This window comes from Caballeronia sp. RCC_10 (assembly GCF_041360715.1).
Lineage (GTDB): Bacteria > Pseudomonadota > Gammaproteobacteria > Burkholderiales > Burkholderiaceae > Caballeronia > Caballeronia grimmiae.
On sequence record NZ_JBFUPT010000004.1, the window covers coordinates 340,414 to 383,314 of the forward strand.

At 60.3% G+C, this 42,901-nt stretch carries 38 protein-coding genes (1 of these 38 cut by a window edge); 26 read left to right on the plus strand and 12 right to left on the minus strand.

The window, feature by feature from the left end:
- A protein-coding gene (locus tag AB6804_RS11345) for an HPP family protein (protein WP_370886538.1) crosses the window boundary here: on the minus strand, positions 1 to 774 show its 5' portion. 372 nt of this gene lie to the left of the window's left edge; 774 of the gene's 1,146 nt are visible here — the first part of the coding sequence; its start codon is at positions 772 to 774; its stop codon lies off the left edge, out of view.
- 158 nt (positions 775 to 932) lie between these two features.
- Here AB6804_RS11345 and AB6804_RS11350 point away from each other — a divergent pair, with 158 nt between their 5' ends.
- The gene (locus tag AB6804_RS11350; protein ID WP_370886539.1) at positions 933 to 2,804 is read left to right on the plus strand and encodes a DUF3857 domain-containing transglutaminase family protein; all 1,872 of its coding nucleotides are present in this window, start codon (positions 933 to 935) and stop codon (positions 2,802 to 2,804) included.
- A gap of 6 nt (positions 2,805 to 2,810) precedes the next feature.
- Here AB6804_RS11350 and AB6804_RS11355 read toward each other — a convergent pair whose 3' ends face one another.
- Positions 2,811 to 4,625, minus strand: a complete 1,815-nt coding sequence (locus tag AB6804_RS11355; protein ID WP_370886540.1) for an SUMF1/EgtB/PvdO family nonheme iron enzyme — start codon at positions 4,623 to 4,625, stop codon at positions 2,811 to 2,813.
- A gap of 295 nt (positions 4,626 to 4,920) precedes the next feature.
- Between AB6804_RS11355 and AB6804_RS11360 the strand changes: the two genes are divergently transcribed.
- The 10 genes from AB6804_RS11360 to AB6804_RS11405 all read left to right on the plus strand — a co-directional run bounded on the left by AB6804_RS11360 (position 4,921) and on the right by AB6804_RS11405 (position 17,393).
- Positions 4,921 to 5,358, plus strand: coding sequence for a DUF4399 domain-containing protein (locus AB6804_RS11360; RefSeq protein WP_370886541.1), 438 nt, complete (start codon positions 4,921 to 4,923; stop codon positions 5,356 to 5,358).
- Between the two features lie 35 nt (positions 5,359 to 5,393).
- Positions 5,394 to 5,852 carry a DUF4399 domain-containing protein gene (locus AB6804_RS11365; protein ID WP_370886542.1) on the plus strand — a complete coding sequence of 153 codons (459 nt, stop codon included), beginning with the start codon at positions 5,394 to 5,396 and terminating at the stop codon, positions 5,850 to 5,852.
- Positions 5,853 to 6,071: 219 nt separating this feature from the next.
- Entirely contained in the window at positions 6,072 to 6,353 is a 282-nt protein-coding gene (locus tag AB6804_RS11370) for a hypothetical protein (protein ID WP_035963663.1), read from the plus strand.
- Between the two features lie 52 nt (positions 6,354 to 6,405).
- The gene (locus AB6804_RS11375; protein WP_370886543.1) at positions 6,406 to 6,684 is read left to right on the plus strand and encodes a hypothetical protein; all 279 of its coding nucleotides are present in this window, start codon (positions 6,406 to 6,408) and stop codon (positions 6,682 to 6,684) included.
- Between the two features lie 206 nt (positions 6,685 to 6,890).
- Positions 6,891 to 8,300 carry an efflux transporter outer membrane subunit gene (locus AB6804_RS11380; protein ID WP_370886580.1) on the plus strand — a complete coding sequence of 470 codons (1,410 nt, stop codon included), beginning with the start codon at positions 6,891 to 6,893 and terminating at the stop codon, positions 8,298 to 8,300.
- A gap of 85 nt (positions 8,301 to 8,385) precedes the next feature.
- Positions 8,386 to 10,887 carry an FHA domain-containing protein gene (locus AB6804_RS11385; RefSeq protein WP_370886581.1) on the plus strand — a complete coding sequence of 834 codons (2,502 nt, stop codon included), beginning with the start codon at positions 8,386 to 8,388 and terminating at the stop codon, positions 10,885 to 10,887.
- Positions 10,865 to 12,238: an HlyD family efflux transporter periplasmic adaptor subunit gene (locus AB6804_RS11390; RefSeq protein WP_370886544.1), complete on the plus strand. Its 1,374-nt coding sequence runs from the start codon at positions 10,865 to 10,867 to the stop codon at positions 12,236 to 12,238. Before AB6804_RS11385 ends, AB6804_RS11390 begins: the two co-directional genes overlap by 23 nt.
- A gap of 17 nt (positions 12,239 to 12,255) precedes the next feature.
- The gene (locus AB6804_RS11395) at positions 12,256 to 13,008 is read left to right on the plus strand and encodes a peptidylprolyl isomerase (protein ID WP_370886545.1); all 753 of its coding nucleotides are present in this window, start codon (positions 12,256 to 12,258) and stop codon (positions 13,006 to 13,008) included.
- 15 nt (positions 13,009 to 13,023) lie between these two features.
- Positions 13,024 to 16,083, plus strand: coding sequence for a peptidase domain-containing ABC transporter (locus AB6804_RS11400; RefSeq protein ID WP_370886546.1), 3,060 nt, complete (start codon positions 13,024 to 13,026; stop codon positions 16,081 to 16,083).
- The gene (locus AB6804_RS11405) at positions 16,080 to 17,393 is read left to right on the plus strand and encodes a sigma-54 interaction domain-containing protein (protein WP_370886547.1); all 1,314 of its coding nucleotides are present in this window, start codon (positions 16,080 to 16,082) and stop codon (positions 17,391 to 17,393) included. The genes AB6804_RS11400 and AB6804_RS11405 overlap by 4 nt, the downstream gene beginning before the upstream one ends.
- On the opposite strand, the gene AB6804_RS11410 is transcribed toward AB6804_RS11405, so the two are convergent.
- Positions 17,377 to 18,147, minus strand: coding sequence for a PP2C family serine/threonine-protein phosphatase (locus AB6804_RS11410; protein ID WP_370886548.1), 771 nt, complete (start codon positions 18,145 to 18,147; stop codon positions 17,377 to 17,379). The genes AB6804_RS11405 and AB6804_RS11410 overlap by 17 nt on opposite strands.
- Positions 18,148 to 18,226: 79 nt before the next feature.
- A complete protein-coding gene (locus tag AB6804_RS11415) occupies positions 18,227 to 18,517 on the minus strand; it encodes a hypothetical protein (protein ID WP_370886549.1) in 291 nt (96 codons plus the stop codon).
- A gap of 376 nt (positions 18,518 to 18,893) precedes the next feature.
- Between AB6804_RS11415 and AB6804_RS11420 the strand changes: the two genes are divergently transcribed.
- From AB6804_RS11420 to AB6804_RS11430, 3 genes are all read left to right on the plus strand, one after another.
- Positions 18,894 to 19,403, plus strand: a complete 510-nt coding sequence (locus AB6804_RS11420) for a lecithin retinol acyltransferase family protein (RefSeq protein WP_370886550.1) — start codon at positions 18,894 to 18,896, stop codon at positions 19,401 to 19,403.
- Positions 19,404 to 19,413: 10 nt separating this feature from the next.
- Positions 19,414 to 19,662, plus strand: coding sequence for a hypothetical protein (locus tag AB6804_RS11425; protein WP_370886551.1), 249 nt, complete (start codon positions 19,414 to 19,416; stop codon positions 19,660 to 19,662).
- Positions 19,663 to 19,814: 152 nt separating this feature from the next.
- Positions 19,815 to 20,918: a 4-hydroxyphenylpyruvate dioxygenase family protein gene (locus AB6804_RS11430; RefSeq protein ID WP_370886552.1), complete on the plus strand. Its 1,104-nt coding sequence runs from the start codon at positions 19,815 to 19,817 to the stop codon at positions 20,916 to 20,918.
- A 25-nt stretch (positions 20,919 to 20,943) separates the two neighbouring features.
- Here the strand turns inward: AB6804_RS11430 and AB6804_RS11435 are convergent, their stop codons facing one another.
- Both AB6804_RS11435 and AB6804_RS11440 read right to left on the minus strand, forming a co-directional pair.
- Entirely contained in the window at positions 20,944 to 21,315 is a 372-nt protein-coding gene (locus tag AB6804_RS11435; RefSeq protein ID WP_370886553.1) for a cupredoxin family copper-binding protein, read from the minus strand.
- Positions 21,312 to 22,292 carry a metallophosphoesterase gene (locus AB6804_RS11440; RefSeq protein ID WP_370886554.1) on the minus strand — a complete coding sequence of 327 codons (981 nt, stop codon included), beginning with the start codon at positions 22,290 to 22,292 and terminating at the stop codon, positions 21,312 to 21,314. Before AB6804_RS11440 ends, AB6804_RS11435 begins: the two co-directional genes overlap by 4 nt.
- Before the next feature lie 196 nt (positions 22,293 to 22,488).
- Here AB6804_RS11440 and AB6804_RS11445 point away from each other — a divergent pair, with 196 nt between their 5' ends.
- The 7 genes from AB6804_RS11445 to AB6804_RS11475 all read left to right on the plus strand — a co-directional run bounded on the left by AB6804_RS11445 (position 22,489) and on the right by AB6804_RS11475 (position 31,057).
- Entirely contained in the window at positions 22,489 to 23,124 is a 636-nt protein-coding gene (locus tag AB6804_RS11445) for an RNA polymerase sigma factor (RefSeq protein ID WP_370886555.1), read from the plus strand.
- Positions 23,114 to 23,812 carry an anti-sigma factor gene (locus AB6804_RS11450; protein WP_370886556.1) on the plus strand — a complete coding sequence of 233 codons (699 nt, stop codon included), beginning with the start codon at positions 23,114 to 23,116 and terminating at the stop codon, positions 23,810 to 23,812. The genes AB6804_RS11445 and AB6804_RS11450 overlap by 11 nt, the downstream gene beginning before the upstream one ends.
- A 236-nt stretch (positions 23,813 to 24,048) precedes the next feature.
- Positions 24,049 to 25,260, plus strand: coding sequence for an ABC transporter substrate-binding protein (locus AB6804_RS11455; RefSeq protein ID WP_370886582.1), 1,212 nt, complete (start codon positions 24,049 to 24,051; stop codon positions 25,258 to 25,260).
- A 101-nt stretch (positions 25,261 to 25,361) separates the two neighbouring features.
- A complete protein-coding gene (locus AB6804_RS11460; protein ID WP_370886557.1) occupies positions 25,362 to 26,234 on the plus strand; it encodes a branched-chain amino acid ABC transporter permease in 873 nt (290 codons plus the stop codon).
- A gap of 7 nt (positions 26,235 to 26,241) precedes the next feature.
- Positions 26,242 to 28,188, plus strand: coding sequence for an ATP-binding cassette domain-containing protein (locus AB6804_RS11465; RefSeq protein WP_370886558.1), 1,947 nt, complete (start codon positions 26,242 to 26,244; stop codon positions 28,186 to 28,188).
- Positions 28,189 to 28,236: 48 nt separating this feature from the next.
- Complete coding sequence (locus AB6804_RS11470; protein ID WP_035963692.1) at positions 28,237 to 28,971, plus strand: ABC transporter ATP-binding protein; 735 nt, start codon at positions 28,237 to 28,239, stop codon at positions 28,969 to 28,971.
- Between the two features lie 73 nt (positions 28,972 to 29,044).
- Complete coding sequence (locus AB6804_RS11475) at positions 29,045 to 31,057, plus strand: acyl CoA:acetate/3-ketoacid CoA transferase (RefSeq protein WP_370886559.1); 2,013 nt, start codon at positions 29,045 to 29,047, stop codon at positions 31,055 to 31,057.
- 8 nt (positions 31,058 to 31,065) lie between these two features.
- Here the strand turns inward: AB6804_RS11475 and AB6804_RS11480 are convergent, their stop codons facing one another.
- Complete coding sequence (locus AB6804_RS11480) at positions 31,066 to 32,577, minus strand: amino acid permease (protein WP_370886583.1); 1,512 nt, start codon at positions 32,575 to 32,577, stop codon at positions 31,066 to 31,068.
- A 295-nt stretch (positions 32,578 to 32,872) separates the two neighbouring features.
- On the opposite strand from AB6804_RS11480, the gene AB6804_RS11485 reads away from it, so the two are divergent.
- Positions 32,873 to 33,529 (plus strand): peroxiredoxin, encoded by a 657-nt coding sequence (locus AB6804_RS11485; RefSeq protein WP_370886560.1) that lies wholly within the window; start codon positions 32,873 to 32,875, stop codon positions 33,527 to 33,529.
- A gap of 53 nt (positions 33,530 to 33,582) precedes the next feature.
- Here the strand turns inward: AB6804_RS11485 and AB6804_RS11490 are convergent, their stop codons facing one another.
- Together AB6804_RS11490 and AB6804_RS11495 are read right to left on the minus strand one after the other, a co-directional pair.
- Positions 33,583 to 34,056 (minus strand): bacterioferritin, encoded by a 474-nt coding sequence (locus AB6804_RS11490; protein ID WP_244794874.1) that lies wholly within the window; start codon positions 34,054 to 34,056, stop codon positions 33,583 to 33,585.
- Positions 34,057 to 34,150: 94 nt separating this feature from the next.
- Positions 34,151 to 34,858 (minus strand): FadR/GntR family transcriptional regulator, encoded by a 708-nt coding sequence (locus AB6804_RS11495; protein ID WP_370886561.1) that lies wholly within the window; start codon positions 34,856 to 34,858, stop codon positions 34,151 to 34,153.
- A 448-nt stretch (positions 34,859 to 35,306) separates the two neighbouring features.
- On the opposite strand from AB6804_RS11495, the gene AB6804_RS11500 reads away from it, so the two are divergent.
- The 4 genes from AB6804_RS11500 (at position 35,307) to AB6804_RS11515 (ending at position 39,940) form a co-directional block, all read left to right on the plus strand.
- Positions 35,307 to 36,206, plus strand: a complete 900-nt coding sequence (locus AB6804_RS11500) for a ketopantoate reductase family protein (protein ID WP_370886562.1) — start codon at positions 35,307 to 35,309, stop codon at positions 36,204 to 36,206.
- Positions 36,207 to 36,284: 78 nt separating this feature from the next.
- Positions 36,285 to 36,614: a DUF4148 domain-containing protein gene (locus tag AB6804_RS11505; protein WP_370886563.1), complete on the plus strand. Its 330-nt coding sequence runs from the start codon at positions 36,285 to 36,287 to the stop codon at positions 36,612 to 36,614.
- A 702-nt stretch (positions 36,615 to 37,316) separates the two neighbouring features.
- Entirely contained in the window at positions 37,317 to 37,718 is a 402-nt protein-coding gene (locus AB6804_RS11510; protein ID WP_370886564.1) for a hypothetical protein, read from the plus strand.
- 410 nt (positions 37,719 to 38,128) lie between these two features.
- A complete protein-coding gene (locus tag AB6804_RS11515) occupies positions 38,129 to 39,940 on the plus strand; it encodes an alpha/beta fold hydrolase (protein ID WP_370886565.1) in 1,812 nt (603 codons plus the stop codon).
- Positions 39,941 to 40,115: 175 nt separating this feature from the next.
- Here AB6804_RS11515 and AB6804_RS11520 read toward each other — a convergent pair whose 3' ends face one another.
- The 3 genes from AB6804_RS11520 to AB6804_RS11530 all read right to left on the minus strand — a co-directional run.
- A complete protein-coding gene (locus AB6804_RS11520; RefSeq protein WP_370886584.1) occupies positions 40,116 to 41,432 on the minus strand; it encodes an ISNCY family transposase in 1,317 nt (438 codons plus the stop codon).
- Between the two features lie 29 nt (positions 41,433 to 41,461).
- Positions 41,462 to 41,767 (minus strand): helix-turn-helix domain-containing protein, encoded by a 306-nt coding sequence (locus AB6804_RS11525; protein WP_370886566.1) that lies wholly within the window; start codon positions 41,765 to 41,767, stop codon positions 41,462 to 41,464.
- 589 nt (positions 41,768 to 42,356) lie between these two features.
- Positions 42,357 to 42,901 (minus strand): amidase family protein (locus AB6804_RS11530; protein ID WP_370886567.1); only part of this gene is annotated, 545 nt, incomplete at its 5' end.

The window sequence follows — 42,901 nt, forward strand, 5'->3', positions numbered from 1 at the left end:
CAGTGCAAGCGCGTCCTGCGCACTCGTTTCCGGCGATACGGCGACGACCGCGCGGGACATAATGTCCGCGCATGAAAACTCGGTGAAGCGGCGCGCGTAGGCCTGCAACTGCGTTTCGCGCAGCAACGCTTCGAGATCGTCAGGATCGATGTCGAGCATTTCGCTGCGGCGCGCGAGCACGGCTTCGAGATCGGTGCGCAGGAACGACGCCGCATCGGGCGATTTCGGCGCGGCCTGCGCGACGTGCGGATAGCGGTGGCCCGTCAGCGCATGGAACACGATCGCCGAGCACAGCAGCGCGAACGACTGGATCGCGACCGGCGCCAGCACGAAGCCGTAGCCGAGCGCGTGGATCGACGGCCCGCCCAGCACCGCCGTCAGCGCGACCGCGCCCGAGGGCGGATGCACGCAGCGCAGCGCGAACATCGCGCAGATCGCGAGGGCGATGGCGAGGGCGGCGGCATCGACGGGATCGTGGATCAATGCGGCGCACGTCACGCCGACGATCGCCGAGACGAGGTTGCCGCCGATGATCGACCACGGCTGCGCGAGCGGGCTCGCCGGCACCGCGAACAGCAGCACGGCGGAAGCGCCCATCGGCGCGATGAGAAACGGAATCGCCAATGCATCGCCGACCAGCAGATGCGCGATGCCGCCCGTCAGCGCAATGCCGATGAGCGCGCCGACGCCGGCGCGCAGGCGCTCGGTCCATCGGAGCGTGACCGGAGCGGGAAGAAAGCCGTGTAACCAGCGGAGCAGAACGGGGCGCGTCACGTTACTCGATCGTGAGATTGAAGGTGTCGAATGGGGACGGCGAGCCCGGACGGTGCGCGCCAAAGCGTGAAATTATATCGCAACGTGATACAAATTGTCGCGGCCGGTTCCGCTCCTGTACGATGGACGCTCGCACCGTTTCCTTTCGTCGATCCGCCATGAAGCGCTTCCCGCATGCACTGGCGTTGCTGATGGCCGCACTGCCCGCGTTCGCCGCGCCGCCCGTCGCGCAAGGCGGCGACGATCCTTCGACCATCGTGAGCGACGTTCACGAGTTCATCGTCGCGGACGACGGCTCCGTCACCGAGGACGACGAAACCGTGCTGCGCGCGAACACGCCGGCGGGCATCGACGAAATCGCCCAGCGATATGTCTGGTATGACCGCAGCGTGTCGAAGGTGGAGATCGTCGAGGCGTATTCCGTCGATGCAAACGGCGCGCGCCACGATGTATCGCCCGACCAGATCCGCGACATTCAGGAGCCACGTTCGGCGGGCGCGCCGACGTTTCAGGACGCGAAACTGCGCGCGGTGATTTTTCCGGCGGTTGGCGTCGGCTCGACGGTGCACCTGCATTTCAGAAAGAGTCAGGCCAGCCCGGTCATCCCCGGACAGTTCAACTATTTCGTCGAGCCGGGGCAGCGGCCCGTGCTGGACCAGCGCCTCGTGTTCGATCTTCCCGCGGCCAAACCGCTTTACGCCGATGCTCGCGGCTTTACCGCCGATCCGCCCGTGACCGCGAACGGCCGCACGCGCTATGCGTTTGGTTATCGCCGCGAGCGCGTGGCGCGCATCGAGAGCGGCTCGGTCGGCTATGCGCAGTACGGCGACCGGCTGATGGTCTCCACGTTCCCGGACTACGCGGCGTTTGCGGCGAGTTATCGCGGGCCGGCCGTCGACGCCACCGCCGGCGACCCGGCGATACGCGCGCTCGCCCAATCGCTGACCGCCAGCGACGCCGATGCCCGCGCGAAGGCCAAAACGCTGTACGACTGGGTGCGCCGCAATATCCGCTACGTGGCGATGTTCATCGGCCAGAGCCCGGCGGCGCCGCATCGCGTGACGGAAGTGCTCGCGAACCGCTATGGCGATTGCAAGGACCACGTGGCCCTGTACGGTGCGTTGCTCGATGCCGTCGGCGTGCGCAACGAAGCCGCGCTGATCGGGCTCGGTTCGGTGTATGCGCTGCCATCGGTGCCGGGTTACGGAGCGGGCGCGATCAACCACGTCATCACGTATCTGCCGGAACTCGGCATGTATGCGGACAGCACGGCGTCGAGCGTCGAGTTCGGTTTCCTGCCGCTCGCCAATATGGACAGGCCGACGGTGCTCGTCGCATCGGGCGTGCTGTCGCGCACGCCACCGACGCAGCCGCTTGCTCGCACGGCGCGGCTGCAGATAGATGTCGCGCCGGAGGGCGTGGCGAACTTCGCATACTGGGTCGAGGATGCGGGATGGAGCGCAGAAATCGAACGCATGAATCTTCGGCTCGCGAGCAGCCAGCGGCGCGATCAGATCGCGGCAGACCGCTTGCGATACACGAATTTGCGCGGCGCTGGCGCGCTCACCACGAGCGATGTCGACGCCACGAGCGGCCCGTTCGCGACGACGCTGCGCGGCACGCTCGACGAAATCGTATGGCCGACGGGCACGACCGCGCTGCCCGCGCTGACGAGCCTGTCAGGCGGCATCGCGACGCAAACGCGCAACTGGCTTGCCGAACGCACGCGCACGCAGCCGTACTTGTGCGTCGGCGGCGCTTACGACGAAGTCGCGCAAATCGCGCTTCCCAGGGCGATGCAAGTTGTGGAAGTCCCCGACGATGTCGACGTGACGAGTGAATTCTTTGAGTATCGTTCGCGCTATGTGTTCGATCCGTCGACGAACGTGATTCAGGTGTCGCGCACGCTCGATGCGCGCTTTGGCAAGCAGGTCTGCTCGCCCGATGATTTTCAGGCGGCCTTGCCCGCTTTCAAGAAAATAGAGCGCGATACGCAAGCGCAGATCATTGTTAAGTCATCCGTACGATGAGTGATTTCATTGCGCATCGCGTGCAACACGGAAGCCGTTCTGCGACTGGCGCACGCTTGCGCTGTATTTGAAGCGCGTCGCCGACTGCATATAGGCCGCTCCTTCGCGCCACGATCCGCCGCGAATTACGCGCACCGAGCAGGAGGGATCGTCCCATGCACGGCCGTCGGCGGGGGCGTTCTTGTACGAGCTATGCCAGCAATCGGCGACCCATTCCCATACGCTGCCGTTCGTGTCGTATAGGCCGAATGGATTGGCGGCGAACGAGCCGGCGGGCGTCGGCGCGTCGGCGCGATACGGCTCGCCGCAGTCCTTGCAATCGGCGGTGCCTTTTTTCATCTGCTCGCCCCACCAGTAAGTGCTCTGCGTCCCGCCGCGCGTGGCGTATTCCCATTCGGCTTCCGTTGGCAGGCGATACGGCTTGCCGCCCACCTTGCTCAGCCATTTCACATAGACCTGGGCGTCGTCCCAACTGACATTGCGCATCGGCGAATTGGCGACCGGCGCGGCGGCGCTGCTGTCCGGAGCGATGCGCGTGCATGCGCCCGCATCCGCACAGGCGTTCCATTGCTCGACGGTCACTTCGTATTTGCCGATAGCAAAGGGCCGCGCAATCGTCACGTGATGCGGCGGCTTCTCGGCGGGATCGTCGTTGTTGCTGCCCATCGTGAAGCTGCCGGGCGTAATCGCGATCAGCAATGGACACGCAGCGCAGTCCTTGATTTCGCTGGCGGCGGCCTTGACGGTCGTGTTGGCGTTGGTAGCGGGCTTTGTCGCGACCGCTGCAGAGGCGGCGGCATCCTGACGTGGCTTGTCTGCCGTCACTGCGGGAGAGGCAGGCTTGCCGGGCGGAGGCGCAGCGGGCTTCGCCGTTGCGCTTGCACGCAACCGGTCGATGCGCGCCTTGGCAAGCGCCGCAAAGCGCCCGTTCGGATACGCCTTGAGATACGCCTCGTAATCGCTGGGATACATGCTGTCCTTGATCGAATCCCAGAAGGTCAACTCATATTGCTCGTTGCTGTCCTTCGGAAGAATGCCGCGCGTGCGCACCGGTGTTTCGTCGGCGGCCGTCATTTGCATGATGGATACTTGCCGCCCGACCTCGTTGCGTAAAGTCGATGCGATCCACGGTTGCTGAGCACCTTGCGATTGGCGAGCGACGTCGAGAGCGGCGGCATCGAACAATGCGGGCGATACACGCCGTTGTCCGCGCAGTTGCCGCAGAATCGCTGCGGTGAACACGCCGTTGTGTTCGCTTTCGGATGCCAATGTATCCGGCGATGCTGCAAACGCAACGAGCGTGCGCGGCGGCAAATCTAGCGTGCGGGCGGGCGTTTTTCCGAAGGGATGGCTGAGGCACGTATCCAGCACGACGATGTTATTCGCAAGCGGCCTTCGATGCGCCAGTCTCGCGATTAGATCTCGCACTGCAACGCCTTTTGTCATCAGTTGAAGCGGCGCATTCTCGTGAACGTCGATCGGCAGCAGCATTGCGTCGCCGGCAGCCTGAATGCCGTGGCCGGCGAAATAGAAAAGCGCGTTATCACGGGGACCGAGACGATCGACGAAGGCATCGATCGCATGCTGCATTGCGTCTGCGTCGACGTTCGTCAGTTGCGTCACGTCAAAGCCCAGCGACGAGAGTGCGGCGCTCACATCCCCGGCATCATGTTGCGCACCCGGCAACGCACGTTCCGCATAATCAGCATTACCGACGACAATCGCGACGTTATGCACGGCAGGCGGAAAGGGCGGCGACGGAGACGGGGCGAACGCCACGCCGATCATGAACATGCCTGCGATGAATAGAATTCGCCACATCTTCATATTCTTTACGTCCGGCTGGAGTGAGCGGCAAGCGCAGCGAACACCTTGCAACGTAGTGCGCTGACCTACCCAGCAACGATATCACGCTGTCTTTCGGCGTTTAATCCCCTAAAAGAAGGGATGCGAATGCGGTATACGCATCCCTTCCGACGCACGTATCTTTTTAAAACGTTACGTCCTAATCTGGAAGCGAACTCCACGCGGCATGTCGAGCACGGACGTGCGTCTCATCGCGAAAACGCGGGCGACTGCCGGATCTCCTGTTGCTTTCTGAAGAGGCATCCACGACATGCTGAGAAGAACCGTGCTGGGCGCACTGGCTTCGCTTGCCGCCCTGGCCGCCGATAGATCTTTCTCGGCGGGGCGTGGCCGCACGCCTGCGCCGGCGAATGCGGAGGCCTCCATCATCTGGCCGTCCGACGGCGCTGTGATCAGCGGCGGCAAGCTATGGGTGCGTATGGGCTTGCGCAACATGGGCGTCTGTCCGAAGGGCATCGACATGCCGAACGTCGGCCATCATCATCTGCTGATCGATACGGACTTGCCGCCGCTCGATCAGGAGATTCCGTCCGACAGAAATCATCTGCACTACGGCGCAGGCGAAACCGATGCGCGCGTCGAATTGCCGCCCGGAAAACATACGCTGCAATTGCTGATGGGCGATTACAACCACGTACCGCACGACCCGCCTGTTTATTCGAAGAAGATTACGATCACGGTGACGTGAGGCGGGCGTAACGCGTAACGCCGAGGGCTTACGACATGAAACTGCATAAGGCTGGCGCGCTTGCGCGCTCCCGTTCGCTTCTGCTCGTCGCGCTGCTCGCGGCGCCGTTCGATCTGAGCTTCGCGCAAGGCGGACCGACGCCCGCGGCCGCAAACGCTTATGCGTATATCGGCTATCCGAACAACGGAGAGACGATGCCTGCGGGAAAGCCTTTCCGCGTGTGGTTCGGCTTGCGCTTCATGGGCGTCGCGCCGCGCGGCGTCAAGTTTCCAAACACGGGCCATCACCATCTTCTGGTCGATACGGACTTGCCGCCACTCGATCAGGAGATTCCGTCGGACCGCAATCATCTGCATTACGGAGCGGGAGAAACCGAAGCGATGATCGAGCTTGCTCCGGGCAAGCACACGCTTCAGCTTCTCATGGGCGATGACCGCCATATTCCGCACAACCCGCCGATCTACTCGAAGAAGATCACCATCTACGTGAAGTGAACGCTGTCTGTGAGACAGAAACAGCTGGACTGCGAAGTGTTGGAGGCGAGACGTCAGTGCGATATCGAGCGAACCGCCCGTCGAATCGCTCTGATGCTTGTGCAGCAAGGAAGACGGCCAAAAGCGCGAAACATGGCACACCTCATGCGTTTAAGTGGCCCGAGCAGACAGATGCTCGAACCCACCCAAACGCGCGATGCGCACCCAAGGAGAACCACCATGACGACGCTGACCATCCTGGACCTTCCCGTCACCGAACAACTCGATCGCCGTGCGATGTCGGCCGTACGCGGCGGCAGTTCGTTTTACTTTCCCGGCTATGTGTCGAAGTACGACCTGACCTTCAACACGCAACAACTCATCGACCAGAAGCAGAGCACTGAAAACCATAACGGCGTGAACGTCGCGTTCGGCGAGGACATCACGTCGAATGTTAAGCCGAAGCAGGAAGCGCATAACACCAGCAACATCAACATCGGTTCGGGCTTCATGGTCCGCTGATCGACGCGCGTGCTTTCCATACCCGCCTACGCCTGGCCAGGAGCCTGAAATCATGTCCACATTGAGCATCCACGATCTCGTCCATCACGCCGAAATGAACGGCGCCGAAATGTCCGCCGTGCGTGGCGGCATGGGCCTGTACTTCCCGAGCTACAGCTCGAGCTATAGCCTCAGCGCGAACACGCAACAGCTTGCCGATCAGGCGCAGCAGACGTTCAACGTCAACGGCGTGAACGACGCTTTCGCGCATGACATCAAGTCGAAAGTCGAGCCGCAGCAAAAGGCGCACAACGACAGCAGCATCAACGTCTACGGGCCGTACGTGCTGTGATCGTGCCGGAAGAGGAAGGCCGCGCAGCGACGCGGCCTCGGTAAGCGGAGTACGGGGAACTCCGTCGCATGAACCGCCTTGAACGGCGGCGTGGATTGCCCGTCGTTCCCGAGACGGCGAGCAATCCGCATCGTGACCGCGCTGCGTCACTGGCGCGCGAATTCCCATCATCAACGTGAGCGCCGGAGTCGATCGTGCCAGCTCTGTTGTCATCGTTGTGCCGGACCATCGGATGTGCGAGTGTATGCGTGTCCGTGCTTCTGGCGGGGTGTATTGACGTGAAAGTGCCGGTTTACAAGCGTCCCGATACGCCTGAGAAAACCGCCTTTACGACGTTCGATGCCCCGAAGGTCGCCGCCGCCGACACTATCCAGCCCGACTGGTGGAAGCAGTTTCGCGATCCCTATCTCGATGCGCTCGTCGACAAGGCGATCCAAGGCAACTTCGATATCAAGGTGCTGGCCGCGCGCATACAAGTTGCAGGCGCGCAAATCGGCGAGGCGAGAGCGGGTGCACTGCCGACGATGGATGTCGGCGCGGGCGCGAGCTTCGAGAAGACCACGGGTCAGCCGTTCTCGAAGCAATACAACCTCGGCACGCAGGTCAACTGGGACATCGACATCTGGGGCGCGGTGGAAAAAGGCGTACAGGCGCAGAAGGCCGAGTTCCACGCGACCGAGGCCGACTGGCGCGCGGGCTATCTGCAACTCGTGGCAAGCGTATCCACGACCTATTTCCAGATTCTTCAGTTCGATGATCAGATCGAGCAGCAGAAACAGACCATCGCGACGAATCAGCAGATCCTGACGATCTTCGAAGGGATGGAGAAGAATGGCCTCGTGCCTCATACGCAGGTGCTGACACAGCGCGCGGAGCTCAACCGCCTGACGCGGGAGTTGCTCGATTTGCGCCGCTCGCGCGATCTTGCGAACAACGCGCTGGCAACGCTAACCGGCGTTCCGGCGGGCGAGTTCAAGGTGCCCGATGGTCAACTGCAAAAGCGCGTGCAGATTCCGCCTGTGCCGTCTGGCTTGCCGTCGCAATTGTTATCGCGCCGGCCTGACTTGATCGCCGCCGAATACCGCGTGCTTGAATCGTACGATCTCGTCGGCCAGGCGAAGCTCGCGCAACTGCCGACCATCAGTCTCACCGGGCGCGGCGGAACGGCGAGCTTCGCACTAACGGACTTATTGAAGTCCTTCACGTTCAGCTTTCTACCCAGCATCAACATTCCGATACTCGACCCGAGCGTGCGTGCTCACGTCAAGACAACGCAGGCACAAACGACCGTCGTCGAACAGCAGTATCGAAGCACGGTGATGGGCGCTTTTGAAGAAGTCGAGAATGCGCTCGTCAATCTCGATGCTCACACGAAGCAGCGCGACGAGTTGCAGCAGGAAGTCGCGCATCTGACCATCGTGGCGGCGCAAATCGATGCGCAACTCAAGGAAGGCGTGATTTCGCAACTCCAGGTATTCGAGACCGAGCGTACGCTTTTGGCCGCGCAGCTTGCGTTGCTCGCGAATCATCAACAGATGCTCTCGGACACGGTGACGTTATACAAGGCGCTCGGCGGCGGATGGCCCGCAGTCGATGTGCAAAGCGCTGCTAATTGACTACGACGATGCGTGACTTAAACTCAAGACTGCCGCCGCATGCGCTTTGCACCGAGGGCGGCTGGACGAACCTTGCGACGTGAACATGGCCCCAGGCGATCCGATAGCGGAACAGCAGCCAAGCGTGGGCGAGGCGTTCGACGTCCTTCTCAAGCCCGTGTCGCGCGACGATCCGGGCAATTCGCTGAGCGAAATACGCATCGATGAAAATCTCTTCGCGATTGGCCGCGCGGAGCCGCCTTTTGATGAAAGCCCGCCCGACGCTGTGGCGCAACTATCACGCCGGCATGCGCGTATTTTCATTGAACACGGCGACGCCTATATTGCGGACCTCGCGAGCAAAAATGGCACGTCGGTAAATGGCACGCCCGTGCGCGACGTCCCCGTGCGACTGCGAGATGGCGACGAAATCGCCTTTGGCAACCGGCTCACGTATCGCGTACAGTTCGTGCCGCGCAAACGCCGCACGCGCGTTCCCAGGCCGCTCGGCATCACGCTCGTGCCGCAACACGACGATCGCGGACTGCTGCCCATCGAAGTCGTGCGGTTTCCGTTTCTGTTCAGCAAGAGCGATGAAACATTCGCGCGGTATCGCGACGCATATCCGCATCAGGTGAACTACGTATCGCGGCGCCACGCGCATTTGTTCGTCAAAGGCGGTGCGCCTTTCGTCGAAGACCTCGGCAGCACGAATGGCACGTTCGTCAATGGACAGCGAATCGCCGATCACGCGGTCGAGCTGAAGAACGGCGACACGGTCGCATTCGGCGGCACGCACTTCGCCTACCGCGTTCATCTCCATGGCGACGAGAGCGAATCGACGCTCACCGAATTGGTCCAGCCATCCGCGGCCGCAAAAGCCGAGGCCGAGCAGGACAACGACAAGACGACGTTCGTCGGCTCGGCGCACTCGTTCCTCGATATCTTCTGCATCGACCAAGCCGCTCCCGCCGACGACGAAGTCAACGAGGACGCACACGCCGCCACGAAAGACGTGCATTCTGTCAAACATTCGGGCAAGCGGACGAAAGTCGCGCTGTTCATGGCGGAATTGCGCAAGGCGTTCGCTCCCGACGACCCGCGCGCCGCCAGACGCACACGCATCGTCGTTGCGTGCATCGTCGTCGCATTGATCGCGGCCGGAATTGCGCTCTTTTATGGAGGGTCGTCGGAACGTCGCGCGAAGTCGCTGATGGCAAGTGGCGACTATACGCAAGCCGCCGCCTTCAGCGACGGATATCTGAAAGGGCATGCCGATGACGCACGCTTCACGGCGATGAACACGGAGGCCGTGCTGAAATCTGGCGTGCCGCGCTGGCTCGACGCCTTGCGTGCAGGCAAATACGCCGATGCGGATGTCATCCTCGCGCAGATGCAAACGCTGGGCGCGCACAATCCGGACGTGCGTTCGATGCTCGACGAACTCGGCTGGATAGGCAAGCTCGAACGCTTCGTGATTGGGCGCGGCGGACCCGATGCGCCCATTCGCATGTACGTGGATGAAGCAAGCATCGCAGGCATTCTCAAGCATTGGGAAGCGGACGCGACGGGTCATCAACGCGATCTCGATCGCATCGCGGGATACGTGCCCGAGTTTCGCGAACCCTATGCGCTCGCATTGAGTCACTTGCGCAAGCTGCAAAGCGACGATTCAGCTTATCTGACGGCTATCGACCGGCTGAATGCGAGCATCGTCAAGAGTCTCGCTGATGACGATCCCGATGCCATCGACGCGACTCTCAAGGAATACGCTGAAAAGTATCCACGCCTCAGCGGCCTCGATCGCGTTCGCGCCGATGCGAACGCCTACGCGAACCTCAAGCGCGCAATGAGCGAGCCGAGCCTCGCGCCAGTGGTTGCGGCCTTGAGCAAAGCGAATTTCTCGACGCCGCCGTTCAAGACGCGCTTTGCTCAAATGAGCGCAAGTCAGTTGCCACCGGCGGATGTGCTTGCGCAATACGCGGCGGTGTTGGCCGCATGGACGAATGGAAATAGCGCACGCGCCATCGATGCTTTGCAAAAGCTTCGGCAAGGAACGTGGACGCCAATCGTTCAAAAGGAAATCGCGCATAAGCAATCGGTCGCCGCGCAGTTCGCGGACTTGCAAAAGGCGCGCGGCTCCAAACAGTATGAAGATTCGGTGCTTTCCTTCAACGAAACTCTGGATGCACAGAGTGATGCATATTTCGCGAAAGCAGTCGCACCTGACATTGCTGCGCTGAAAAGCAAGGCAGCGTCCCGCGCGCAATCGTTGATGAATCAGGCGCAAACACTATGGACACGCTATCGGACCAACGGCGGCATTGGCGGATCGCAGCGCCTTGAATCGGGCGTATCCGAGACGTTCCGCACACAGGCGCGCCTCTTGTTGGATGCGCAAGACACAGCCGCGCGTGGCATGCGAATCCTGAAACAGGTCAACGGCGATCCTGAGAAATGGGCAGCCCTCAAAGGCGATATCGACAACGAAGTGGATCTGCAACGGCGTTCGCTGCAGGACCTCCGTATGGTGCTCGAGCCGGCTTTGCTGCAAAGCAAGCTCGCGTTGCTCAAAGGAGAAGGCGATGAAGCGCGACGCGCCCCTTAAGCCGTTCTCCGAGGCGCTGGAGGTTCACGGTGCGGAGGGCGTCGCCATTCTCACGGCCGAACCGCTCAAGCTGACGCGAGCGCTCATCTATGCGATGGTATCGCTCGTGGCTGCCGCGCTCGTGTGGTCCTTCGTCGGTCATGCCGATGTGATGGTGACGGCGCAAGGCACGCTCGCGCCGGAGTCGGAAGTGCGCCGCTTTTATGCGCCGATCGATGGCGAACTGGCCGACTTGTACATTGCCGAAGGGCAACCCGTTCGCAAGGACGATGTCGTCGCTCGTCTCAACGCGCGCGGCGCGATCGAGGCGGCCACGAATGCGCTGGAAGCGCAACTCAAGCTCGACGATGCCGAGCGTGAGTGGAAGCAGTTTCCGGAAAAGAAGCTGCTCATGGAACGCAGGATCGTGGCGCTCAGGAATCAGATGGAAGTGGAAGAGCATCAGCATCAACAGCGCGTGACCGAGGGCACCAGCAAGCTCGCTGAAGGGCAGAAGGCGCAACTGCAGGAACAGCGCAGCACGCTCGAAAATGCTCGGCGCGCACGCGATGCCGCGAAGAACGAACTCGATCGTTTCACCCGCCTGTTCGCGTTGCCGGGCGGCGGCGGCGTGTCCGAATCGCAGGTCGATGCCAAGCGCAATATCTACCTCGAAGCGGACGGGGCCTATCGCGTCGAGCAGGCGAAGCTCGCGGAACTGGACTTCCGTTTGAGTCATGAATTCACTCAGGCCAAAGCGCAACTCGAAACGAGCGGTCAGGAATCGACGAATCTCAGGCTGCAATACGAGGCGGCCATGCGGGAAGTCGCAAGCACGGAAGACAAGTTGCGTCTTCAATTGCAGACGGCGCGGCTCGTCGCGGACGCCGCGGCGCGCATTCGCTTCGAGAACATCGACAAGGATAATTTCTTGTTGATACTGGCCCCGGTGTCGGGCGTCGTCACGGATGTGACTTCCACGCAGCCCGGCGACAAGATTCAGGCGAATACGCCGCTTGGCGGCATAGCGCCCGCCAATGCCCGTCCTGTTTTGAAGATCGAAATTGCAGAGCATGATCGCGCGTTCCTGAGAGAAGGGCAGCGCGTCAAGATCAAGTTCAATGCATTCCCCTATCAGCGCTATGGCGTGATCGACGGCACGCTCGCGTTCATCTCGCCCGCTGCCAAACCAAGCCCGGCGACGAAACAGCCCGTGTATGAAGGTCGCGTCACGCTGGATCGCGACTACTACCAGATTGGCGGCACGCGATATCCGCTGCGCTACGGCATGACCGCGGCGGCGGAAGTCGTCGTGCGTGAACGGCGGCTCATTGACATGGGCCTCGATCCATTCCGCAACGTGGCTGGCTAAACCAAACGGAGAACGATATGACAGCAATCGTGCGTATCGATGATGAAGTGGTCGATGTGGGCGAATTCATTCGGCATCTCAAACTCAACGGTCAGTTCGACGGACTCATCGAACAACTGGTACGCGACAAGCTCACTGTACGTGCGGCCAAGAAAGCACGGATCGAACTGACGGCCGATGAGATTCAGACGCGCGCCGATCAGTTCCGGCGCATACGCGGGCTGCATCGCGCGGCGGATATGAATCACTATCTCGATGCGCTGAATGTAAGTCTCGACGAATTCGAAGTCTTCATCACAGACACGCTCTATCAGGAAAAGATGCTGGAGAACGTCGGCACGCAGCCGGCCATCGAAGAATACTTTCAACTAAATTCGCCGAAGTTCGACAGCATCGAAGTGAGTCATATCGTGCTCGACACAGAGGGCAGCGCCAAAGAAATGATCTCGTATCTCAGCGACGACCCGGATAGCTTCGCGGACATGGCGCGCGAGCATTCGTTGGCCGATACGCGCGAGAGCGGCGGTGTCATTGGACGTGTCATGCGTGGGCAGCTCAAGCCGGATATCGAGGCGAAAGTCTTCAACGCTGCGCCCGGCGATCTTCTTGGCCCGTTCGTATCCGCCGATGGCTCCGCCTATGAAATCTTCGCGGTGACGGCCACGTACCCCGCGACGCTCGACGAAGACGTGACGGCCGAAATACGCCGGCTGTTGCGCGAAGAATGGCTGCTTGCGCGTGCGCAAGAGCACGTCATCGAAGCGCGTTAAAGCGCCGCCACGCCAATGGACGCCCCTTCCACCTTCGATTCGACGGCCGAGTTTCTTGCGGCAGTCGAGATACTCTCTCCGTTCTCGCGCGAGGAAACGGAGCAACTCGCCGCGCACGCCGAGTCGCGCCGCTATGCCTTCGGCGAGACCGTATGCAATGCGGGCGATCCGGCCGATGGCCTGTTCATCGTCAGGGCCGGCTCCGTGCGCATCTTCACGGAAGAGCACGGCAAGGAAATCAGCATGGGGGTCAAGAAGGAGCGCGAGACGTTCGCGGATATCGCCATGTTGCGCGAGTATCGGCATGAGTCGTCGGTGCGTTCCTCGGGCAAGACAGAACTGCTGTTCATTCCGCGCAAGGTCATCGAGCCGGTCATCGCGAGGAACCCCGCCGCGCTTGCGTTTGTCACGAGCTACGTCGCCATTGCTTCCGCCGGAGGTTTCGTCGCGAAGCTATTCGATTTGCGCGGCAAGCTGAACAAGGCGGAACTCGAAGAGTGCGTGCGCAGCGTCGGCGTCAAGCGCATCGGCGAAGGCAAAGAGATCTTCAAGCAGGACACGCGCGACGACAGACGCCTTTACGTCGTGCGGCAGGGAGAAGTGCGCCTCGTGCGCGATGAAGGCGGCCAGCAACATGTGATCGCGACGCTCGGCCCCGGCGAGATTTTTGGCGAAAAGGCTTGCGTGATGCGTCAGGAGCAGATGGCGTCGGCCATTGCGAGCGTCGATACACGGCTGCTCGTCATACCTGAAAAGACCGTGCATTTCATCATCGAGCGCAATGTCAAACTGCGCGAGGTGCTCGAAGAGCGCATCCGATACATCGAGCGTGAATTGCAGCGGCAAAGAAAGCTGGCGGAACGGCGCAAGCTGCCGGCGATGCTCGATCTTCAGTCAAAGCCGGAATTCGGCGAGCGCGTCATCAAGCGCTTCGCATGGGTCGAACAGGCCGAAGAAATGGACTGCGGCGCTGCGTGCCTCGCCATGATATGCCGGCATTACGGCATCGGCATGACGCTCGGCAAACTGCGTGAACTCGCTAACGTGACGACGCAAGGCGCGACGCTCGACAGCCTTGCGCGCGCCGGCGAAGCACTCGGATTCACCACGCGCGGCATGCAGTGCACCTATGAATCGCTGCGTGGTTTCGAGCTGCCGTTCATCGCGCATTGGGAGGGCTATCACTACATCGTCGTCTATGGGATATCGAGCGAGAACGTCTGGGTCGCGGACCCGGCTATCGGCTTCAGAAAGATGACAGCAGGCGAGTTCGAACGTGGCTGGAGCGGCACGTGCCTGCTCTTCACGCCTGCGCAGGACCTCGTGCAACAGGCGGTATCGAATTCGCCGTGGATACGCTTCGTCGGTTATCTCAAGCCCTATCGCAAGATACTGCTGCACCTTTTTCTTGCGACGTTCGTCATTCAGATGCTGGGCGTCGTTCCGCCGCTCATCATCCAGAACATTCTCGACGGCGTGATCGTGCATCAGAACGTCGGGCTGCTGCATGTGCTGATTGCGGGACTCATCGTATCCAACGTTTTCTCTCAACTCATGTCCACCATACGCGCCTATCTCGCGAACTTCATGGTGCGAAACATGGACTTCTCGATGATGTCGCAGTTCTTCAAGCATACGTTCTCGCTTCCGTTCAGCTTTTTTGCGAAGCGCAAGACGGGGGACGTATTCGCGCGCTTCCAGGAAAACCATACGATCCGCGCGTTTCTCACCGAGTCCACGGTCACGACAGTGCTGAATCTGCTGATGGTGTTCATCTACTTCACGATCATGTTTCTCTACAACGTGAAGCTCACGCTCTTGCTCATCGCATTCGTGATTCCGCTGATGGCGCTGACGGTGCTGGCAACGCCGCGCATCAAGCACAATGCGCGCGAGATGTTCTCTTCCAGCACGGACGCGCGTTCTTATCTGATGGAGGCATTGGGCGGCGTCGAAACGGTGAAGGGGATGGGCATCGAACGGGCGGTGCGCCTGAAATGGGAGAAGAAGTACGCGAAGTCCCTGGAAGTGCAGTACAAGTCGCAGCGGTTCAATATCGTCGTGGGGCTGTGCAGTCAGCTATTGAATGCTGCGACGACCATCGCGGTGTTATGGGTCGGCGCGAATCTCGTGCTCTCACGCGAACTGACCATTGGACAACTCATCGCATTCAACGCTTTCATGGGAAGCGTGCTGTCGCCGCTCATGGGACTCATCGGCTTATGGAGCCTGCTCAACGATGCGGGCGTCGCAATGGAGCGGCTTGGCGATGTACTCGACATCGAGCCGGAGCAGAAACCTTCTGACATGCAGCAGCGCGTGATGTTGCCGGACCTTCAGGGCAATATCAGCTTCAACGGCGTGTACTTCCGTTATGGCGATGGCGACACGCCTTATGTGCTGGAAAACATCAGCTTCGATATCAAGCCGGGTGAATTGATTGCAGTGGTTGGCCGCAGCGGATCAGGCAAGACGACGCTTGCAAAATTGCTGGTCGGATTCTATGCGCCGGGTGAGGGAAAGATGACGGTGGATGGCTACGACATCAACGTGATCGACAAAGGCTTCTATCGTGCGCAGATCGGTTATGTAATGCAAAGCAATCTGCTGTTCTCGGGAACCATCGCAGACAACATCGCGAGCGGCGACGAAGCGCCGGACCGCAGGCGCATCGAGGAAGTCGCCAAGATGGCCGATGCCCACGCGTTCATCACGCGCATGCCACTCGGCTATGAGCAAGTGGTCGGCGAGCGGGGTGTCGGGCTGTCGGGCGGACAGATACAGCGGCTATGCATCGCACGCGCGCTTTATCACGATCCGCGACTGCTCGTGTTCGACGAAGCCACGTCCGCACTCGACACGCAATCGGAAAGCAATATCCTCGGCAACATGCAGGAGATATTAAAGGGACGCACGGCGGTCATCATCGCGCACCGACTCTCCACGATCATGCGCGCCGACAAGATTCTCGTGCTCTATGAAGGCGGCATCGTCGAACAAGGCAAGCACGACGAACTCGTCGCAAGAAAGGGCATGTATTACCAACTCGTGCAGAAGCAACTGAGCGCAGCATGAAAATACTCGACCAGCCTGAAAGCGACAGCGTGCCCGCATCGGCGATTTCGTATGCGGGAATCATCGAGAAGATCGAGATATTGCGCTCGACGCTGCGATGGACTTCCCGCCTCGAGCGCCCGGAAATCGAGAAGCTGTTGCGTCAGGCTAGCGCATTGCGCGATGAAGTCATGCAGCTTTCGCACAAGGAGCGCTTCGTGCAGGCCGCAGCCTCGGAGCCGAAGCGGGAGCTGTCGGCTGCGGCCCGGCGGCAGGCGCTGATCGAACGCAGCTTCGTTTTCGAAGGCACGTTCGGCGACAACCCGAAACTGCTGGAAGCACTGGAAATTGCGGAGAAAGCTGCGCCGACCGACCTTCCCGTTTTGATCGATGGCGAAAGCGGCACCGGCAAGGAACTGATGGCCAAGGTCATTCACGCCAACGGCTCGCGTGCGGACAAACCCTATATCTCCGTCAACTGCGGCGCGATTCCGGACAATCTTCTCGAATCGGAGTTATTCGGGCATCGCAGAGGCGCTTTCACCGGCGCAACGAACGACCGCAAAGGCAAATTCGAAAGCGCACACACGGGGACTATCTTTCTCGACGAAATCGGGGAGCTTCCGCTTTCAGGCCAGGTGAAGTTACTGCGTGTGCTTGAAGCGCATGAGATTCAGCGAGTAGGTTCCGACGAGCCTATCGCGGTCGACACGCGCATCGTCGCCGCGACCAACCGCAACTTGCGGCGCTTCTGCGATGAAGGGCGCTTTCGCGAGGACTTGTACTATCGCCTGAGTGTGATACACGTGACCTTGCCGGCACTGCGCGAGCGTCGCGACGAGATACCGCTTCTGCTCGCTTATTTCGGCGACGAAGCTGCGGCCACGCTCAAACGCCGGCCCGTGAAAATGTCGCCCAGGCTGCGCGATTTTCTGCGCCACTACGATTATCCCGGCAACATCCGCGAGCTGCGCAACGTAGTGTACCGGCTCGCTTGTCTGGCCGGGGATATGGCGGATATCGAGCATCTTCCGCTGGATATCAGGCCGAAGTCGTCGCTGTCACTTGCCATTGGCGGAGCATCGGCAAGCGGCGACGGAATTGCCACGGCCAGTTCTCTGAGCGAAGCCAAGCGCGTCGCAAGCGACGAAGCCGAGCGAGCCTTTCTCGAACGCGGCTTGCAGGAAGTGGGCGGCACCGTAGCGGAACTGGCGCGGCGCTATGAGATGAACCGTTCGCACCTGCAAATGCTATTGAAGAAACATGGGCTGCACTCAAAGGATTTCCGGCTTGCAGCGCAAAAGGCGAGAGACGCTAGATCGACGGATTGACTTGAGTCCTGTCCATCGCCATCACGTCTTCCGCATGCGCGACGACCAGTGAGATATTGTCGCGCCCGCCGCGTTCGAGCGCTTTTTCAAGCAGTCTTTGCGCGGCAAGCTCGCAGTTGCCCGCTGTGAGTTCGCTTGCCATTTCCGCTTCGCTGATCTCGTTCGACAAGCCATCGCTGCACAAGAGAAAGGTATCGCCGTCGTTCAGCGCGACGGTGCTTTCATCCAGATCGAGAACGTCGAGCGCGCCCACTGCGCGTGTGATCAAATGCTGCGCGGGATGATGCAGCGCTTCTTCCGCGGTCAACTGCCCGCGTGCTTTGAGTTCTTCGACGTGGCTATGATCGCGCGTCAATTGCACGAGCCTTCCGTTCCTGAACAGATAGATTCGACTGTCGCCGGCCCAGAGATAAGCGCATGCGCCGTTCCGGGCGGCAAGCACGACCACTGTGCTGCCGATGCGCGATACCAGCCGTCTGGCGGCCTCCACGCGCAGCCTGCCGTTGACGTCGATGAGACGTTCGCGCGCATCCGCGATGACACTGGCAAGCCCGCCATTGGACGAGATAGCTGACAGGCTCTCGATGACCATACGGCTCGCCAGATCGCCGACAGCGTGTCCGCCCATGCCATCGGCGACGGCCCATAGACCGCGCTCGGGTGAATCGAGCAGGGCGTCTTCGTTGATTTGCCGAATGCATCCGACATCGGAGCGGGCAGCCGATGTCCATCTAAATTCAGCCGTGAAGGTCACGACAACCTCCCTTGGTCCTGAAGCGCGCACGCAATCCGCCGATTGTGCGCCAGAAAGCGCGCGCTAAACGCGCTGGGCGCTACCCCACGCTATTCGCCGACGCTGCGTTCGGACTGACTGTGAGATTCGCGCCGTTGCCGGAATTATGGACATCGACCGACTGGAACTGATTGATCATCTGGTCCGCAGTGAAGTTGTTCGTGATGTCGTAGATATTCACGACGCCGCCAAAGCCTTCCTGACGCCCCGAGATGTACGGCGTGATCCAGCCAAAGACCCACGGCGCGCCGCCGCCGCCACTGATGGCCGACATCGCCGCGTCGTCGAGTTCGCGACTGCATTCGAGATCGGTGACGGATAGGACGCTCATATTGGTTCTCCGCAAAGCGCTTCGAGGGACGAGTGAGCCAATGCAAGTCGTATGCCGACGTCGTGGCGGGCGCTCGGAGCCCACTCGACGCGGGTCTGCGTCGTCTGGCGTTGGGCGCGCACCGACATTCGCGATCGCCCGTCAGTTTTCCACCGACACCCCGGGCGCATACCGACAGATGGCCAAGCCCCAACAGAAACGGGCCAGCGCCGTTTGTTTGACCCAAACACCATGCCGTCACTCCGGCTCGACGATAATCAATAAATTCAATTAAATCAAGGCACTAAAAAACTGGCAAGAAAGCTGCAAATGACATCGCAACCAGGCGTCGCACAAACACCTGGCGCCAGCCGAAGAACTCATAACGGAGCGAGTCATGTCAAGCAGCGAAACGTCCGGATCGTTCGATGAAACAGCCGCAGAGCACGGCTTTTCCCTCGGCGCCGAAGTCGTCACGCGCCGCTCCGGGTACGAGCATCACGGAATTTATGCGGGTAACGGCATGGTTATCCACTATGCCGGCTTCGCCAAGTCACTGCATCGCGGTCCCATCGAGGAAGTGACGCTCGCGCAGTTTGCGGGCGGCTATGGCGTGACAATGCGCCAGCATGCGGCTGCACGTTTTATCGGCATGGAAGCGGTGCGCCGCGCACGCAGCAGGCTCGGCGAGGATCGTTACCGCCTGTTGACCAACAACTGCGAGCACTTCGTTTCATGGTGCCTGTTCGGTGAAGCCCGCAGCAGTCAAGTGCGCGCGTGCCTCGTTCATCCAGGCGTCGCGCTCGATGCGCTCAAGGGACTGCTCAAGGCCTATGTTTCGGCTGAACGGCGCCGCCGTGGAAGCGCGTTTGCAAATAGCGGACTGAATACGTCTTTAGCCATGTGAGGAGACCATCATGGACACCCCCGAAAACTCGCTTCACTGGGCCGTCGATAAATGGCTCGCACCTTCGCCGGCGCATCCGGCACGCGTCGTGCAACTGTGCCGTTCGCATCTCACGGGCATGCGCTTCGTTCGCATCGAGGCGTGGCATGCAGGCGGCTCCATTGCGATAATCTTTTTCCGCCACGAAGATGGCACCTGGAATGTATTTCCGCCGCAGGTCAGGCGTCTCTCGATGAGCCCCGCGCGGCTGGCCGGCTGAGGCGCGGGCGGGCCCCGCTTTGACACGAACGACACGCTGCCGCTACTCTAGCTGCAAAGATGTGCCACGCAAACGCGATGGTGGCACGCGATGCGGCAGTCATGGTAGTTTTCGCATCCGTGAACCAGTTCGTACAATTCGAGGTATTGCCGATGACCCAGCCTGACTCCGCTGACTTTTCTCCGTCCGCCAGCACGGCCGCCGAATCTCAGATCGGCGAGAATCCGCTCGGCATTGCGGGGCTGGAGTTCGTAGAGTTTTCGAGCCCCGATCCACAAGGGCTCGCCGCATTATTCGAGCGCCTTGGCTTCACGCCGGTTGCGCAGCACGTCAGCAAGGCGGTCACGCTGTATCGGCAGGGCAGCATGAATTTTTTGCTGAATGCCGAGCCGGATTCATTCGCGACGCGGTTCGCCGAAACGCATGGCGTCGGCATCGCGGCCATCGGCATTCGCGTGCTGGATGCGCAAACGGCGCATGAGCGCGCCGTCGATTACGGCGCATGGGATTTCGAAGGCGAGAAGATCGGCCCCAACGAACTGGCAATACCGGCCATTCAAGGCATTGGCGATTCGCATATCTATTTCGTCGATCACTGGCCGGGCAAGAATAGCGGCGAAACATCGATATACGACATCGATTTCCGGGCGATTCCCGATGCGAATGCGGATCTCAAAGGCGCGGGCCTGCTCGAAGTCGATCACTTCACGCAGACGGTCGGCGCTGGCCGCATCCGCGAATGGCTCGATTTCTACGACGACGTGCTGCATTTCCGCGAGATTCATCAAGTGCATCCGGACTGGCACGTGTCGCAGGATTCCGCTGTCACGGTCTCGCCATGCGGCTCCATTCGCATTACGGTCTACGAGAAGGGCACGTATCGCACGGACTTGATGCAGCAATACCTGCCCGATCATGAAGGCGAGGGCGTGCAGCACATCGCACTGGCATCCGCCGATATCTTCGCCTCCGTCGACGCCCTCAGCGCGCGGGGCGTGCGCTTTCTCATGCCGCCGCAACGCTATTACGACGAGATCGATGCCCGCCTGCCCGGTCATGGCCTCGCTATCGACAAGCTGCGCACGCGCGGAATTCTCGTCGATGGCGAGATTCTTCCCGACGGCACGCCGCAACTCTTCTTGCAGACCTTCATCGAACGCGAGCCGGGCGACATGTTCTTCGAAATCGTCGAGCGGCGCGGACATCACGGCTTTGGCGAAGGCAATCTCGATGCGATCGCCAAAGCGCGAAGCTGACAGACCGCGCCGTGGCGTCGCGCATTCATTGCACGATGATGGTTCCTGTCATGTGCGGATGCAGCGAACAGAAATACTTATACGTTCCCGGCTTGTCGAATACATGCGAGAAGCTGTCGCCGCTGTCGAGCGGATCGGACTTGAACGATTTTGCTTCGTCGACGATGGTATGCAGCATGTCATCGTGATTGGTCCATGTCACCTTCGTGCCGGCAGGGACGGTCAGCGTGTCCTTGTTGAACGCGAAGTTGTCGATGGACACGACAGGCGCGCTCACAGCGGCCACTTGCTGTGCAGGTTCTTCGGCGCAAGCGGATGGCATCGCGCCAACGAGGCCCTTGATCGCGAGCGCGATTGCAAGCTGCCGGGCGCATTGTCGAATGAGCGTGATGTTCATGCTCCTGCCTCCGCCAGCGAGGTATCGACGATAGCCAACTGCTCGCGTCCCGCAACGTGCGTCACGGCGCGCAAGCCGAGCATCGATCGCAAGCGGTCTGCGCCGACTTTCATCGGTCCAGGGCCGGTTGCCGCGCCCGGCGCGGGCTGCGGAAACGCGGTCGACATAGCCGAATAAAAACGCATGTCGCCTTCTACTTTCTGCGCGACCTGATGCACATGTCCATTCAAGACCGTCACCGAACCGAAGCGCTTCAGCAAGGTGAGTGCTTGCGCGCTGTCGTCGGTGCCCCAGCCCCATGCGGGATACAGCGCCCATAACGGTATATGCGCGAATACGACGATAGGCGTACTGCTCGTCCTTCCCTGCAAGTCTTGCTTGAGCCATGCGAGTTGCTCATCGCCTAAGAAGCCGAGGCCGCCGCCCTTCAGGTCGATTACATTGGTCAAGCCGATGAAATGCACGCCGCCTTCGTCGAAGCTATACCAGTGACGCGTGCTGCCGCGTCCATACTGCACGGAAAAGCGCGCAAAGAACGGGTCGCCGTTATCGACGAGCACGTCATGTTCGCCGGGGACGTAATGCACCGGCATGCCTGCATTGCCGACGATCTGCGTCGCCGTATCGAACTGGGCCGGCGTCGAGAGATGTGTAATGTCGCCGGTATGAATCATGAAAGCGGGGCGCTGAGGCATCTTTCGCACCTGGCCGATGGCTGCTTCGAGCGTGCTCGCCGGTTCCGTGTTCGGATCCTTGTTGAATCCGATATGGCTATCGCTGATCTGCACGAAGCTGAAGGACTGCGCGTTTTCCTCGGCATGAGCCGAGGAAACCAGGCTCGAGCGCGGCACGCCGCCGCTGATCGTCCACAACACGCCTGCGCCCGCCCACGCCATGCAAGAGAGAGCGGTGCGCCGGCGCTTGCCGTGATCGTCCAGTTCGGACGCGGGCGGCAAATCCCTGGGTTTGGTATACATGATGGTTCCTTTGCGAGTGACGTAAAAGGCAATGAATGACGCAGCGGGCATCCGTCCATCGAACCGGCTTACGCGGCGCGATATTCCTGGAAAATTTCTTCGGGGGAAGGGAATAAAGCGGTCCTGGAACAAGTAAAGGAGGATGTGCACGCGCGACACCAGGCGTGCGTTGATTCGCCTTGAGGAGACCCGCGCGATGTGGTCCAGCAGGTCGAGAGCAGAGAAGTCCCCGCATGCGCGCTTCGAGGCGACCGTGATGCCGCATATCGACGCCGCATACAACCTTGCGCGCTGGCTTTCCGGCAGCGCGAGCGACGCGGATGATGTCGTCCAGGAAGCCTATTTACGCGCATTCCGTTTCTTTAGCGGCTTCGAAGGCGGCGAGGAAGCGAATGCGCGTGCATGGCTTCTGGCTATCGTGCGCAACACCTGGTTCACCGAGTGGCGCAAGCGCGTGCACATGGCCGATGGGACGCCCTACGATGAAGACATCGCCGGGGACGAAGCCTTGCCTGGCTGGTCCGACGAAGCCGGCGTGAACCCTGAGACGCTTGCAGTGCGTAAGGACGAAGTCCACCTCGTGCATCGCGCACTGGAGGCCTTACCGCTCGCTTTCCGCGAGGTGCTGGTGCTGCGTGAACTGGAAGACATGAGTTACAAGGAAGTCGCCGCGATCACGGGCGTGCCGATAGGAACGGTGATGTCGCGGCTTGCGCGAGGCCGCAAGATGCTGGCCGGGGCGGTGCGCGCGGCGCAATGCGACAGACCAAGCGTCAGGCTCGTGCGCAAGTCGGGGCCGGGGCATTCCGAGGAGTCGGGCAATGGACAATAACGAAGCCGCTTCGCTCGATACGAGGCTCAACGATGGCTCGCTATATCAGCACGCGCCGGTGCATTTGCGCGCGCAAGTGCTGGCGCGCGTGCGCGAGGAAAGTCAGCGTTCGCAAAAGCCTGAGCAAGGTCGCCGTCCGTGGCGTCTTTGGCTTGCTTTACCGGGGCCATTCTTCGGCGGCGCATTCACGGGCGCGACGCTTTCCGCGATCGTGCTGGGCGCGATGCTGTGGTTCCAGACCGTGCCGCGTCCTGCGAGCGATGCACCGCTCGCGCAGGAGATCGTGTCGAGCCATGTACGCGCGTTGATGTCGGATCGGCCCATCGATGTATTGTCCAGCGACAAGCACACGGTCAAGCCGTGGTTCAACGGCCGCATCGACTATGCGCCGCCTGTAGTCGATCCGGCTGGACCCGGCTTCGCGCTCGTTGGCGGACGGCTCGATTACGTCGGGCATCGGCCGGTCGCTGTTGTTGTTTATCGATATCTGAAGCATCCCATCGACGTTTATGTGTTTCCCGAGAAGCCGCCGCTCAAGGATGGACAGATCGTCGTCACACAGTCTGACGATGGCTATGCGCTTGCCCGCTGGAATCGCGACGGCATGACGTTCTGGGCCGTGACTGACGCTTCCGCCTCGGTCTTGCGCCAGTTCACGCACGCCGTCGAGCAGGGCACGCCGCGCTAAAACAGTTCATCGCTTCCTTCGCTGTTCCTTTGCATCCCGAAGCGGCCGCTTCGGGATGCCGCCGTTTTGCGTCCCGATGTGCGCTAACGCTCGTGCTGTTCGGGTATGTCCGAATATGGTCTGATCCTTACATTTTTCTAAACTCGGTCACCAATCGCCTAATTAGAGCGACAGCTAAAAGAATCGGGCGCTCAGGCTTTCACAAAGCGGTTCAAGCGACGGAGACAGAAATGGGAATGCAGATGAAGCTCATCGCGGGCATGCTCGCGTTCGGCGTTTTTTCGTCGGCCTATGCGGCGGATCCGATCAAGATCGGCGTCGACGGCCCGTTTACGGGAGGCTCGTCGTCGATGGGCGTCAGCATGCGCGACGGCGTGCGGCTCGCGACTGCGGAAATCAACAAGTCGGGCGGCGTGCTCGGGCGGCAGATCGTGCTCGTAGAACGCGATGACGAAGCCAAAAACGAACGCGGTGTACAGATCGCGCAAGAGCTGATCAACAAGGAGAAGGTCGTAGCCGTGGTCGGTTATATCAATACCGGCGTTGCGCTCGCCTCCCAACGCTTCTTCCAGGAAGCGAAGATTCCCGTCTTCAACAATGTCGCGACGGGTTCGGTCGTCACCAAGCAGTTCGACGATCAGCCCGACAACTATGTCTTCCGCAACGCCGCAGCCGACCGCATTCAGGCGCCGATGATCGTCGAGGAAGCCATCACCAAGCGCGGCTTCAAGAAGGTCGCGATCCTCGCCGATTCGACGAACTACGGCCAGCTTGGCCGCGAAGACCTTGAAAAGGCGCTCTCGTCGAAGGGCGTCAAGCCTGTCGCAGTCGAGAAATTCAATATTAAGGATGTCGACATGACCGCTCAATTGCTCAAGGCAAAGGCGGCGGGCGCGGAAGCTGTCCTTACTTATGGCATCGGGCCGGAGCTTGCGCAGATTGCGAACGGCATGGCGAAGCTCGGCTGGAAAGTGCCTTTGATCGGCAGCTGGACGCTTTCCATGGCGAACTATATCGACAACGCGGGTGCGAATGGCGAAGGCGCGCGCATGCCGCAGACCTTCATTCAGGACGCGAATACGCCGAAGCGTAAAGCCTTTATCGAAGCGTATCTGAAGGAATTCAAGCCGAAGAACGATCGCATCGATTCGCCGGTGTCGGCGGCGCAAGGCTACGACTCGGTTTATCTGCTTGCAGCGGCCATCAAACAAGCCGGTTCCACCGATGGCCCGAAGGTGAAGGAAGCGCTCGAAAACCTGAGCACCAAGGTCGACGGCGTGGTGATGTCCTACGACAAGCCCTTCACCAAGGTGGATCACGAAGCGATCAGCCCGAACGTGCCTGTGATCGGTGAAGTGAAGGCCGGGCGGGTCGTCTACGCATACGACGCGGACAAGAAAGGCGGCAGCACGCTGCGCAACAAGCAGACGACGACCGCTTCGAACTGACGCACGAGTTTCCATTCCGAGGGTAAGAGCCGCGCCCGCCGCAGATGGCGGGCGCGGCTTGACGCATGCGCTTGGTGTTCCGATCCAAAGGCGTCCAGACGATGATTCTTCTTCAGCTCATTTACAGCGGCATCGCGCTTGGCATGATCTACGCGGTGATCGCATTCGGCTATCAGCTCACCTTCGCGACCTCCGGCACGCTGAACTTCGGTCAGGGCGATGCGCTCATGCTCGGCGCACTCGTGGGCCTGACGCTCGTATCGGCAGGCGTCAACTACTGGCTGATGATTCCGCTTGTGTGCCTGTTCGGGCTTCTGCAAGGCTCGTTGGTCGAGCGAATTGGCGTGAGGCCGGCGATCAAGATCAAGTCGGAATTCGGCTGGATCATGTCGACGATTGCGCTTGGCATCATCTTCAAGAATGTCGCGGAGAACGTGTGGGGGCGTGACGATCTGCGCTTTCCTTCGCCGCTGCCCGAATCGCCGCTTCACGTGTTCGGCGCGAACGTATTGCCGATGGAGCTGCTTGTCGTAGCGGGTGCGCTCGTCATGATGCTGGCGGTGGAATTCTTCAATCGCAAAACGATCTTCGGCAAGGCTGTCGTGGCAACCGCCAACGATCGCGATGCCGCCGCGCTCATGGGCATCAATACGGGACTCGTCATCACGTTCTCGTATGCGTTGTCGTCGCTGACGGCGGCGTTCGCGGGCGTCCTCATTGCGCCGCTTACGCTGACAGGCGCGACGATGGGCGCGGTGCTCGGCCTCAAGGCTTTCGCGGTGGCGATCATCGGCGGCTTGTCGAGCGGCATGGGCATCATCGTCGGCGGCATGATTCTGGGCATCGCGGAGACGACGACGGGCTTCTATATCTCCACCGGCTACAAGGACGTGCCCGGCCTCGTGCTGCTTTTGATCGTGCTTGCGGTCAAGCCTGCGGGTCTGTTCGGCAAGGCAGCGATCAAAAAAGTCTGAGGCGGCCATGAACAAAGCGAAGAACTGGATTGCGGCCCTGATCGGCCTCGCGGCGCTTGCGACGTTCCCGGTCGTGTCGGGAAATCCGTATTACATCCATCTCGTCGAAACCATCATGATTTACGCGATCCTGCTGTTCGGGCTCGATATCGTGGTGGGCTACACCGGTCAGGTATCGCTCGGTCACGCGGGCCTCTTTGGCGTCGGCGCTTATACGGCGGGCGTTCTGTTTGCGAAGCTCGGCATGCCGTTCTATGTGACCGCGCCGCTCGCAATCGCCGTGACTGCCGCATTCGGCGCGATACTCGCGTTGCCCGCGCTGCGCGTGTCCGGTCCTTATCTAGCGATGGTCACGCTCGCGTTCGGCACGATCATCCAGATTCTCATCAACGAGATGGACTTTCTGACGAACGGCCCGATGGGACTCAAGATTCCCAAGCCTACGTTGGCGGGTCACAAGCTCGATGAAGTCGAGTATTACTGGCTTATTGCCGCGCTGCTGGTGGCATCGTTGATCGTAGTGCATCGCGTGTTGAAGTCGCATCTCGGGCGTGCGTTCGAAGCCTTGCGCGATAGCCCCATCGCCTCGGATTGCATGGGCGTGTCGGTTTATCGCTATAAGGTGTATGCGTTCGTGATTAGTGCGGGCTTTGCCGGACTGGCTGGCTGTCTCTATTCCTATTCCGAGCAATACATTTCGCCCAATACCTATAACTTCGAACTGACGATTCTCTTCTTGCTCGCGATCATCATGGGCGGCCGCAAGACTCGCACGGGCGCGATCATCGGTTCGACAGTCATCGTGTTGTTGCCCAAGCTGCTCGACGACATAGCGAACTTTCGGATCGTCGCTACCGCACTTGCTGTGCTCGTCGTTGCAGGAGCCGCGCTTGCACTGGCACGCAAGACAACGACGCCGCAACGCGTGGCCATCCCGGTGATCGGGACTGCGGGCCTTGCCGCATTCTCTTTCTGGATCGATGCGCTGACCGACTGGCGTCTCACGATATTTGGCCTGATGATTTTGCTCGTCGTCTATTACTTGCAGGACGGCATCGTCGGCTTCGTGCGAAAGACACTGCATCTCGGGCGCGTGCGCGTCACCAAGGTCGATACCGACGCCCTTGCAAGCGATACGCGCGAAGACGATGCAGTCGCCGCCGTCGCACGCGAAGGCGCGGATGCCATTCTCGATGTTCGCGGCGTACTGATGCAGTTCAGCGGCCTCAAAGCGCTGAACAACGTCAGCCTGACGGTGAAGCGCGGCACGATTCATGGCCTGATCGGACCGAACGGATCGGGCAAGAGCACGATGATGAACGTCCTGACGGGCATCTACGTGCCGACCTCGGGCGTCATTGAATATCAGGGCGAGTCGCTGGGCGGGCGTACTTCATCGAAGATCGCGCTGTCGGGCATCGCGCGCACTTTCCAGAACGTACAGCTATTTGGCGAGATGACCGCGCTCGAGAATGTGCTTGTCGGTCTGCATCATACGTTTCGCTCGAATTTCGCGGATGTCGGCGCGATGAGCCCGCGTTATCGGCGGGAAGAGCAGGCCGCACGCGAGCGCGCATTCAACATGCTGCGTTTCGTGGGGCTGGAGCACGTCGCGGGCGAAGAAGCACGTAATCTTCCTTATGGAAAGCAGCGTCTGCTCGAAATCGCGCGGGCACTCGCGCTCGATCCGCAATTGCTTCTGCTCGATGAGCCTGCTGCCGGACTCACTGCGCCGGATATTCGCGAGCTCGTCGCGATCATCCGCAAGGTGCGCAATCACGGCATTACGCTGGTTCTGATCGAGCATCATATGGATGTGGTGATGAGCGTGTGCGATACCGTGTCGGTGCTCGACTTCGGGCAAAAGATCGCGGAAGGCAAGCCTGCGGACATTCAGGCTAACGAGAAAGTGATTGAAGCGTATCTGGGCGGCAAGGCCGCGGAAACGGCTTGATGAATACGGCCAGGCAATCGCAGAGCAACGCCACGAGAAGGATCAACGATGCTAACGATCAATAACCTCCACGCGGGCTATGGCAAGGTGAAAGTGCTGCATGGCATATCGCTCAACGTGCCGAAGGCGAAAGTCGTCACGCTGATCGGCTCCAACGGCGCGGGAAAGACGACGACCATGCGCGCGATCTCCGGCATGATCAAGCCGACTGACGGCGAAATAACCATGGGCGTCGGCACTGCGGCAAAGCGTATCGACGCACTGGACTCTCACAAGATCGCGCGTCTGGGTCTGGCGCATTCGCCCGAAGGACGACGCGTATTCGCGACGATGTCCGTCACGGACAATCTGCTGCTGGGCGCATTTCCGCGCCTGACGTGGGCGCGTCCCAAAGGCGACGTCGCTGCCGATCTCGAACGGGCGATCGAGCTGTTTCCGCGACTCAAGGAGCGTCGGCACCAGCTTGCCGGGACGCTTAGCGGCGGCGAACAGCAGATGCTCGCGATGGCGCGCGCCATCATGCTCAATCCCGATCTCGTGCTGCTGGATGAACCATCCATGGGCCTTGCGCCGATCCTCGTCGAAGAAGTCTTTCGTATCATCGAGCGCCTCAAGCAGGACGGCGTGACGATGCTGCTCGTCGAACAGTTTGCCGCTGCTGCGCTGAATGTTGCCGATTACGGCTATGTGCTCGAAAACGGTCGCGTCGCGACGCATGGGCCAGCGGAGCAGTTGCGCAACGATCCTTCGGTCAAGGCGGCGTATCTCGGCGCGAGTCATTGATTGCAATTTGGTGATACCGTGATGCGAAGCATCGTGATCGTGATCATCACGAGCATCGAATAAAGGAGACACCATGACCGCCACGCCTCGTCATCCGTTTCCATCGTCGGCGCGCCTCGTGGAACGCGGCAAGATCGTTTCCGCGAGTGAGGCCGTCCGGTTGATTCGTTCAGGCGACACCATCGCGACGAGCGGCTTCGTCGGTGTCGGCTTCGCGGAAGAAGTGGCCATTGCGCTCGAAGCACGGTTCCTCGAAAGCAAAGACAAGGCGTCATCCGATTCTCACGAGCCAGTCGAAAATCTCACGATCGTTTATGCCGCAGGGCAGGGCGATGGCCGCACCAAAGGGCTGAACCACTTCGCGCATGAAGGACTGGTCAAGCGAGTCGTTGGCGGACATTGGGGACTCGTGCCGGGCTTGCAAAAGCTCGCGATGGAGAACCGCATCGAAGCGTATAACCTGCCTCAGGGCGTCATTTCGCAACTCTTTCGCGATATCGCCGCGCATCGGCCCGGACAGCTATCGAGCGTGGGCCTTGGCACGTTCGTCGATCCGCGCAATGGCGGCGGCAAGCTCAATGCGCGCACGACCGAGGATATCGTGCGGCTCATGCAGATCGACGGCGTCGAATACCTGTATTACAAGGCTTTTCCCATCGATGTCGCGATCGTCAGAGGCACGACTGCCGACCTCAATGGAAACGTCACGATGGAGAAGGAGGCGCTTACGCTCGAAGCACTTTCCATCGCGATGGCTGCGCGCAATTCAGGCGGCATCGTCATTGCGCAAGTGGAACGGCTTGCGGAATCCAACACACTCAGTGCAAGACAAGTGAAAGTTCCCGGCGTGATGGTCGATTGCGTCGTTGTCGCGCGTCCGGAGAATCACTGGCAGACGTTCGGCGAACAATACAGTGCGGCGTTTTCCAGTGAGTTGCGTGTCGCCGCGAGTTCCGTGCAGCCGATGCCGCTCAATGAACGCAAGGTCATCGCACGCCGCGCCGCGTTTGAATTGATGGCAAATAGCGTCGTGAATCTCGGCATCGGCATGCCTGAAGGAATTGCGAGTGTGGCGAACGAGGAACAGGTGATCGACCTGTTCACGATGACGACCGAGCCCGGCGTGATTGGCGGCATTCCTGCGGGCGGACTCAATTTCGGTGCGGCGACGAATACGCAGGCCATCATCGATCAGCCGTATCAGTTCGACTTCTACGATGGCGGCGGCCTCGACATTGCTTTTCTCGGGCTAGCGCAAGCGGACCGCGAAGGCAATCTGAATGTCAGTAAGTTCGGGCCGAAGCTTGCGGGCGCCGGCGGCTTCATCAATATCAGTCAGTCCGCGAAGAAGGTCGTATTCGTCGGCACGTTCAACGCGGGCAAGCTCGATATAGCGATCGACGCCGGCAAGCTGAACATTCGTCGCGACGGCGATTGCCGCAAGTTCGTCGATGCCGTCGAGCATCGCACTTTTAGCGGCCGCTATGCTGTCGAGCGCGGGCAGACGGTGCTGTATGTCACCGAACGCTGCGTGTTCGAACTGACTGAAGAAGGGCTCGTGTTGACCGAAGTCGCGCCGGGCATCGATATCGAGCGGGATATCGTCGCGCAGATGGGCTTCAGGCCCGTTATCAAGTCGGCGCCGCGCCTGATGAACGAGCGCATTTTCCACGATACGCCGATGGGCCTGCGCGACGTGCTGCTCGGACTCGGCCTGGCCGAACGCTTCAGTTACGACGCGGAGAAGAATCTATTCTTCATCAACTTCGAAGGGCACGAAGTCGCCACGCTGCAAGACGTGGAAGACATACGCCGCGAAGTGGAGAAGCAACTCGCGGACGTAAAGACTAAGCCGCATGTCATCGTCAACTACGACAACTTTTCGATTCGCCCCGAGATGCTCGATGCCTATTCGGAAATGGTCACGGGACTCGTCAGCGGCCTATACGACGGCGTCACGCGCTATACCACCAGCAGTTTTCTGCGCATGAAGCTTGGCGACGCGCTCAAGCAACGGGGCGTCGCGCCATACATCTATGAAAGCGCGCAAGAAGCGCGCGAGCACAGCACGCGACGCTCCGGCTGAGTCTATCGTCAGTTTCTCGCAGTGTGGCCCGGCGGCGTCTGTCGCGCGTCGCGCAGCCTGCTGTGGCGGATGCCGTAGACAAAGTAAATGACGATGCCGATGGCCATCCATACGATGAGACGTATCCACGTATCGGCAGGCAGTCCCGTCATCAGAAAGACCGATGAAAGCGCGCCGAGCGGAGCGACGATGAATACGGCAGGCGTCTTGAATGCGCGCTTGAGTTCCGGCTGTGTGATGCGCAAGACAAGCACGCCGATGCAGACGACCGCGAATGCGAACAGTGTCCCGATGCTCACGAGTTCGCCGACGAGACCGATCGGCAGCAAGCCGGCCAGAATCATTACGATGAATCCAGTCACGACCGTGGTGATGTACGGCGTATGAAAACGCGGATGAATCTTCGAGGCAAACGGCGGGAGCAAGCCGTCTCTCGCCATCGAATAAAAGATGCGCGGCTGGCTGAGCAGCAGTACGAGAATCACCGAAGTCAGGCCGAAAATGGCGCCGAGCTTGACGATGGGCGAAAGCCAGCGCATGCCGATTGCATCGACACCGACAGCGATGGGGTCGGCGACGTTCAGCTTGTCATAGGACACGATGCCGGTCAGCACGTATGAGACGAGCACATACAGGATCGTGCAGATCGTAAGCGAACCGAGCAGGCCGATAGGCATGTCGCGCCTTGGATTGCGTGTTTCCTGCGCCACGCAAGACACGGAATCGAAACCGATGTACGCGAAGAAAACCACCGCCGCGCCGCGCAAGACGCCGCTCATGCCGAACACACCGGATTCGCCCGTATTCGGTGGAATGAATGCGCCAGTCGGATTGCTCGCCGTCACCCAGTGACTCGTATCGACATAGCCAATGCCCGCCGCGATGAACGCGAGCACGATCAGCACTTTGATCACCACGATGATGCTGTTCACGCGCGCCGATTCGCGAATGCCGATGACAAGCAACATCGTGATGAGCCCGACGATCACCATTGCGGGCACGTTGAGAATTGCGCCCGCATGACTCCATCCCTTGCCCGGTTCGTAAGCGAAGGGCGCCTGAGACAGTTGCGCGGGTATATCGATATGCAAAGAATGTAGAAAGCTCACGACATAGCCTGACCAGCCGATCGCGACCGTCGTTGCGCCAACCGCATATTCGAGTATCAGATCCCAGCCGATGAGCCAGGCGATCAGTTCGCCCATCGTGGCATATGCATAGGTATAGGCGCTGCCGGAAACCGGCACCGTCGATGCCATCTCCGCGTAGCAGAGCCCGGCGAGCGCGCATACGATTGCGCCGAGCACGAAGGAAATACTGATCGCGGGGCCCGCATTCGTCGCTGCCGCGTGACCCGTCAGCACGAAAATCCCCGCGCCGATGATGCATCCGATGCCGAGCAAGGTGACATCGAGCGAAGACAGCGAACGTTTCAATGCATGTCCGCCATGCGTTTCCTGAAGCACCTCATCGGTTTCTTCCGCCTCGCTTTGCAGCGCAGCAACGGCTTTCTTTCGCATGACGGTCACGATCGCCTCCTGGGTGACAGCCGCTGGCTGTCGAGATAAACGCTGTTCCGTGATAGCAGATTTCCCCGAGGAATACGAGCTTGCACGAGGCGTCTGCACTGAACGCCCGTTCGCGCCCGCATTTCTTATGCCCCTGACCCTCTCGCCCGCGGGGGAATTCGCAAGCCGGTCCGCCGGGCGGTCGCGGCGCACTATAATCGGCTTGTCTGTTGCGCTCTCATAGCCGGAATCCGTTTCGCAACGGCGCGGAACGCTCTCCGATTACATTTCAACGTGGAGATCAAATATGTCCATCCGTATTGGTGACGAAGCCCCCGATTTCACCGCAGAGACCACGCAAGGCCAGATCCGGTTTCATGAATGGATCGGCGACCAATGGGCGATTCTTTTCTCGCACCCGAAGGACTTCACGCCCGTCTGCACCACGGAACTCGGATACATGGCGAAGCTGAAGCCGGAGTTCGACAAGCGCAATACGAAGGTCATCGGGCTGTCCATCGATCCCGTGGATAACCATTCGAAGTGGGCGAAGGACATCGAGGAAACGCAGGGCGCAGCCGTGAACTATCCGATGATCGGCGATGCGGACCTCAACGTGGCCAAGCTTTACGACATGATCCATCCGAACGCGAGCGGCGGCGGCCCGCGTACCGCTGTCGACAATGCGACCATTCGCGCGGTGTTCATCATCGGCCCGGACAAGAAGATCAAGGCGACCTTCACTTATCCGATGAGCGCCGGCCGCAATTTCGACGAAGTGCTGCGCCTGCTCGATGCGCTGCAACTGAACGCGAAGCATACGGTCGCGACGCCCGTGAACTGGAAGCCGGGCGAGGACGTGATCATTCCGACGTCCGTATCCGACGAAGACGCAAAGAAGAAGTATCCGGAAGGCTTCCAGACGCTCAAGCCTTATCTGCGCACGGTGGCGCAGCCCAAGTAACCTCGTTGTGTTTCTGAAAGCGCGCTGTCCGTCCAAGGGCTGCGCGCTTTCTTTTACACATGCCCGTTTCGTCTCTCGGGCGACGTTTCGACTTCGCCGGGGCGGCGCAGCATCTTGTCGACCTCGCCGGCATGCATTTCTTCGGTCTGAATCATTTGTCGCGCGTATTCCTCAAGCGCCACCGAACGATCCTCCACGAGCTTGAGCAACTGGCGATACAGGTCGAGCGCAACGTTTTCCGCTTGCAGTGATTCGCGCAGAATCGTCGCGATGTCGAACGTGTGATTGTCGAGAAGCGGGCCGATCTCCAGCGACGGATAAGCGCCTAGCGTCGTGATCCATTCGCCCGCCTGATGCGCATGCGTCAGCGATTCGTCCGCCTGCGCGCGCAGCCATGACACGATCGGAATGCGGCCGAAGCCGAACACGAGAAACGAATAATGCGTATAGCGCACGACGCCAGCGAGTTCGGATTCGAGAATCCGGTTCAATACGCCAACGACCTCTTCCTTGTCGAGTTCCGCCATCGTTGCCTCCGTCATTGCGTTGCAAAGCGCGTTACGGCCAGTCAGGACACTCGAACATTGTAGTCATTGATTTCACTTGGCGTGCTCGACGCACTCAAACCGGTTCTTCCACCCACATCGACGCACGCCCGAGCACTTGCGACATCGCGAGGCGAGCGCCGCCGCCATCGGCTGTATCGATTGCACGCACGACGCGGCCATAGTCGCTCAGTTGCGATTCGGAGACGCGCGCAAGGGCATGCGGCTGCACGCGCAAGGACGCTTTCATCGCTCTGAGGCCCACGCGCACGACGCTTCCCATCTGCCGCAAAATTTCATCGCCGCTTGCATCGATGATGGTCGTCAGCAATGCATCCTCTGCCTGCGACTGCAAGTCCTCGGACGGCGAGGCATGCACGAGCCGCTGAAAAGCTGCATTGATGCCGATGCGCTGATGCCGGTTCGCACGCGTCGCGGCAAGCTCGGCGGCGGGAGGATCGACAAGTGAACGAAAGTGAATGAGCCGGCGCATGCAGTCGGGCTCGGGCAGGGCGCGCAGGCGCCATTCGGCGACTTCGGCATCGATGATGAGCCACTCGCTTGCCGGCCTGATTCGTGTGCCTGTCTTGGGTCGTACATCGAGCATGCGTCGCGAGATGAGGACGCTCAATGCTTCGCGCATGATGGTGCGGGACACGCCATGCTTCTTCGAGAGGATTACTTGTGGGGGCAGGACATTGTCTTTGTATTCTCCGTTGACGATGCTCGCGACAAGCTGATTGACCACGCGCTTGACGAGCGATGCTTCATATCCATGGTTCATTTTTTGTTCTCGTGAAAACGCCCACGCTTCGGCTGCGCGTTGCCCGTCGACAGGCCGCGCCGCATTTTGTTTTTCCTGATGTGACGCCCCGGTGCGTCGTGAGTTGGTCTCCTGTGCCGCGATCGCCGTTCCGACAATGGTTGCCAATATCGGACCGGCGCAGCACATGCCCCATAGCGGTCGGCCATTGTTGGAAACCACCCGTCGATCCGCTGAAGCAAGCGTATCGTCCCGCGCTAAGGTTTAACAATATGGTTCACGGCGAATTCGACTGACTATCGTGCGTCCGCCCACAAAGCAAGGGCATCGTCCGTTGCGCAAGCGTTTGCGCCTGATGGGCGCCGCAACGCATGCAGAAGGCAAGCGTTATGTTATTTTCTCGTCGCATGGATGAAGGCATCGACTGTTGATGCCGCCGATGCAGTCACAAAGCTACGAGGAACAGGCTATGAAATTCGCGGTAATGGGTGCGGGCGCGGTGGGCTGCTATTACGGCGGCATGCTGGCTCGCGCGGGTCACGATGTCGTGCTGATCGCACGGCCGCAACATGTAGAAGCGATTCAGCGTGATGGTCTGAGGCTCGACACCAAGTCATTCGACGAGCATGTGCGTCTGTCCGCCAGCACCGAACCTTCGGCTGCAGAAGGCGCGCACGTCGTGTTGTTTTGCGTGAAGTCGACGGATACCGATAGCGCGGCGCTTGCGCTCAAACCGTATCTGAATGAACGCACGCTCGTCGTGTCGCTGCAAAACGGCGTCGAGAACGCCGAACGCTTGCGTGGACTGTTGCCGCAGGAAGTCGCCGCGGCCGTCGTTTATGTAGCGACGGAACTGGCGGGGCCGGGGCATGTCCGGCATCACGGCAGGGGTGAACTGGTGATCGAGCCTTCGAGCATGAGCGAGGAAGTTGCTCGCACGCTGTCGGCCGCCTCGGTTCCCACTGAAATCTCCGACAATGTGCGCGGCGCGCTATGGGCCAAGCTCGTGCTCAACTGCGCTTACAACGCGCTATCGGCGATTGCACAGACGCCGTATGGACGCCTGGTTCAGGGCGAGGGCGTCACTCGGGCGATGCGCGACATCGTCGACGAATGCCTCGCTGTGGCGAACGCCGATGGCGTTACCATTCCCGGCGACGTGGACGCAGCAGTGCGCGGGATCGCACAGACGATGCACAATCAGTATTCGTCGACTGCGCAGGACATGGCGCGCGGCAAACGCAGTGAGATTGACCACTTGAATGGATTGATCGTGCGCCGCGGAGAGGCGCTAGGCGTGCCGACGCCGGCTAATCGCATGCTGCATGTGCTCGTCAAGCTTCTGGAAGCCGAACGCGAGAAACGCTAAGGCTGGGCACGAGCGATGCTGAAGTTTTGGGGCAAGCATGTACATAAGATGTGCTGCCTTACAAACCGGAGGTTCGCCATGAAGTCATTCGTGAAAGCCTTGGCCGCCGCTGCCGTTATGGTCGCGCCGGCAATGAGTTTTGCTCAGGACAATTCGTCGGTAACGCGTGCGCAAGTGCAGCAGGAACTGCGGCAGGTGGAAGCCGCGGGCTATAACCCTGCACAGTCAGACCGCACCACTTACCCGAACGATGTACAAGCGGCCGAGCGCCGCGTTTCTCAGCAAAACGGGGCGATGAGAGGCGACGAAAGCGAATACGGCGGCGCCAACGGCGGGACCTCGGCAGCCGGCATGCGTTCAATGCGCCCGATGAACGACAGCAAACAGTCTGTTTATTTTGGGCATTGAGTTCTGCGCATCGACGGCTCTCCGTGCTTAACCCTAAAGAAAAAAGGCCCGGCAGGACTGCCGGGCCAAAAGGGATGATCGTCGCCCGCGCCTTGAACGCCGTTGCGTGCGCTTGAGGCGTTGCCCGGTCTGATCATCCGCGTGGACGCATTCGAAATCGAAATAGCCGTCCATATTGTTTTAGATGCTGTCACTTAAACCAGGCTTAAGCGGCGCATTCATTGATGCGGGTTTTATATCCGCCCATTTCGTCTAGCCGTCTTCAGGACACTGCGTCGGCACGTTACTCTTCTCTTTCCCAGCGCCGGTCTCCCTTGCCTAAACCGACAGAGTTGCACGCCGGAAATAACTTCCGCTTGTTCAAAAGCCTGAAAGCTACGGCAGTGCAAGATAGCAAACATTTCTTGGTTTGATGCTGTATGTTTGCTAGCATGTACTCATAAGAGCGGCGCGCAAACGGTTTCGAACATCGATTTTCGCGCGAAACAACCGCTTCCCGTTGCAATGCCCCTGGCGTGCATTGTGTACAACACGCCCACTGATCCTGACCTCTTGCTCGGTTCTTCCCAGGCGGTGGGCACGGTCAGAGTCACCGTTATTCCTGGCTTCTTGCAGGTGTCATACATACACAGTGACGTCGTTCGAATGGCGAATGACGCGAAGAAGCTTTGCGCTTGTAATCCGAGACCTTGCGGAGGAAACGTGGAGACGGAACTGAGCCAACGGCTTGCGAAAGCATTGCGACGCTGTGCATCTCATCGGCAATTGCTGACCTATCAGCGTTTTCATTCATTATGTGACAAGGGCGTGCCACTGGTACAAAGGTATGCCGCACTTGAAACCGCCGTGCAAACGCTCGGCGATTTGCACGATATTGATTATGGCGTGCTTCTCGCGCTCGATAGCGGACTGCCCGGCACAGAGTTTTTCCAGCGTTATCTTCGTTATCGTCACAGCGAATACGTTAAGACGATGGGCGATCCCAAATATCAACCACAGACCCTCGCCCGAAAGAAGGCGCTCGTGGCGAGTGAGCGGGCGCGTGTCTACGCGCACGCCCGCACACCCGACGAGCAACCTGCGACGGTAAGCATCGCCGCGTGACTGCGACGGGCCTTGGCGGCGTTGCCTAGGCCACTTCCGTCCTGCTCAATCAGAACTTTGCATTCGCCTGCGACGATTGCGTTTATGCTTCGCTGCGTGGCGCGTTAGCAAGCGCACATACGCGCTTGCAAGTACGCGCCTGCGTATCAGTTTTCCACGAATCAACCAGAAAAAGCGAGTCGCTTCATTAACGATTCAATCGTCGTTTATGCCGCTATGTTGGCAAGGCGACTTTGAAAGGCCGTCTCGATTCCTATCATTGCACGGAATAGCCCGCCGATCGCTTTCATTTCGGAAGGCGGGTTAGGCGTCGGGAATGCATTGCGTCATTCCCGATCGCGCGCAAAGTCAAGGCAGAGGGAGCGGGGGCATCCCTTACTTTGCACGCCGCCAGAGACGAGGACATAACAATGAAACCGGTGGTATTCGGCAGTCGTTTTGGATGGCTGCATGCGGGGGCCAGCAAGCGCGGCGTGGTGCTGTGCAATACATACGGCCACGAATATGTATGGACCTATAGCGGCATGCGTGTGCTTGCGGAAGTGCTCGCAGCGCGTGGCGTTTGGGTGTTGCGTTTCGATTATCGCGGCACCGGGGACTCGTGCGGTGAAGATGCAGCGCCGGGACAGTATGAATCTTCAATCGACGATATCGGCGCCGCCGTCGATTTTCTCAAGGCGCAAACGGGCATCGAGCACGTGACGCTATGCGGCTTTCGCGTCGGCACGGCGTTCGCGGTGGAGGCGGCGCTGAAGCGTCCAGTCGATGATCTCGTGCTGCTTGCGCCTGTCGTCAGTGGGCGCACTTACATGCGCGAGCTGAGCGTGACGCGCAAGACGTGGCTCGAGCAGCTCGCGGCGCCGCTGCGTGAAATACAGCCGCAGGACGGACCGCTCAATGTGCTCGGTCAGGCGTACGGCGACGATCTCAAACGTTCGCTCGAATCCATTGATCTGGCGGCGAGCGTCAAGCGCGCGGGCGTTGCACCAGCGCGCCGCGCGTTGCTGATGCACGGACGGATCGGCTCGAAAGATCCGCTGCGCGATGCGCTCGTTCAAGTGGGCGTCGATGCACAGTCGCAAGTCTTCGATGACATGACGGGCTTCATTCAGGAATCCGCGTTCACGGTTACGCCGCATGCGGCGTTTGCCAAAGTCGTCGAATGGATCGCGGAAGATCAGCCTCGACAACCGGTCAAGGCATTTTCGCCGTGGCCTGAAGAAGACTTGCGCATTGAAACGCCCGAAGCGATCGAGCGGCCGGTTTGCATCGGCGAGGAGGGCATCTTTGGCATTCTGTGTGAGCCGCGGCTGGCAGTGTCGCGTAACGCTGTGTACTTGCTTGCGAATACATCGTCCAGTTCGCGAGTCGGCGACAGTAGATTGTCCGTGCGTATTGCGCGGGATCTGGCAAGACGCGGCATCGCTTCGTTGCGTTTCGATGCGCGTGGCCGTGGCGACAGTCCCGCTGTCCCGGGTGTCGCGCAATCTGACACGCCTTATCACCGCATATATAACCCCGTAGCGACGCAAGACACGGCTGCCGCAGCACGATGGTTATCGCGCCAGGGCTACAAGTCGATCGTTTCGTTCGGCATTTGCTCGGGCGGCTATCACGCGCTCAAAGCCGCGGTGATCGAAACGGCTATCACCGGCGTGGTCGCAGTGAACATCCCCACGTTCAGGCAGCCAGAAAACAAGACGGCTGAAGCGATGCGTGAATCGACGCGCAATTCAATGGCCGGTTATGCAGCGTCGATGTTCGAACTCGATAAATGGAAAGCGATCCTGCGCGGCGACAAGAATCTTCTGCGCGTGCTCGGCTTTATCGGCAACTACGTGACGACGCGTGCGCGTTCGCGTATCGCTGATGCATTCCGGCTCGACAGTCTGAGTCATACACCGCCGGAACAGGCGACGACGCCTCAGAGCATCGCCCGGGCGCTGGACGCTAAGGGGGTGAAGACGGTGCTTGTCTATGGGAGCTATGACGCGGGTCTGGATGTGCTTGCGGCACATTGCGGCAAGCTCGGCACGCGGCTCGCGCGTTACAAGAGCGTGCGTGTGATGACCTTCAGCGATATCGATCATTCGCTGTTCAATCCAGCGAGTTCTGCGCGAGTGATTACGTTGTGCGAGAGCGTCTGCAAGGAGACGTATGCGCCAGCGCCGCAGCCGGTTATCACGGTGCGTGCGCCGGCTGGACCTTGGAGGAAGGCTTAGTTTGAGGCGCCTAGGGCCGGCGATGCGTTCGCCGGCCCTGGAGCTACGATTCCATTCGGCGAGCGCGACATTTGAACTTGGGAGCCATGTTAATGTCATGGCCAGATAGAAATGTCCGCTGGCTGGCTCATTAGAAATGTCCAGTTTGTCGGTTAAATGCTCTCGATGCTTCTGGTCATTTTCCCACCGCGGCTGTCCGCGTTTTGGCGGTTCTCAGCACTGCCGCATTAAGCTGTTCCTGGGTCAATTCGCGCTGCGTTCGCGTGCCCACCTTGCGTTCTTTAGGCCGCGGAGCCAGCCCCTGGTTCGTTCGCGATGGCATGCCTGAAGCGCAGCGATCATCGCGCTGCGCCTGCAGCACTTGTGCGACTTGCAACGCGTGCCCCAGCCGTTTGTTGTCGACCACCGCCCCCTGATCGATCTCCGAGAGTCGATCGTATTGCCGATAGGCGAGGGCCGTGCCATTTACCCGAATCTCGATGCGCCCGTCCGGATATTCGAACACGTCCAGATACTGATGAATCAACGCGCGATTCTCTGGCGTGTCGTCGAGCATATAGATCACCCGGTCATACTGCACCGTCAACGCCTGGGTGACGCGGCGCGGCACCCGTGACGTGAGAATCAGCTCGAGCGATTCGTCCACACGCAACGGTCGATGTGCATCGAACGTGCTCCTTGGCGTCTTGCCGCAGCGACCATTGAAGTCGGCGGCGAAGTGGGGCGCGTACGCATTGGCGGCTTCCTTGGTGTTGATGCCGCGTAGCCGCAGCTCCTTCACCAACCGGTCCTGCAGCGTCAGATTGGCCCGCTCGACACGCCCCTTGGCCTGGCTGCTGTTGGCACAGAAGGCGTCGATGTTGAGCTCGTACAAGGCCCGTCCGAACTGCGTGACGCCTTTGCCGGCGGTCTCGGCGTGTCCATTGCAATGAAACACCGCCGCCTTGTCGCTGTACAGCGCAACGGGCTTGCCATACGCTTGGAGATACTTACGCATGGCCTCGAAGTAGCTGAAGGTGGACTCCGTCGCGGTGAAGTGCAAGATCATCAGCCGGCCCGTCGCATCGTCGATGAATACCAGCAGCGTGCAGGCGGGTGCGCGATCTTCGAACCAGCGATGCTCGCTACCGTCGATCTGAATCAGTTCGCCCAGACACGAACGACGGTTTCTCGGCTGGTGCAGTCTTGGCGGACGTTGCTTACGCGGAATCCATAGGCCTGCATCACGCATCCAGCGCCGCACGGTCTCCTTGCCCAGCGCGATGCCATGACATTCACGCAGCTTCTCGCAGGCCAGCGTCGGACCAAAATCAACGTAGCGCTCACGCACGAGCGCCATCGCGCGTGAACGCAGATCGGCGGGCAACTCGCGGTTGCTGGGCTGCCCGCGCTTGCCTGAAATCAGCGCAACCGGACCGCTTGCCACATAGCGCCGCGCCAGACGACTGATCTGGCGTTCGCACAGCCCCAGTCGTTCGGCAGCCCGGACCATCGTCAGCCGATGCTCGCACACCGCCTCAATCACCTTAATGGGTTCGAGTTCAGGGTCGGGCCAAAGTCGGCGTAGCGCTCCCGGATGATGTTCACGGCGCGCTGCGCCAGAACGTCGTCCAGCTTGCGATTGCTCGCTCGGCCACGCTTGCCCGACGCCACGCCTAGCGCTCCGTGCTCACGATAGCGCCACACCAGCCGCTCGACCTGGCGCACCGTCAGGCCCAGACGCACGGCGGCGCGTCCGGGCTTCAAGCCCGTCTGGACGACCGCCTCGATCACCTTCAGTCGATCCCATTCGCGCATGGTCAGACTCACTGTCGGGTTCGGTGACATCGCGGCGCTCCCGCTGAACGGTCAGCCGCCAGCTTGCCACCGGCTAGAACCCGACATCTGTAAATAGCCAGAACACGACATTAGGATATAGCCGCTACAGTTAAAAACTGCGCTAATTTGCGTTATGTCAACTATGCGATGTCCCCACGAGACTTTGAGCCACTCCTCGACCTACGGCCCCGACCAACGCCTCCCCACGACCTCACCTTGAAATCGAATAACGCCTGACTTGCCATCGCTTGCCCGCGTCAGTCTTGACACCAAACCAGCGCACGAAGCCAGCGTCACCACAAGACCAGCTTCTGTCCTTGTGCCGCCATCGAAATCATGTTCGACCAGGCGCCGGCGACGACGCCAGCCCGGTATGCCGACGCCTCGTGTTAGACATCGGCGGCGCAGAGAACGTCCAGCAGTTGCTTCTTCCCGACCATCTCGACATCCTCCACGCGCTCGCGTGCCTTCGTCGAAACACGGCGAATGCGCCGGCGCGCGGCCGCGCGCGTTGCATCGCGTGCCGCAACCCGCTTGCGTCGGGCCCGCTCGCTACGAACGACTTGCTACGAGACGAGACCCGAGCTCCAGACGAGATTCAATCCAGCGCCGGCGCCTTCCGCCTGACAGCGCCACCACTTTCATACGCGAAAGCCAACCCGAGCAAGGCCGCTTCATCCCACTGCCGACCCACGAAGATCAGTCCGAACGGCGCTCCCGACTCGTAATATCCCGCCGGCACCGCGATGCCAGGCAGCCCCGCGATGTTGATCTCGCCTACCGTCGTCTCCTGGATCGTGTCATTGCCGTGCAGCGGCGGAAGCTCGCAGCGCATCTGCGGAAAGACCAGCGCATCGAGCCGCTGCTCATCAAACACCTGCTCGAAGATACGCAGATAGCGCGCTTTCAGTTCCACGAACTCGGGCATCTCCGGCGGCAGCGACGGATTGGCGAGCGCCGCCCCGAAGTCCCGCAAGCTATGCATGTAGCGCAGCACGCCTTGCGGTGTGAAGCGCACCGGGTTTTCCGGAGACCTCAACTCCTGAGAGAATGAGGAAATGGAAAACATCGACAAAGCAAAACGCAAGACTGCGCCGAAGTATCCGACCGAGGTTCGCGAGCGCGCGGTTCGCATGGTGTTCG

What these genes read in the sequence shown, in the direction of transcription:
- AB6804_RS11350 (WP_370886539.1), top strand. Translation starts at nt 933, where the DNA reads ATGAAGCGCTTCCCGCATGCACTGGCGTTGCTGATGGCCGCACTGCCC.
- AB6804_RS11355 (WP_370886540.1), bottom strand. Translation starts at nt 4,625, where the DNA reads ATGTGGCGAATTCTATTCATCGCAGGCATGTTCATGATCGGCGTGGCG.
- AB6804_RS11360 (WP_370886541.1), top strand. Translation starts at nt 4,921, where the DNA reads ATGCTGAGAAGAACCGTGCTGGGCGCACTGGCTTCGCTTGCCGCCCTG.
- AB6804_RS11365 (WP_370886542.1), top strand. Translation starts at nt 5,394, where the DNA reads ATGAAACTGCATAAGGCTGGCGCGCTTGCGCGCTCCCGTTCGCTTCTG.
- AB6804_RS11370 (WP_035963663.1), top strand. Translation starts at nt 6,072, where the DNA reads ATGACGACGCTGACCATCCTGGACCTTCCCGTCACCGAACAACTCGAT.
- AB6804_RS11375 (WP_370886543.1), top strand. Translation starts at nt 6,406, where the DNA reads ATGTCCACATTGAGCATCCACGATCTCGTCCATCACGCCGAAATGAAC.
- AB6804_RS11385 (WP_370886581.1), top strand. Translation starts at nt 8,386, where the DNA reads ATGGCCCCAGGCGATCCGATAGCGGAACAGCAGCCAAGCGTGGGCGAG.
- AB6804_RS11390 (WP_370886544.1), top strand. Translation starts at nt 10,865, where the DNA reads ATGAAGCGCGACGCGCCCCTTAAGCCGTTCTCCGAGGCGCTGGAGGTT.
- AB6804_RS11395 (WP_370886545.1), top strand. Translation starts at nt 12,256, where the DNA reads ATGACAGCAATCGTGCGTATCGATGATGAAGTGGTCGATGTGGGCGAA.
- AB6804_RS11400 (WP_370886546.1), top strand. Translation starts at nt 13,024, where the DNA reads ATGGACGCCCCTTCCACCTTCGATTCGACGGCCGAGTTTCTTGCGGCA.
- AB6804_RS11405 (WP_370886547.1), top strand. Translation starts at nt 16,080, where the DNA reads ATGAAAATACTCGACCAGCCTGAAAGCGACAGCGTGCCCGCATCGGCG.
- AB6804_RS11415 (WP_370886549.1), bottom strand. Translation starts at nt 18,517, where the DNA reads ATGAGCGTCCTATCCGTCACCGATCTCGAATGCAGTCGCGAACTCGAC.
- AB6804_RS11420 (WP_370886550.1), top strand. Translation starts at nt 18,894, where the DNA reads ATGTCAAGCAGCGAAACGTCCGGATCGTTCGATGAAACAGCCGCAGAG.
- AB6804_RS11425 (WP_370886551.1), top strand. Translation starts at nt 19,414, where the DNA reads ATGGACACCCCCGAAAACTCGCTTCACTGGGCCGTCGATAAATGGCTC.
- AB6804_RS11430 (WP_370886552.1), top strand. Translation starts at nt 19,815, where the DNA reads ATGACCCAGCCTGACTCCGCTGACTTTTCTCCGTCCGCCAGCACGGCC.
- AB6804_RS11435 (WP_370886553.1), bottom strand. Translation starts at nt 21,315, where the DNA reads ATGAACATCACGCTCATTCGACAATGCGCCCGGCAGCTTGCAATCGCG.
- AB6804_RS11440 (WP_370886554.1), bottom strand. Translation starts at nt 22,292, where the DNA reads ATGTATACCAAACCCAGGGATTTGCCGCCCGCGTCCGAACTGGACGAT.
- AB6804_RS11445 (WP_370886555.1), top strand. Translation starts at nt 22,489, where the DNA reads ATGTGGTCCAGCAGGTCGAGAGCAGAGAAGTCCCCGCATGCGCGCTTC.
- AB6804_RS11450 (WP_370886556.1), top strand. Translation starts at nt 23,114, where the DNA reads ATGGACAATAACGAAGCCGCTTCGCTCGATACGAGGCTCAACGATGGC.
- AB6804_RS11455 (WP_370886582.1), top strand. Translation starts at nt 24,049, where the DNA reads ATGCAGATGAAGCTCATCGCGGGCATGCTCGCGTTCGGCGTTTTTTCG.
- AB6804_RS11460 (WP_370886557.1), top strand. Translation starts at nt 25,362, where the DNA reads ATGATTCTTCTTCAGCTCATTTACAGCGGCATCGCGCTTGGCATGATC.
- AB6804_RS11465 (WP_370886558.1), top strand. Translation starts at nt 26,242, where the DNA reads ATGAACAAAGCGAAGAACTGGATTGCGGCCCTGATCGGCCTCGCGGCG.
- AB6804_RS11470 (WP_035963692.1), top strand. Translation starts at nt 28,237, where the DNA reads ATGCTAACGATCAATAACCTCCACGCGGGCTATGGCAAGGTGAAAGTG.
- AB6804_RS11475 (WP_370886559.1), top strand. Translation starts at nt 29,045, where the DNA reads ATGACCGCCACGCCTCGTCATCCGTTTCCATCGTCGGCGCGCCTCGTG.
- AB6804_RS11480 (WP_370886583.1), bottom strand. Translation starts at nt 32,577, where the DNA reads ATGCGAAAGAAAGCCGTTGCTGCGCTGCAAAGCGAGGCGGAAGAAACC.
- AB6804_RS11485 (WP_370886560.1), top strand. Translation starts at nt 32,873, where the DNA reads ATGTCCATCCGTATTGGTGACGAAGCCCCCGATTTCACCGCAGAGACC.
- AB6804_RS11490 (WP_244794874.1), bottom strand. Translation starts at nt 34,056, where the DNA reads ATGGCGGAACTCGACAAGGAAGAGGTCGTTGGCGTATTGAACCGGATT.
- AB6804_RS11495 (WP_370886561.1), bottom strand. Translation starts at nt 34,858, where the DNA reads ATGAACCATGGATATGAAGCATCGCTCGTCAAGCGCGTGGTCAATCAG.
- AB6804_RS11500 (WP_370886562.1), top strand. Translation starts at nt 35,307, where the DNA reads ATGAAATTCGCGGTAATGGGTGCGGGCGCGGTGGGCTGCTATTACGGC.
- AB6804_RS11505 (WP_370886563.1), top strand. Translation starts at nt 36,285, where the DNA reads ATGAAGTCATTCGTGAAAGCCTTGGCCGCCGCTGCCGTTATGGTCGCG.
- AB6804_RS11515 (WP_370886565.1), top strand. Translation starts at nt 38,129, where the DNA reads ATGAAACCGGTGGTATTCGGCAGTCGTTTTGGATGGCTGCATGCGGGG.
- AB6804_RS11520 (WP_370886584.1), bottom strand. Translation starts at nt 41,432, where the DNA reads ATGGTCCGGGCTGCCGAACGACTGGGGCTGTGCGAACGCCAGATCAGT.
- AB6804_RS11525 (WP_370886566.1), bottom strand. Translation starts at nt 41,767, where the DNA reads ATGTCACCGAACCCGACAGTGAGTCTGACCATGCGCGAATGGGATCGA.